This window comes from Adlercreutzia sp. CNCM I-6207 (assembly GCF_977072305.1).
Map to the genome: position 1 here is coordinate 1 of NZ_CDRVLZ010000002.1, position 57671 is coordinate 57671.

Here is a 57671-nt window from a genome sequence, read left to right on the forward strand (position 1 = left end):
TCAACCGCATCGCAACCGGTGCCCGCTACATAGATCTCGAGGGGCCGAACATGCGAGAGTACTTCGCCAAGAAGAGGCGCGCTGATTAGCGGTACCGAGACAGCCTACTCGCGGTACCGCCTTTTGCTGATCGCCGGTACCAAGCCAGGTGATCGATGGTACCGCGAGAGGTTACTACTCAATAGGCGCCATAGAGTTGCTACTTCGCAAAATTGGACAGCGCCTCGATATGCATCGCGTCCACCCCCATAAGTTCCGACGCACCCTGGCCACATATGCCATTGGCAAAGGGATGCCCATTGAGCAAGTGCAAAAACTCCTCGGTCATGCGAAAATAGACACCACCATGCACTATGCCATGGTAAGTCAGAACAACGTAAAGGCATCGCACAGAAGGTATTTGGAATGAGCCTAACCCTCAGCGACATCTGCGAGTACCGGACAGAGACGACGACTCTTTCTGATATTGATTCGTACCTTTCGACAGAGTCGATGCTCCCCAACAAACAGGGCATTACTCGTTCTTCGGCACTTCCTGACCAAAACAAGTTTCGCATATATCGCTGCGGGGACACCCTTGTTTCCAATATTCGCCCATACTTTAAGAAGATCTGGCAGGCCGACCACGATGGAACATGCTCTGCTGATGTCCTCGTCTTTAAACCCCTACATTGTGATCCGAGCTATCTTTACTGGGTCTTATCGGACGATGACTTTTTCGATTACATGACCGCTACTTCGCGTGGCACGAAAATGCCTCGTGGCGACAAAGATGCGATAATGCGATACCGAATTGACCCCTGTTCTTTTCAAGTCCAAAAACAAATTGCCGCCGTCCTCAATCCGATAAGAAGCAAAATTCTCATTAACGCTCGAATAAATGACCATTTAGCTGCCTGAGACCGATCCGCGAAACGTCAATCTCGCCGGACATGAGCTTTGAGAGAAGGGCGTCGCGAAGGCACTCCAAGCTCTGGTTTTCTCTAACATTGCTTTGGATGGCCTCGAATAGCGGTTTAGTTTTTCCAGAGAAGTCGTCCAAGGAGGCCGTATCAGGGAAGCCGATCTCGAGCTCAGCAAGCTCGGTGCGTGGCAGTTCTGTTTGCCCGGTACTTCCCTTGGCCATTGACTCAAACTGGTCTTCCGACGATAGCGCCCAGCACCCCAAGTATTCCACCAGCGCCTCATACGCAGGCCGCACTATTGTTACGTGTGAGTCAACGGTCACCCGCTCATCGTGACACAATACCTGCGCTGACCTCCCTAATGTTCCGGTGCCTGTTGAGCAGATAAGAATGTCTCCATAACGCAAAAGCTTCTCACTAGATTTAGGATTTTCGATTCTTCTGGCGTTCGCATCATCAATCTTATGGTTGCGAATACAACGTTGATTCAGTGCGCGGAATTTTCCTTTTTCGCAATACTTGGGCGCACCGCCGCGACACAGCAGAGAAGTGCAGTCCTGCAATGTGCGTTTGCTGCTACTTTGCCGTGACAGCTCCTTGTATTCAGAGAGTGCCATTTCGAGTAAATGGTCATTTATTCGATAGTTGAGAGCAATTTTATCGTCGATGGCTCCCAGCATATTCGCAATGGCCTTCTGTGTGGCCATGGAGGGAAGCCTTATTGTGCACTTCAGCAACTCGGGCTGCCTCAAGCCAACAACTGTAGTACCCGTAGCACGTCCTCTTAGCTCGGATTGAAACAATGCACCGCACATCCAGTAATATGCGTATTTTGGATCGCATGCAGTCCTGTTTAGACGAAGTCCAAAAAGTCGCTGTCCCAAAACAATACGCTCGTCGGAATCCCAGTAGTAAATCTGTCCGAACGGAGCCTCAGAGGTCACGAAAACATCCCCCCTCCGAACCTCGTCCGGCATCCACTTTTGGTATAAATCCCGATCGACATAACGTATCGCATCCGTTTGAACGATATGCCCAGTCTTGATATTTTTTGCCGAAAGAACCCGGTACCCTGTTTCCGCCCAGTCGCCGTTCAATTTTTTCGGAGTCTTGCCCCTATGGTCAATAACTAGATCAACGACTTCTGCCAGAGGTTTTTCTTTCCACCTACATTCCAAAGCCGATCGCCTCCAAGTTCTTTTTGATCTGCTCTTGCAGACGATCAGACTCTTCGAACATTTCACCGAGTTCCTTGGTGAGCCGGGCCATTTTCTCCTCAAAAGGTTCTCCGTCATCTTCTACTTCGGCAATTCCAACATAGCGGCCAGGCGTAAGTACGTAGTCTTGTTTGGCAATGTCATCAGTTGAAACAGCCGCACAAAAGCCCTTCTCGTTCTCTAAAGTACCATCGCGGAAAGCATTGAAAGCACCGGCCACTTTGGCGATATCCTCGTCCGTGAACTCGCGCAATCGACGAGTCACCATCGTTCCCATTTCGCGAGCATCCACAAACAGCGTTTCCCCAGGACGCTTCTTATTCCTGTCGAGAATCCAAAGAGAAACGGGAATGCCCGTACTGTAGAACAGTTGAGGCGGCATCGCGATTATGCCCTCGACCAGATCGTCGTCGACGATAGCCTGGCGAATCTTCCCCTCGCCGCCTGTTTGGGACGAAAGCGAACCGTTGGCAAGCACCATGCCGATGCGCCCATGATCCTCGTATAGATGGTAGATCATATGTTGCAGCCATGCGAAGTTGGCATTGCCCTCGGGAGGTGTACCATACTTCCAACGGCGATCATCCTTCAGCTGATCGGCGCCCCAATCCTTCAAGTTAAAGGGTGGATTTGCCAGAATGAAATCGAAGCGCTTGTCCTTATGGCAGTCCTTGAAAAACGTATCGGCATTGAACTGTCCCAGGTCGGCCTCGATACCCCGTATGGCAAGGTTCATCGTGGCCATTTTCCAGGTAGTGGGATTGCTTTCCTGGCCGTAGATAGACAGGTCGTTGATCTTGCCGGCATGATGCTTCACGAAATCGGTCGACTGCACGAACATACCACCGGATCCGCAGCACGGATCGTACACGCGGCCATGATAGGGTTGGATAACCTCAACCAGCGTTCTGACAATACAGGTTGGGGTGTAGAATTCTCCGGCGTTCTTTCCCTCCTGCTCGGCAAACTTCGAGAGGCAGTACTCATAGGTGCGACCAAGAATATCTCGGGTGTCGCCCTTCTCGGCCATTCTCACATTCGTGAATAGATCAACCACATCGCCTAAGCGCCGCTTATCCAGCTCCTGCCGCGCGAAATTCTTAGGCAACACACCTTTCAATTTCGGGTTCTCGTATTCGATCTGACGCATCGCCTCGTCGATCACTTTGCCAATCTCCAGCGTATGAGCCTGCGCCGCAATTGTCGACCAGCGCGCTTCCGGGGGCACGAAAAAGATGCTCTGGTAGGTGTATTCGTCGCGGTCTTCCTCGAATCCATCGCCCTCTTCGAGCAGTTCCAAATAACGCTCTTCGAATTTATCAGAGATGTACTTCAGGAAGATGAGCCCCAGCACGACGCTTTTGTATTCTGATGCGTCCAGATTACCGCGCAGCTTGTCGGCAGCTTTCCAAATCTGTTGCTCGAAACCGATTTCCTGCGTGTTTTCTTTCTTAGCCATTCGCATTCCTATTCGTAGATCTTCGTGTCGGCCCACAACTCACATTGTGCCATAACCGTCTCCATGGCGTCGTCCACTCCCTCAGGAGGATACTTGTATTTTCTGAGCAACCGCTTAATGGCTCGGCGCATTCCCGCGCGAGCATTCTCTTTGCGCTGCCAATCAATAGTGGCGCTACTCCGCATAGCCTCAGTAAGCTCCCGTGTAATGGCCACAAGCTGGTCATTATCGTAGAAGTCCTTTACCGCTTGCGGCTTAGTGATGGCATCATAGAAAGCCATCTCTTCATCGGTCAATCCCAGCGCTTCGGCTTCTGAACGATCCTGCATCATTTCTTTGGCCATCTTCACGAGCTCTTCGATGACCTGGGCATTCGTAAGCATCCCATTCAAGTAAGCGTTCAGTGTGCTCTGCAGCATCTCGCTGAACTTCGCTGCCTTTACTACACTGGTTTTTTGGTAGGCCTTCACCTGCTCTTTGATAAGCCGCTTCAGGCTCTCCACAGCAATGTTTCTTTGCTTCATGTGGGAGAGCTCTTCCAGAAAAGCTTCATCGAAAAGCGAGATCTCAACGCTGTCCTCTTCGAAAAGGTCGATAACCCCTTCAGCATGCACGGTCTGTTCAAGAATAGCGCTGACTTTTTGGTTGAACTCTTTATAGGTCATCCCTCTGCCACTTGACGACTTACGCCCCGTTAGCCTTAGCACTTGTACGCGAAGCACGCTCATGTACGCCGCTTCGTGCTGATCCTTTTCACTTACAAGACTTTTGCAAAGCGAGAGCGCCTGATTCATGAGCTGACACTGCTTTAAGAATTCTTCCCTATCCTCATGTCGAGCAGGCTCAAGCAGCCAGTCGGTCCCTTCGGAAATTGCTTCAGCCAGCTGCGCCTTACTACCGGAGAAAACCATCTCCTCGTAATTGAACCCATAAAGCAAATCACGGCACACATCGAGCTTTTCCAAAAAACGGGGATAGGCTGTGGCCGACACATCCATATCGCCATAGTTGCGCTGGTCTCGGTTGGTGTAATCCCTCATGGCTTGCTTGAGCGCACGGGCGATACCAATGTAATCGACAACTAGACCGCCTTCTTTGCCCCGGCAAACACGATTCACGCGCGCGATGGCCTGCATGAGGTTGTGGCCTTTCATCGGCTTGAAAACGTACATCGTGGCAAGACTGGGCACATCGAAGCCAGTGAGCCACATATCAACAACGATGGCGATCTTCAGCGGGTCGTTCTCATCCTTGAACTTGCGCTCCATCTCTTTTTTATGCGTGGCCCCTCCGCATACGCTGAACCATTCTTCGGGGTCTTGGTTCCCCATGGTCATGACTACGCCAAGCTTGTCCGTCCAATCGGGACGCAACTCCATCATGCGCTCGTAGATCTTCATGGCGATCGTCCTGCTATAAGCAACCACTAGTGCTTTTCCAGCAAGAACATCAGCGCGGTTGTTCTCGTAATGGTCAATGATGTCTTCACAAAGAGCATCAATAGTCTCCGGAGCACCGAAAATGGCATCCATTCCGCCCAAGTCGCGTTTGCTTTTCGCGAGCGTCACCTCGTCGGCTTCGTTGGCGAATTCGCTGTAAACGGCATCCAAGGTACCGAGCGTTTCGGGATCGAGCTTGAGGGCCACAACGCGACTCTCGTAGTACACGGGACGCGTCGCATTGTCCTCAACCGCCTGCGTCATGTCGTATACATCGATATAGTCGCCGAAAATTTCCCGCGTACTTCTATCTTGCGTAGAAATGGGCGTACCAGTAAAGCCAATATAGGATGCGTTCGGAAGCGCCTTTCGGACAATGCGCGCGGCCCCAATGGATATATTGCCCTCGGCATCTATTTTTTCAGTCAGTCCATACTGCCCGCGATGAGCCTCGTCCACCATAACAACGACATTGCTTCGGTCGCAAAGAGGCTCGTCGCCATCCATGAACTTCTGCATAGTAGTGAAGATAATGCCATTCGCTTCTCGCCCGACCAGCAGCTCTTTGAGATGCCTGCGGCTTTCTGCCTGCACAGCAGTTTGGCGGAGGAATGACGCGCAGCGCGAGAATTGGCCGAAGAGCTGATCGTCTAAATCATTCCGATCAGTAATCACCACAATGGTGGGGCTATCAAGAGCGTCTTGTAACAAATGGGCGAAGAACACCATTGAGAGGGATTTCCCTGATCCTTGCGTATGCCAAAAAACGCCGATCTTGCCATCGCCTTCGATCGCTTCTCTAGCACGGGCGACCGCCTTCTTTACGGCAAAGTACTGGTGATAGGCAGAGAGAATTTTGACCGAGCCGCCCGCATTGTTGTTAAAACAAACGAAGTTCTTAACGAGGTCGAGAAGCCGATCCTTGCGTAGCATCCCATCGAGCATGGTACTCCAACCTGCAGCGCGAGTTTGGGAGTAATCGCCATCCGCGGACTTCCAAGCCACATAGCGATCTTCGTCGGCGGTAATCGTTCCAACCCGGGTCTCGCTCATGTCGCTCATGACGCAGAAAACATTGGGGACGAACAACGAGGGGACGTGCTTCATGTAATTTCGCAATTGAAGGTACGCCTCAGATGCATCTGTTTCCTCTCGAGAAGGGCTCTTAAGCTCGAACAACACAAGCGGCATGCCGTTCACGAAAACAATCACATCGGGACGCTTCTCGGAGTGCTCCACAAAAGTCCATTGGTTCACAACATGGAAATCGTTGTTGTCGGGATTAGAGTAGTCGAGCAGGTAAACTATGTCGTCGCGGTCTTCCCTCCCGTCAAAAAAATGTACCTCTACACCATTTTGCAGATAGCCATTAAAGATTTCGTTCTGTTGCTCAAGCGACCCGGCATCGATGTCGTTCAGCTTCCTGACGGCTTCTTCAACGGCAACTCTTGGAAGGGCTGGATTGATGCGCTGCAGCGCATCGGGCAAAACCCTTGGCAGAAAAACGTCTCTATAGCGATCATCGGTGCGCTCAACATCTGGGCCATAAAGATGCTCATATCCGAGCTCTTCCACCAAATGCTCGACAACGACGTCTTCGAAGAATTCTTCGTTGATCTTAACCACTCCGTACCGAAACTGTCCCACCGCGTTCTCCTCACGCTGACAAGAGGTTTTGGCTATTCTACCTTATTCGCTAAAAGGCTGATCGCTCCATCTATTCTCTGCCTTCTTGCTTACTTCAATGCCTAATTCATCGCAGAGAACCTTCATCCTATGGAATAGGTTGGAGGAATAGGGGTTAAAAGGACGACCACTCATTGCGCGCCAGAAGCAATCGCGACCCAGAATCGCATTTTCTCTGGCCACCTCAAAAGCTTCTTGGTTTTTTAGGGCGTCAGCTCTATCCAAATATGCAGCCGCCAAGGAAATTCCCGCTGGCCCCACTAATACGCAACTTCCATATTGCAAGGCAAAGCCCTCCGCCAACTTAATTATCTGAAGCGATGTGCCGGCAGAAGACGACTGCGCTCGTAATGCAGAGAACAGCATCGCGATCGCCCCTTGAGCTTCTTCCTGGGGCAAGTCTCTTTGCTTGAGTATTTCTAGGCAAATCCTTTCGGCATTCGGGTAATCTTGCATTCGATTTGCCTGTTTTGCCCGGGCAAAAAGCTCCTTGATACTTGCCGAAGACGATTCTTTCCCGTAAAAGACTTTGTCTAATTTGCGCGCTACCGCATCATTAACCCTGCAGGAACCGCTATCGACCCATCCGCACTTTGTCTTGCGGTACAACCGTCCTTCGAATTCGAGCTCGTCCATAGCCAAGATAGCTCCTTCTGCGCATCCCGTTATTGCTCAAATCAGTATAATTGATCATCGCTAAGGATGTTCTAGCTAATACGAAACGAAGAAGCCGCCAAGACTCGGAACTCCACCGGAAACAGTATCGCTCCGCTTCGGCCTACGGAAGCGGCAGAATGCCCTCTTCGAGGCGTTTTCTTAGAAGACGCTTGTGTTCCTCGCGCATCGATTCCAATAGAAGCACGACGCCATAGGCCCCCTCGGGCACGCTGTCGATGAGCGTGTCGATGGCCTCCATATCCACGGCTGCCGCAAAGCACTTAATGTCGGCGAGCACGTCGCCGAGCAAAATGACCTCCCCATCCGATGGCGCAGAACTGAAGCCGGCATCGTCGTCGGAAAGGGCGTTCTTGATCTCCTTGAACTCGAAGAGCCGCGCGTTCGGGAAGGTGAAGTCACGGCAGGCACAGACGATCTTCCCGGCACGGTATCCCAGCATCGTCTCGTGAACGGGAATGCCCAAAAGCTCGTAGATATGCGAACCCAGATATTCGGAAACCGGGCTTGAAGTATACGATGGCAGGTGCTTGCCCGCCAAATCACGCGTCGTGCGCGGATACTTGGCAATCCAGGGCTCCCCTTCGATGAGAATGCCCTCCTTCTGTCCCGCGCGTCCTCCATAGAAAAGGCCGCTCGGGGCACAATCGCGCAGATCAGCGATCTCAACCATGAAACGACCTCCTTCAATTCGCGCAAAACGGTTCAGCCATTGTAGCATGGCCCCACGACGGTGATCCTAAAGACGCGATACGGCAAAACAAGATGGCCGGAAATGCTTTTATAACGCCCACTGCCCGCAATAGCGCTACAATGCATTCCAGCTTTTAACCCCTTTGAAGGGAATGGCCATGCCTAACGTTATCATCAGCGCGGACAGCACGTGCGACCTCTCGCCGGAGCAGCGGGAGCGCCACCAGGTTCGCAGCTTCCCGTTCCATATCGAGTTTCGCGGGCGCGACCATTTGGACAACATCGACATCACGCCCCAGGTGCTGTTCGATGGCTTCTACGAGGACAAGTCGCTGCCCCAAACGGGCGCCTGCTCGCCGGAGGCCTACCGGCAGCACTTCGCCGAGCTTGTGGCCGACGGCTCGCAGGTCGTCCACTTCAACTTGGGCAGCGCGCTTTCCTCCGCCTACGAAAACGCAAGCGCTGCGGCGGCCGATATGGAGGGCGTCTACGTCATCGACGGCAAGAGTCTTTCGACCGGCATCGGCCTGCAGGTGCTCGCGGCCTGCCGCATGCGCGATGCCGGCATGAACGCCGCCGACATCGCCCGTGAGGCAGCCGATCTGCACAGCCGATCCCATGCGTCGTTTGTGCTGGACACCATGGAATTCCTCGCCGCCGGCGGCCGGTGCCCCACGCTGGTGGCCTACCTGGGCGGCAAGCTCAGCTGCCGGCCGGGCATCCTCGTGGACAACCAGAGCGGCGCCATGAAGGTGGGCAAGCTCTACCGCGGCAAGCAGGAGAAAGTGCTCGAACGCTACGTGAGCGACACCCTGGCGCGCTACCCCGACATCGTGAAGGACGAGATCTTCATCACCCACTCCGGTGTGAGCGATGAGATTGCCGACGCCGTGCGCCGCATGCTGGAAGAGCGCGGCTTCCAAAACATCTACACCACCACGGCCAGCTGCACCATTTCCAGCCACTGCGGGCCCGGCACCCTCGGCATCCTGTTCATGACCGAAACACCGAGCGCGTGAGAACAGGAGGTTCCCATGCGCGCATTCATCGCTTTAGAACTACCCGCGGACTTCGCCGATGACGTGGCGGCCATGGCGCGGCGACTCAGCGCCTCGCTAGACGGGCGCTTTCTCGACCGAAGCACCTACCATCTGACGCTGGCCTTTCTCGGCGACATCGACGATGCCGAAGCGAGTCGGGCCATGGACGCTCTTGATGCAGCTTGCGCCGGCTCGGCCTCTGTTCTGCTTGCGTCCGACAGTCTGGGAAAGTTTGGGCGCCCGACCGACGCGACCCTCTGGCTCGGCATCGCATCCGACCCGGCTCTCGCGACCTTGGCCGAGCGCGTCCGCGAAGAGCTTGCCGCCCGCGACGTCCCCTTCGACCCGAAGCCCTTCCGCCCGCACATCACGCTGGGTCGCCGCGTGCGCATTCCGAAAAAGCCCCTGCCTCTTCTCGCCTTCCCCCTGCCCGCGCAGGCCCAAACCGTCACGCTGTTCAAGAGCACCCTCTCCCGCGACGGCGCCGAGTACAAGCCCCTTTACACCGTGGAGCTAGCGAGGCCCGACCTTTAAACCCGAGAGAAGCTGGCATAGTAGGGTCGCACAATCTCCGAAGCCGATCCCATCTCAACCGGCTATGTGCTGTCGCCGTAGCGTTTACGCCAAATTCCCTTGACTTGAAGTCGACTCCAAGTTATAGGCTGGGGGAAACACCTTCTCTCGTGAAAGGACATACCTTATGACCACTTCGCTGGTTGCCTACTTCTCCGCATCGGGAACGACGGCCCGCGTGGCAGAGACGCTTGCCAGCGCCGCATCCGCCGACCTGTTCGAAATCGCTCCTGCCAACCCCTACACCGCCGCCGATCTGGACTGGACCGACCGCTCGAGCCGCAGCACCAAGGAAATGAACGACGAGGCCAGCCGTCCGGCAATGAAGGTCGACGCACCGTCGCTAGATGGCTATGACACCATCTTCGTCGGCTTCCCCATCTGGTGGTACGTGGAACCCCGCATTATCGACACGTTCCTCGAATCCACCGACTTCGCCGGCAAGATCATCGTTCCCTTCGCCACCAGCGGAGGCAGCGGTCTCGGGAAGGCCCCCGAGCGTATGGCCTCCCTGACGCCCGACGCCACCGTGCTGCCCGGCAAGCTCCTCAACAGAGGCCCGAGCGACACCACGCTGCGCACGTGGATCGAGAACTTGTAGATCGTCCCCCCCTCCAGCAAGAGCTTTCTGCCACGCTGCGCCCCATGCATGGCACGCGCCGCAGACAAAAGTCGGATGACGAGAAAGTATATGCCGGACAATCTCGCAGAGCGCAACTAACGGTACAGGGCGATCCGGAGAAGCGCGAACAGCGTTTCGTCGAGCGGCTTGTGGTGCCGCGCCGCATCGATCATGGTTTCCCATACAAGATCGCAGAGCAGCTCGGGAGCAAGGGAGCCTTTCAGACGCTCACGGCGCACGGCAGGGTCACGCTGAAGCGCCACTTGCAAGCCGAGACGCGCATGGGCAAAGCTCTCTGCTTCACGGCGGCGGGCCACCGCCAAGTCATAGGCCCCGAGCGCCGTCAGGCCGTCGAGAAAATCGCTGCGAAACTCTTCGAGAGCGCGAGCCATCTCGCCCGCCAACTGTCGGCAAAACTCAACGAAATCGCAAGAATCGCCCGCAAGGCCCTCGGCCGCGCGGGCGTCGGCCTGTTGGATGCTGGCGCAATTCCCGGTATCAGCATGCGCAGTCGTGCCGGCGTCCCCTTCTTCCAAATCTGCAACGCCTCCCGCGGTTACCGCACCCATACGATCAGAAAAGGCACGCTGCCAAAACCGCCCCACCACATCGTTCACCAAATCCGATTTCGTCGGGTACGAGTTATACACCGTGCCCACGGCCACGCCACACGCCGCCGCCACCGCGCGAATGCTGAGCGCGCCAAGCCCCTTTGTCGTGGCGATCTCGTACGCCGCATCGAGAATTTGCTCCTTGCTGATCACTGGACGATTGCCCATAGCGCACCTTCTCCCGCTTAAGATGAATCCCGTTCATTATGCCCGGTATTCGTGAACAGCAGAAAACAAAGCTGTGAAAACCTTGCGAATCCGCGCATTCGGCCTTGCGATTCCTCCCCTCGGTCTCTATTGTGAACATAGTTCATTAATGAACGATGTTCAAGTTAAAGGTGAATCGTCGCTCAATCTAACCGAAAGGATTCTCATGTCTGCAGAGTTGGTATTCGCCTCCGTCGCCATTTCGTTGGCGCTCTTCTTCTATACCTGGGGCGTCTTCGGCGAGCGCCGCGGCGGCACCCTGAGCCTGAAGTACGTGCTGCTGTTCTGGATCGGCCTTGCGTGCGACACCACCGGCACCCTCACCATGAGCAACATCGCCAGCCAATCAGCGGCCTCCGGCTTCGGCATCCATGCCATCACGGGCGTCGTGGCCATCGCGCTCATGCTGGTGCATGCGCTCTGGGCCACCTTCACCTATAAACGCGGCAGCCAGCAGGCACGTCGCCGCTTCCACACCTTCAGCACCGTGGTATGGCTGGCGTGGCTCGTGCCCTATATCATTGGCATGCTCGTGGGCATCCCCGCCATCCACCTGCAGGCCGTGTGCGCCATCGGCACCAGCGTCATCATCGTGGCAATCTTGGCTGTCATTTTGTTCGCAAAAGGACGCAAGAAGAATGATCGCAGCGGAAAGAGTCGTGGCACCAGCCCCCACGCGATTTCGCGCTAGCAAGACGGTCGGGAAGATCGCACCGCTTCCCGACCCTATCGAATGCGCATCCCCCAACCAGGGGCTACCTGTGAAAATGCCAAGTTGGCCCCTTTTGGGGGATGAGGTTTAGACGTTCCGCCTCTTCTTTCTACTGCTCGGCGCACCAGGCGATGAGGGCGTCGCGCAGGAAAGCCGTTGCGCCCTCGCCTGCCGCTTCGTCGTAGTAAGCCGTGAAGCGCTGGTCGGCCACATAGCCCTCGGCCAGAGCCGCGTGAGCCGCTGGCGAATAGGCTCCCTCGCCCCAGTGCATTTGCAGCCAGCGAGCGTGCATGGCACACAACTTCCGAGCCGCCTCTCCCGTCGGGTCGCCCGTCGCCTTCGCCGCAGTCAGTTGCTCGAGGATAGCAGCTTCCAAAGCCTTGGCGTCGTTCCATTCCTCCTGGGACATGCCGGCCATGCGCTCATTGGCGGCATCCATGGCAGCGTCCCCGTAAGCCTGCCGCACTTCGGCGCCGTAGCGCTCTTCGTTCTCGGCAATAGCTCGGGCCTTCATCCCTTCGAACCGCTCTTCATCAGTCATAGTGCATCTTCCTTCCAGGGACGCGATGGTCTTCTCCACCGTTCCCACCAGGGTTTCCAATTCCTTTTGCCGCGCGCGCAATGTGGCAAGATGATTGACGAGCACCCCGTGAAAGTCGAAATCGCCGTTGTCGAGGGCCCCGCGAATGTCGCCCAAGGAAAGCCCGCAGGATCGCAGCAATAGAATCTGCTGCAACCGCTCAACATCTGCCGCACCGTAACGACGATAGCCGCTGGCCGTGCGCTCGGGATGCAGCAGCCCCTCGTCCTCGTAATGGTGCAGCGCCCGCACCGTTACGCCGGCCAGCTTCGCCAGCGAACCCACGGTGTACGAGGCTTCTTCCGCTTGCGTCTTTGACGCCTTTCGCATGCTTGGCATTTTGGCCGCTACCGCTTTCGCCTTTGCTGCCACGTTCGCCTCTCCTTCACTCCCAGCACCTTCGCTTCCGCTTCTTCGCAAGATCGCTCATCTCGCCTTGCCGAAACCAGCATAAGCCCTCACGCTCCGTAAGGGTCAAGGGCTTTCGAAAGATTTTGCAGCCACAAATTGACGGTTCTTTCTGAACAACCGTGATTTTGAGGCTAGAAAAGACCCACTTTCTCGCAAAAGGGCAAAAAGACAGCCCCAAATCGACGGTTCTTCCGTAAATACCGTCAATTCGGGGCTTAAAATTTCCGGGCACTTCTCTTGCACCACGGCTCAACGCCACTCTCGCTCAGCGCCGCCACTGCTCAGCGCCGCCACCTAAGTCGCCGGATCGACTGGCAGGCTTAGCGCCCTTCGGAGCAGCTCATAGCTCGCTACTTCCTCAACAGCCAACTATGAGCTTAGAACAGCGACATTTGGTCGGGGTCGGCGGGACGCCGGGTGGGAGCGGGCTCTTCCTGGGCTTTCAGAGATACGGGAACGTGACGGGCGAGCAGGTCGCGAGCGTCGGTGGAACGATCCAGCCACGCTAAGGCTTCCGACGCCGTCAGCGAGAGGGGCATGCGGCTGTGCACACGTCCCACCACGGCGTCGGGCTCGCAGGTGACCAGCACGAAGCGGTCGTTCAAGCACAGTCCCGCCAGCAGAAGTGCCGTGCCGCCCGCATTTGAGAACCGATATTGCGGCTTGCGACCGCGAGGACGCCGAGGAGCGGGCACCGTCGGATCGCCCTTCAATCCCAGAATGTCCTGCTCCATATCGGCCACTGCTCCGCGCGCCAGCTCGGCAAGATCGCTAGCCTCAAACAGCGCATCCTCGGCCAACGCCGCTCTCATGCCAACTGATGCAGCGTTTTCGATATTCCGCGTCTCGTAGAAGGCCCGCACAGGCACGATGCACCGACCGTCTTCGATAGCCTGGTTCCACAGGCCCGACCCTGACAGCGCCGACTCGATGCGCGCATTGAACACGAGCCCTCGTTTCCAGGAAACGTCGACGCCCCACAAAAGGTCGATCCGCGCCAAATCGCCACCACAGTCACCGGCAAAGGAACCTCCCTCGCCGTCGGAAACCAAATCGCCTTCGACCCGCTCGCCTTCCATCACAATGACCGAGCTTTCTGCGCCGGGATAGCAATCGAGGGCATCGAAGGACACATCCACCGGCCGGCCAAACGCTGGCGGCACCACCGCCGTCTCAGCTGTCGAACCACCCGCGTTCAGCGCCCGCCGCACGGCCCGCAGCCAATCGAGCACCGCATCGGCCTCTTCCCCGCTCACCATCTCAAACCGATGACACACAACGGCCCCCTTCGGATTCGCGCCTGCACGCTTTCTCGCCCCAAACTCGCAGCTGAATAAGACCTATCCGGAAGATACTGTTTTGCAATATGCGTGAGCTTGATCTGCAGAACCCGTGCTGTAGCGAAATCTATTAAATATAGACAGGTCGTAGAAATATACCAAGTATAGTAAATATAGCAAATCTATTTTTCGGACGAAGTATAGCAAATATAATTCTCAAGCGAAGTATAGCGAACGCAACCCATCGGGCTGCGCGTGAGAAAGCGAGGGCGTCATGGCCGCCGATGTTCTGCTCTTGGAATACCCGAAGTGCTCCACCTGCCAGAAGGCTAAGAAGTGGCTGGACGCACACGGCGTGGCCTACGCCGACCGGCACATCGTGGAGGACAATCCCACCGCCGAAGAACTGCGCGCGTGGCACGAGCGGAGCGGGCTGCCCCTCAAGCGTTTCTTCAACACGAGCGGCATGCTCTACCGCGAGATGGAGCTGTCGAAGAAGCTGCCCGAGATGTCCGAAGACGAGCAGTACGCCCTGCTCGCCACCAACGGCATGCTCGTGAAGCGCCCTCTGCTCGTCACCGCCGACACCGTCATCCCCGGTTTCAAGGAAGCCGCTTGGGAAGAGACGCTGGGAGTTTAGGAAGGGCTCAAGCCATTAAGATCGTTCAAATCTCTCAAATCTGGAGGGACATTCCAGATTTGAGAAAGCCCAACAAGTCAAGCACCAACATCGAAGGCTACAACAAACATGCTTGCCCAAAAGGCGTTACAATAGCCCGAAGCCATTAGCAGGAAGGAGGCCCGTGGGCACGGAATCGGAATACGAGCGCTACGAAGAGCCTTATTCCTACGAGGTGCGCGACCGACGCGTGCGCGGAGCCCGAGGACTGCAGGCCGTCGACGGCCTCACCACCAGCGCCGTCTTCGATGATGCGGCCGAGCGCTACGTTGCCGGCGGCATCAGCGCCCGCCAGCTGAGCGACATCGTGGACGACTACTACAACCAGAAGGTCGAGCGCGGCATCAACCGCTACTCCCAGGAGGCCGACCTCGTGAGCGCCCGCATCTGCGACGCCCTGGACTCCAACGGGTTTACCTTCTCCCCCGCCACCCTGCGCGCCATCCACGGGCGCCTCTTCCGCGGCCTCATGGAACAGCCCTTCTACGAGCAGCACTACCGCGACTACAACATCTCGAAGCGCGAGTTCGTCCTCGCACGGGAATCGGTGGCCTACGGGGACTACGCCTCCCTCGAGGCCGATTTGGAAACCGCCTTCTCGGAGTTCAGCCCCGCTCCCGCGCAGGGAGGCGACTACACCGCCTACATCGCCTCGGTGGCCGACTTCATCGCGCGCATCTGGCAGATTCACCCCTTCGCCGAGGGGAATACGCGCACCGTCGCCGTGTTCCTCCAACAGCTGCTGCACTTCCACGGGTTTCCCCAAGACTGCAGCGAGGCCTTCGACCGCTCGTCTCTGCAGTTCCGCAACGCGCTCGTGCGGGCCAACTACCGCAACATCCCGCTCGAGGTCGAACCCGATCCGACGTTCTTGCGCGAGTTCATAGGCTGCCTTATCGCCGGCCGCCCCTTCCCCTACCGCAACCGCGACATGGCCGCCGCCGAGCTGTTCCGTTCTAAAGGACTCATCCCACCGCAAGAGGAGAGCCCCCGCCGACTTGGGTAAACTCGGGGAAGGGATGATGGAGTACCAGATTATCGGACGCTCCACTGCAAGATTATCAGCTTTATGACTGCCAGATTATCAGCGCATTTTTCGGGAAGGCGCTCTTGCACTCTTTTACACCGTTTTACACTCTTTTATACCATCTTGCACTGCTCCATAGCAGAGCGGTATTTCGTACAGGATCCGACAAGACAAGCTGCTCCCTCACGAAAGCATTGGAGAGCTAGGTGATGTTGGGGACTCGGAAGCTTCGGGGAAGGTAGCCACATAGGTGCCACCGAAACCGGCGATGCCAAAGGAGCAAAAAGGTCGTACCGATCGCAAAAGAGCCGCCCGGGAGGTGGGCAGCTCGTAAAAGGAGCGGGCGCAGGGAGGGAAGCGCCCGCGCGGGATTGTTCGGGGATCGGCAAACCGAGGATCCGCAGGCCTTCGCAGATCGAAGAGCCCCCGGAACCTCGCGGCCTTCTAACGACTAGGAGGTGGCCGATTGCGGGAGACCTTCCGGCTCCTCGCCGTCTTCCAACTGGCGGCACACGTCCAGCGCTTCGGCGTAGGCGGCTTGGTAGGCCTGCACTTCGGAGGCCAAAGCGGCGAGCGAGTCCGTCGGCAGCAGGGCCGCACGGGCCTCTTCCACTGTGTCGAAGGGACTCGCCTCCAGCGCTTGGGCCAGGGCATGCTCGGCGTTCTGGGCCGGCCCCACCTTCAAACCGCGCTGGGTGCCAGAGGCCATCAGCGCGAGGCGCAAGTCGCCCATGTGCGCCGCCTTCTCGGCAGCATCTCCCTCGGCGCCCTCCGATCGGATCAGAGCCGCTTCGGCCTCACGCACGCAAGCCTCGGCCTCGGCCACCAGCGCGTCGGCCCGGGCGAGCTCGGCCGCCCGGTAGGCCGCCGCCTTCGCCAGGCCGTCCACCTCGGCAGCAGAGCGGGCGCGCGCCAAAGCGACGCCCTTCTCCTCCATCGACGGCAGCTGAGCGCACAGGTGCTCTAGCCGCCCGAACGCCTGCTCCGCGTCAACCGCTTCCACGACTTCCGCAGCTTCCACTGCTTCCGCCGGCATCGCCGTTGTGCTAGAGGCGGCCGCCGCGGCAACCGCCCCGCATTCCACGACTTCCGCAGCCACTAGATCTCCTGGTACACGCCGGCCAGCTGCTCGCCGAGGCACTTGCCCTGCACGAGGCAGCGCCCGTGGCTGTTGCCTTGGATGTTGATCGGGTAGTCCACGGCGTAGATGTCGCCGGCGCAGTTGCCGATGGCGTACAGCCCGGGGATGGGCTCGTCGTTCTCGTTCAGCACCTCGAAGTTGTCCGAGATGTGGATGCCGCCGCACACGGCGAGCAGACCCGGCGCCACCATGCACGCGGTGAAGGGGCCTTCCTCCACGGGGAACAGGAAGTGGTTCTCCTTGTAGAAGTCCTTGTCCTCGCCTTCCTTGCACAGCTTGTTGTAGCGCTCCACGGTCGCCTTCAGCTCGGCCGGATCCACCTCGATCATCTCGGCCAGCTCCTCCAGGGTGTCGGCGCGCTTGTAGTAGTCCGGGGTCTCGGCGATGCCGTTCTCAACGGTCTTGGTGTGACCGTCCACGGCCACCTGGTAATCGGAGCCGTAGGGGCGGAAGGTGTCCCAGAACATGCCGCCGCCGTGCTCCAGCGAGCTCTTCAGATCGTTCTGCCAGTTGGCGTCGAAGATGGACCAGGCGTGATCGGAACCGCCGTTGTACATCACGCCGAGGCACTTGCCCTGCACCCAGGTGGCCTCGTTCATGAAGCGCTTGCCGTCGGGGTTCACGAACAGGAAGGGCCCGTGGAACACGGCCGCAGCCTGGGGATGCATCATGGTCGGCCAGGGGCCTTCCTGGAAGGCGCCGCCGGCCCACGCCGCCATGTTGTGGCCATCGCCCACGTTGCCCTGGTCGGAGCACAGGCGGGTGAACACGCGGTTGGCCACCGGCGCGAACGCATCGATGTACTCGTCGTTGTAGCTGATGTCACCCGTGGCCAAAACGACGCCCTTGGAAGCGTTGTACTGCACATACTCGCCGGACTTGTTCTGGCAGATAGCGCCGGTCACCTTCCCGGACTCGTCCTGCACCAGCTGCACGGCGGGCATCTCGTAGACGAACTCGGCGCCGGCCTTCAGCGCCTCGGCCTCGAACATGTACTCGACGAAGTCGGCCATGGTGTGCTCTTCGAAGATGGGGCCGCCGGACATGAAGTGGTAGCAGGCGATCTCCGGGTGCACCGTGGAGTTGGAGCCCACGGTGACCATGCAGTTGGCGCCGTTGGCCTCGGCCATGTCGAGGAACCAGTTCATGCAGCGCTCGGACTCGCGGAACCACTTGCCCACGAGCGACTCGCGGCAGCGGTTGCCGCAGGTGGAGACCCAGCGCTCCATCTCCAAGGACTTGTCGAACTTAAGTCCCAGGTCATCCAGGGCGCGCGAGGCGATAGAGCCCGTGCCGCCCACGCCATGGCCGTTGAGCACGGCGTCCTTCTCCACGAGGATGGTCTTGGCGCCGTTCTGGGCCGCGGACAGCGCACAGCAGCTGCCGGAGTAGCCGCCGCCGATGACGAGCACCTCGGTGTCGACGGTCTGGGAGATCTGGTCGGCCGCGATGGGCTCGGGCTTCACTTCCCAGGTGTGCTTGGCGGTCTCGCCAGTTTCGGCCAGCGCCGCGTCGGCCTTGGTGGCCTCGGTCTGCGGTGCGCATCCGGCCAGGCCGAGCGCGGCCACGCCGGCGGCGCTAAAGGCAGCGCCCTTGAGCAAGTTGCGACGAGAAATTCCAGTCATGTTTTCCCTCCATAGTCTCGGTGACTGAACGGTTCCGAAGCTTTCGCGGCAGCTACCTGGGCCCTTCACCCAAGCTGTCCACACGAAGCCGGAACCGACGCCCCGGCCCTCTCATTGGCGGAACGCGAGAAGCACTATGCCCTCTTCCGCCCTTTCGCGTAAGCCACCAAATTGGGTAAATTCGCAGCAGCGGGAACCCGAAACGTGGCGCGGCATCACGCTTTTGAGGGGGACATATTTTGGGTTGTTTTTGAAAAATCCCAGGTCATAGCCAAGTATCATCGCAAACTTGTTGGGTGCGCCGCCTCCGGCCACCGGCTGCGGCTGCTAAATGCACCAGGGAGGAAGGATGCCACATGCAACGCGCCAAAAGGCTTTTGGAAGGTCTGCGAATACACCACCTCGGCTTCGGCTTTTTCTGGACCGTCACCTTTATCGTGCTCGCAGGGTTCCAGGGCGCAGGCGCCGTCGCCGATTATTGGCAGATCTACATTCTCACCGAACAGACGCTCATGCCCCTGGCCGTAGGAGCCCTGGGCGCCCTGTGCGCCTTCCGCCGTTGCGAGCTTCCCCATTGGACGGCCTCGGCGGCGAGCTTCATGCTCAGCGGAGCCGCGCTTCTCTACTTTCTCGCGTTTCATTTCGGCCAAAGCGACGGCGCCATCACGACGGTCGCGGGCGTGCTCATGGGCGGCTCCTGCGCTCTGTTCTTCCTGCTTTGGGAGATGTTCTACGTAACCGAAGGCCAGCAACGCGCCCTCATCTGCATTCCCCTTTCGGCCGCCATGTCGGTGGCCTTGTATTTGCTCATTCGCCTTTTACCGCCCGTTGCCGTAGCCCTGGCTGCCGTTTGCGTGCTCCCCTTCTTAGCACTTCTCTGCCTTCAGAAGAGCCTCGCCGAAATTGAGGCCGACGCCACGGCGCCCCTCACGCGCCCCGCCCTGAGACGCGCCGTGGGCGACCTATGGCGCCCCGCGCTCTGCGTCAGCATCCTCGGTTTTTCGTGGAAGCTCATCGCCGGCATCGAGCCGGCCCAAAGCTCCGGCGGCGCCGCGGTGCTCGTCGGATTCGCGACGGCGGCCCTTTTGGTGGTGGCCCTCGAGCTGTTTCTTTCGAAGGGCTTCGACATCCTGCATATCTGCCAGGTGCTCTTCCCCGCGCTCACCGTCGTGTTCCTGCTGCCGTCGCTGTTCGGGCAGCAGTACACGACGCTGCTCGTGGCGTTTCTCATGTTCGGCTTCGAGGTGGTGAACCTGCTGCTCATCATCACCTGCGCGGTGTATACCATCCGAAACGGACTGCCCTCCTCACCGCTGTACGCCCTGTGCATCGGGCCAGTCCTGCTTTCCATGGCCGTGGGCAGCGGGCTGGCCGAGCTTCTGGGGCCGGCGCTTTCCGATGACCTCGCCCATTGGACGAACGTCATCCTGCTTTGCGTGGTGCTGCTGTCGGTCGCACTCATTCTGGTCACGCGCGGAAAGGGCCAGGCGCTGGCCTCCATGACTGACGCGGAGCTGCTGAACCGCGGCACAACGTTACGGCGGGGACGGCGCGATAGTCGCCGGGATGGCCGCCAAGGTGCTAAGCCAGCCAACGGCAGCGCGCGTCAACGGGGAGACGCACTGCACTCCCCGGATGCGACAGCAGCAGACGCCACACGAGTTCCCAGTGACGGCCCCTCCGAGCAACAGCGCCGCATTCGCAGCTACCTTGAGGAGCACGGCCTTTCTCCGCGCGAGATTGAGGTGGCCGAGCTGCTCATGAAGGGCCATACGGTATCGGCCATCGCCGGCAAGCTGTTCATCTCGGAAAACACCACTCGCGGCCATGCCAAAAGCATCTACAAGAAACTCGCCATCCACTCCCGCCAAGAGCTAGTCGACCTAGACGACCAGCTCACCCGGGCGTAACGTTCACTGAATGCCCTGGCCGCTATCGAACCCATGCCGCGGTGTCGCGAGGTGCTTGGATGTCGAACGGCATCGGAATTCTACGCCACAGCTTCCTCCGGCAACTTGCAGACGTCGACCCAGGTGCTGCCCGGTGTGCAGGCGGCCAGCTCGTCGGGAGCGAGGGCGATGGCGCTGTTGGAGCTGCCGCAGGCCGGGTACACCACGTCAAAGCGGCGCAGTGATTCATCGAGGTACACGTCGCAGTCCTCGTTCACCGCGAAGGGGCACACGCCGCCCACCGCGTGGCCGACGCGCTCCTCGGCCTCTTCAGCAGGAAGCATGCGAGGCTTGGTTCCAAACTGGGCCTTGAATTTCGGGTTCGCAATGCGGGCATCTCCCGCGCACACCACGAGCGCCACCCGGTCGCCCACGGCAAACGACAGCGTCTTGGCAATGCGCGCCGGCTCGCAGCTCACGGCCTGAGCCGCCAGTTCCACGGTCGCGCTGGATGTGGGGAATTCCATAACATCCCCCTCGCGCCCGAATTCCGCAAAATACGCCTTCACCTTATCGATCGCCATCTCGCGTACCGCCTTTCGCCACCATCTTCGACGTTGTGGAATAATAGCACGACGCACATCTCCGGGAAGCCCTGAGGAGGACTCATGATCTCGTTCGAGAACGACTATTCCACCGGTGCCCATCCGCGCATTCTTGAGACGCTGGCGGCGACGAACCTGGAGCCGGCGCCGGGCTATGGCAGCGACCGCTTTTGCGAAAGCGCGGCGGCCCGCATCCGTGCGGCTTGCGATGACGAGACCGCCGACGTGTTCTTCCTCACGGGCGGCACCCAGACCAACGCCGTGGTCATTTCGGCTCTGCTGGCCGGGCACGAGGGTGTCATCGCTGCCGATACGGGGCACATCGCCGTTCATGAAGCCGGTGCCATTGAAGCCACCGGGCACAAGGTGCTCACCGTGCCCGAATGCGACGGCAAACTGCGCGCCGCCGACGTGGAAGCTTATCTGGAGACTTTCTACGCCGACGCCAGTTACACCCACATGGTGTTCCCCGGCATGGTGTTCATCGCGCACCCCTCCGAGCTGGGCACGCTGTACTCTCTGGCCGAGCTGGAGGAGCTGTCGGCCCTCTGCCGCCGCTACGACATCCCGCTGTACTTGGACGGTGCGCGCCTCGCCTATGGCCTGGCCGCTCCCGACACCGACGTCTCCCTGGCCGACATCGCGCGCCTCACCGACGCCTTCTACATCGGCGGCACCAAATGCGGAGCGCTCTGCGGCGAGGCGGTCGTGTTCCCGCGCGGCGGCATGCCCCGGCACTTCCTCACCCACGCCAAGCAGCACGGCGCCCTGCTGGCCAAGGGGCGTCTGCTCGGCGTGCAGTTCGACACGCTGTTCACCGACGACCTCTATGGCGAAGTGGGACGTACGGCCGCTGCGGCCGCCGACGAGCTGCGCCGCATCCTGCGCGAGGCCGGGTGCACCTTCTTCCGCGAAAGCCCCACCAATCAACAGTTCGTCGTTCTGGACAACGCCCAAGTCGAGGCACTGGCCGAGGGCGTCCGCTTCAGCACCTGGGAAAAGCTCGGGGACGGCCGCACCGTCATCCGCCTCGTCACCAGCTGGTCCACCACCCCCGACGATCTCGCAGCCCTGAAAGCGGCCCTGCACGAAGTGCTGTAGACGCACAACTGCGGCAGCGGAGCTATCAAGGCGCGACATGCATATCGTTTCAGGCACCACGGAAAGGCAAGGCTGCAGGGCTGCAGGGCTGCAAGCTGCAGGCAGCGGGCACTTCAGGCGTTGCGAGCATTGCGAGCCCCAGGCCGCGGGCACTTCAGGCGTTGCGAGCATTGCGGACTGCGGTCGCTGCGGACGCACCGTCCCAAGCGCCGTGAGCGAACCGAACCAAAATCATCCCACTCCAGCCGGTCTTGCTATCTAGCGTAGTTTCCATCGAACTCCGGTGGAACATTATTGCGTTTTTGGTGCCTCGGCTTTCAGCAGGTGCACCACGACTCCCGACAAGCGCTCATTCGCCTTGCTTCTGCCTCCCCCGGCTGCACCAATTCTGCAGTTTTTCGCCAAACTTCGCCGGAATAGCCTCTCGCACTATGCGGTTTTGCACCAAAAACGTTATTCCTCGCCAAAATGAGAGGGACTCCCTACCGCTTCAAAGGTGCGTCGAGGCTCAAGCGGCAGGCCAAGCTGCCGACGTAGCTTCAGTTTTCGATCACGAGCATTTCTTACACATGTGCGGTTGCGCTTGCCCAAAACCCGCAGCATCGACTGCGCTATCGTGTCGCAAGCAAACAAACTCTCAAGCTCGTTGTCGGTGGCTAGCACCACGTCGATGCCCATGGCTCGCAACGCATTCACGCGGCGCGAGTCTCGAGCACGGTGCAATTCCCCCTCGTGAAAAGCCCTGCTTTGGTACTCCATGGCCAAACGAGCTGATGGCCAGAACAGGTCGCATCGCAGCATTCGTGTTTCGGCGATAGCATAAGCCTCACCCGTGCATTCAACCTCATAGCCCATAAGGGGAATGCCCAGGCCGTATCCGCCCAACGCCACTGGCAGCCCGAACAACAACGCACATTTCGCCTCACGCGGCGACTCCGCCCCTTTGGCAATGTACGACAATGCGCGCTGAGCAGGCTTTGCTCCATGCATGCCGGGATTCATGCGCAAGAACTGGGCAAGCTGTCGCGTAGTCATCAAAGGGTCAGCATGGTATCGCGTAGGCTCACCCGCTCTTCCTCTGCGATAGGTGCCGCAAAGCTCATAACCCAACTCAAGCAGTTCGATCAACGAAAGCGACGTTGCCATTTGCACAAAGGTGAACGGTACGCTGGTCACCCTTGTCCCTTCACCCAGCGAAAGCAAGCCCGTGCCGCCAAACGGCTTCCCGCTGCGATGAAATTCGACAACATCGGTGCGGTGGTTGTGAGACGTAGAAGCGCTTGTAACATGGAGGGGCCGAGAAAGGGAGAGCGCGGGGCACTGCTCCAAAACGCGATCGCTTGCCAACTGCGCATCCTTTAAGGACGGTGCTTGGTCGGGGAACTTTCGGCTACGCATGGGCTGGGGCTTTTGGGACGGGGGCAATGCCGTCAGTATTTCCAGCGCTGTCTTGTGGCTAAAGCAAACGATCCGCCGGGAAGCGACGGGGGAAGATGGCCGAACCATGACGCACTCCTCTCGGGCCCGTCGTGAGAGGATCTTGCGAATCTGGTATGCAGAGACCCGGACACAGCCTCTGAGCACGGACTGTTGGAAACAGGATTCGCACTGGCTCGTAAGCATTGCAGTGTACCATGAGCACAAACGCCTGTCACGGACTTCCGCAGGTCTTTCCTTTGAGTTTTGGCCGCTAATTTCGAAATCGGTGCATAGCAAGCGAGGAGAAGGCCAGCATCTGCCCTCAGAACTCGTTTATCTGCACCGAAAGCGAAAAATTTGCGCTACTTTTCTCGGCAAGGAAATGATTATCCCCGAGCATGTGCACCAAAAACGCCAAAATACGCCATGGAGAGCAAAACCACCTGCGCACATCTGCGCAGCACCCTGTCACGGGCACCTGCGCGCCCGCATCGGAGTACCGCTGTATGCTGCGGGGCACCATACCCAAAGCACAAGACGGGCCCAGACGCACAAGGTCAGGGCCCGTTTAGATCGTTCAGGTCGTCAACCAACGGTGCTGTCAGCCAACCGGGCGTTACCCGAGGTTAATCTGACGATGCAGCACGCGGGTCAGCACCAGGTAATAGGCGATGCCGATGAGGATGAACACCACGCCCGTCACCAGGGCCACGGTGCCCACGGACATCAGAATCGCGAAGCACACCAGCGCACCGAGCGCCGGGAACACCAGGTGCATGAACACGGCCTTTGCCCCCTTGCGCTGCTTCAGCTGGAACCAGCAGAACACGATGACCGACACGTTCAGCATCACGTAGGTGGACAGCGCGCCAAAGTTCGAGATCTTCACCACGGTGTTCATGTCGATGCCGCTGAAATGGAAGAGCAGCGTCAGCACCACGGACAGGGCGATGATGAAGATGACGGCGTTCAAAGGCGAGTTCGTGCGCTTGTTCATCTTGGCCATGAACTTCGGCAGGCAACCGCCATTGGCCATGGTGAACATGACGAAGGCGATGGAATTCTGCTGCGCGATAGCGGTGAACACGCCCTGAGCCAAGGCCACGCCCACGGCGCATACCACCATGAGCCAGGGACCAGCGGCCATCTTGGCCACGGCGTAGAACGCGTTGTCGGTATTGCCGGCAAAGGCCGCACCCGACGGATCGATGCAGGTGGCGATGAAGCACTGCAGCGCGTACAGCACGCACAGCAGAATGGCCATCACCATCATGGCGCGCGACGGCCCGTGCTTGGGGTCCTTCGCCTCTTGGGTCAGCGTGGCGATGGCGCCGAAGCCCACGTAGGACATCACAGCCAGCGACACAGCGGACATGGTGCCGCCGAACTCGAACTTGGCGGGGTTGAACAGGTTGGTCGGCGAGAAATTCGCGCTCTCGGGATGCTGCACGACGAACATCACGCCGCACACGACGAACAGCGCGAGAATCGCCAGCTGAGCCACCAGTGCCACTTTGTTCACCACCATGGCGGTCTTCATGCCGATAAGCGACACGATGGCCACAATAATGAGGAACCCGAAGCACAGAGCCAGAATCGGCACATCCGGCAGCATGCTGTGAATGGCGATAGCCGCGATGAGGTACACCATGGCCGGGCTCACCAAGTACTGCAACAGCATCAGCCAGCCGGCGATGAAGCCGGGCAGCTTGCCGAACACGTGGCTCACATAGGTGAAGATTGATCCCGAAGACGGGAAATGCTGAATCATGATGCCAAAGGAGAACACCGAGAACAGCACGGCCACGAACCCGATGAGGAACGCGAGCGTGGGCATGCCGCCGGAGTCGGCGAACACGCCGCCGTAAACGGCCATGGGAGAGATGGGCACCATGGTGATGAGGCCCCATACCACCATGTCCTTTACAGTTAGGGTCGCTTTGAAGTCGTCGCCGGCGTTCTGCTGGGTGGCCACGGTCGGCTTCGTCACTTTCTTCCCGTTGTTTTCCGGCATGGAGAGGCGAGCGGTCGTAGCGTCATCGGAGACGCCCTTCGCCGCACCGGACGCGGCCGTGGCTACGGCTACGGGAGCCTTCGGCGGCGCGCCCGCGTTTGTCTTTCCGTTTGCACTCATTGAGAACACCTCTTTTTACCCTCGAGGGGGCCGCGCCGCCCGCACATCCTGCGGCGCGACCCCCTTCCGAAACACTTACTTAGAAGACCCCTTGGCAGCACCGGCGTCGTCGGCACCGGCAGTACCGGCAGCGCCGTCGGCAGCATCGCCGCCCTTGGTCGCGCCCGCATCGGAGGCGGTGCCGGCAGCCTTCTCCGGCGCAGCAGCCGTCTCGGCACCAGCCCCGCGCGCAGCCTTGCGCGCCTGGTCGGCCGCAGCCTTGGCCTCCTTCACCTCGCGGCGAGCGGACACCAAGTCGCTGTCGGCTTCCACCTGCTGCTCGAGCGCCTCGGCAGCCACCGCCTCGGCATGGGCCTTGGCCTGCGAGGACTTCTCGGCCGTCAGGGCTGCCGCCTCAGCCGCAGCCGCTCGCTTGGCGTCGGCCGCCGGGTCGCGCGGCACCGGTTCGGCAGCCACCTCATCAGCAGGGGCCGCCGGCACTTTCGTATCAAGCCGCACCGGCTCGGTACCCTCCACCGGAGCCGCCTTCTTCAGACCCACCGTGGCCGACGTGCCGATACCGGCCTTCTCCGAAATCATCGCCGGCTGGCTTAGGGGGATGGCACCCAGCGCGCCGATGGACGTACCGCTGGTCTTCACCGGGTGGTTCATGGCCGCAGGATCGTCGCCGGCCTCAATAGCCGGAGAGGACGGATGATGCTTGCCCGGCACGTACTCGTCGGGAAGCACGATCTGCTCGTTGGGGTTCCACAGCTTCTTGATGGGCATGCCCATGGGGTTCTGGCCCTCGCTCATCAGCTCGGACGGCACGTTGGACAGAACCTTCTGGGGCTTCTTCAAACCCTCGATCTGCCAGGTGAACGGCGCAAACACATTGTTCGGGTCGGCCCAATGATGGCGCTTGGAGGCCTGGTACACGCCGAAGCAGATGGCGAAGGTGACAACGATGATGGCCACGATAACCACCACGTAGGTCACCGGACTGCCCACTTCCTCGGCTACCTGGGCCGGCGGGATAATGGCCAGCACGATGCCGAACAGGCAGGCCAGAAGACCAAGGCCGGCCACAAGCCACGCGCCCACGTTGCCGCCGGGCACCTTGAACAGACGCGGACGGTTCGGCTGGTCGTGACGCAGCTTCAAGAACGAGACGAACATCAACACGTAGTACATCATGTAGAGGATGGTGATGGCCTGGGTGATGAGCACGACAAAGCCCTCGATGTTCGGGATGAGGAAGCACAGGAAGGCGATGAGGGTCATGAACGTCATCTGCAGGTACATCAGACGGCTCGGCATGCCGTGCTTATTGGAGTTCTGCAGCACCTTCGGCAAAAAGCCGGAGCGTCCGGCCTGGCCGAGCATGAACGAGGGACCGGCCATGTTGGTGACGAGCGACGCCATGGAAGCGCCGAGGCCGACCCACACGAAGGCCACGTAAATCCACGGGCAGTTGAAGGTGGCGCCGAGGATCTTATAGGTCTGGTACAGGCCGTAGACCAGGTTCATGTCCTGCTTCGGCGTGACGATGGCGATGCACACGGTACCGGCGATGAAGATGATCAGCGTCAGGATCATGGCGATGAAGATGGACAGCGGGAATTCCTTCTGCGGCTTCTTCAGCTGCTTGATGTGGGCGGCGTTCATATCGATGCCGGCGAAGCTGAAGAACACGCCGGCGGCCAGGGCCAGGTTAGTGAGGCTGAAGCCATCAGCGAAGGGATTGAACGCCTCGGGCGTGGGAGTCACATTGGACACGTTGCCCTGGGCGAGCCATACCACCGTGAAGATGACGATGAACGCCAGCGGGATGAACGTGCCGATGATGACGCCGTACTTGGTCAGGCGGGCGAAGGCCTTCACGCCCTTGGTGGACAGGAAGGTCAGGCCCCAGTAGTAGGCCAGCCACGCCAAAATGATGAAGAACTGGTTCTCCGGATGGTTCATGAACTGCACAGCCCAGTCCCAATCAGGCGTATAGAAGCCGATGGTGGCCGATGCCGATGCAACGCCCATACCGAAGTTGATGGAGGTCTGGAACCACAGAATGAGCAGACACGTAAATGCCAGCCCAGGGCCCATAGCCTCGCCGACCCAGCGGAAGATGCCGCCGCGCTGGCCCCAGCCGGAAGCCAGCTCGGCCGCCACCAAACCGGTGGGCAGGAAGAACACCAGAGCGCCGATGATGAAGAGCGTGACGGAGGACAGCCCGTAATAAGCCTGCTGGACGTCGTTGGCGACGCTGCCGATGATGGTCACGTTCATCATGACCAGAGCCATCAGGCTGATATAGGTTCCACTGCTGGCCTTCGCTGCGCCCTTCGCCGGCGCTTTGGCCGCATGAGTTGTAGTTTGGGAGCTCATAGTTACCCCTCACGAAAGGGCCCGGCGGGGCGGGCTCCCCTTCCCGGGACGTCATTCCCGGAAAAGGCACCCCGCCGGACAGCGGATAGTTGCCGCGCGCGACTCGCAAAAGCCGCCCGCAGGGGCCGGCCTTGGGGCATCCCGTGCGGAACCCCCGAGGCCGGCGCCCGATTGCCGCTTAGGCGGAAACCGGATTGAAGGTGTTCCAGAACGGCCACACGATGGGGTCGGAGTCCAGCGCCTTCTGCATCTCGGGGCTCAGGCGATCCTTGCGGATGGCCACCTCGTAGACGAAGTTGTCGAACCACTCGTCGCTGCAGACGAAATACCCGTTGTTGCCGGTCTTCATGCCGTGGTTCTCGGTGCCCCAGGAGTTCTCGATCTTCCACTTCGTGGGCTTGCCGTCCTTGATATCGACGCCGGCGATGGTCATGGCGTGGGTCGGCAGGCTCTCGTGGGTGGCGAAGCGCTGGGCCTTGTCCATGGTGAACTTCACGCCGAACATGGCCTCAAGGTCGTACAGATCGAAGTCCATGACACCGGCGTTGCGGTCGCAGTGCTGCAGCACGTCGGAGCCGAACCAGACAGGCTCGCCGTCCTTCAGGGAGTCGATGACGTAGCCCTTCAGCTCCTCCATCGGCACGTTCAGGTACAGGTTGCGACGCTCGGGAATCTGGTCGGAATCCTGGATGGCGTACATACGGCCGTAGGGCTTGTCGTCGCCGGGCACGTTGATGACGCCGATGTAGTCGTCCAGGTTGATGGGCACGTACTTCTTCAGGAACTCCAACGGGGTGATGCCGAGGTCGGCATGGTAGTGGCCCTTGGCATCGTTGTAGGTGAAGTCGAACTTCTGCACCGGCTCACCGAAGCACACGGCCAGCACGCGGTACACCTCGGAAAGCATTTCCTCCTGGGTGGCCTTGGTATCCTTGTCCTCCTGGGCCATGGTGCGCAGCTTCAGGGCATCCTGGCGCAGCAGGTGCGAGAGCACCGTGTTCAGCTCGGCGGTGTTGTTGGTGCAGTGGGTCTCGGCCTGGGCCTCGTGCGGCACCACGCCGTACTTCTTCACCAGGGCGCACACCATATCCCAGTCGCCGCCGTCGGCCATGGGCGTCGTGAACAGCCAGTCGACCTCGCGGTCGTCCAGCGGCTTGTCGGCCGTGGCCACCACGTGCTCGAGGAACCAGGCGGCGCGCTCCAGCTTGTTGAAGAACGCCAGGTAGGCCTGGGACAACTCGAAGGTGCCCTTCGGCAAATCAAGTTCCTTCTCAATGTGGAAGCGCAGCACGTTTAAGCAGGCGAACATCCAGCAGCGGCCCGACATCTTCTGGTTGGCCACGGCCTGGTCGTCAACGTCGATGGAAAACGCGAAGTTCTTGGGGCTCATGCGCTTGAGCACCTCCACGCTTTCCGCCGACTCCAGAATGCCGTTCTTGGTCACCGCGCGCTGGGCCACGTGCTGGGTTTCGGCCTTCTTGTAGGATTCGGCCATCTTCGCGATTTGTTCCTTTGAGATTTCCATAATCTATGCTCCTTATCCTCGATTGGTTAGCGATGATCTCTATGGAAGGAACGCGGCACCGTGGAAAAGCGCCGGTTCGAATTCCCTTTAGTCGAAGAGCGTCCAAGGCTGAGTCGGACGATCTTCCAGGTAGCCGTCCATCCACTTCCACAGCGGGTGCTGGTCCATGAAGTCGCGAGCATTGAACTCCACGCCGTCGGCGCGGCCGTAGCGGCCCCACATCTTCAGGTGCTTCACGTCGTCGGGGCCGGCGGCCTTGGCGTCGCAGGAGCCAGCCGGATAGAACGGGATGTTCCACACGGCGTCCGGATCGTCGGCGTAGTACTGAGGATCCACATCGTAGTGCGAGCAGATGTCGCGGCTCGACGGGCAGTTGTAGCCGAGGTACACGTCGTAGGTGTCGGCGAGCATCTTCTTCACGACTTCCAGGTCGATCTTGCCGTAGTACTGATCGATGAGCTCCATCCAGCGCTGGCGACGGGCGCCGGTCTGCTGGCGCGGATCGTTGAAGCCGTTGTCCTTGCATTCCAGGTTGCGGATGCGCGGGTCGAACACGGCGTTGCAGCCGAAGTACGCGCCGTCGAAGGTGCGCTCGAGGCTCGTGAATTCCAGGCCCTGCTCGAAGCGGGCGATCTCGCCGGTGTTGTGGTCGGCAATGAGCCAGGCGTTGGCGTAGCCGCCGTTGTTGCCTTTGTTCAGGCGCTCGACGAACTCGTCGATGGTGGCCGCGTACTGCACGGCGTCGCGGATGCGCACCCACTCGGGCATGCCCGCGTCGTCGTAGCGGTCGAAGCCGGCCAGGGTGGTCTCGGTGATGTTCAGGCCCGCGGCGGTCACGTAGAAGTCGGTCATGGACGAGAGCATGCACGGCGCCGAGGCCTGCATGATGAAGGCATAGCCGTCGTCGGGCTCCACGCGCTTGCAGATATTGAAGTACTGGCCGCTCCAGAACTCGTCGAAGCTCTCATGGCCCAGGTAGGGCTTGCCGTCCACCGTGGCCGAGCCGGTGGCCACGATGGCGGAGCAATGCTCCTTGCGGTGGGTCTTCATGAGCGGACGGCTCATGATCTTGCCGGCGTTCTGGGGCCACCAGTAGCCGGTGATCTCCATCCAATCGTTCCACGCGATCATGTCGTCGGTGGTGGTGGGGATGCCGGCAGCCGTCAGGCCCTCGGCCATGCCGCGCAGCTCTTCGAACCAGCGGGTGGGAATCTTGTCGCGGTGCAACTTCAGCGCCTGCTCGGCGAACCACTCGTAGGTCATACCGAAGGTTTCCAGGGTCATGAACTTGTACACGCGCAGGGCGTCTTTGTACTCGTCGGCCAGAAGGTAGCCCTCCTGGAAGCCGCACTCGTAGGGGGTGCCCTTCACCTTGATATGCTGCCAGCCGTTGATCTTCTGCAGCTGGGCATGATCGATGATCGATTGCTGCTCTTGAGTGACCATTGTCGTCTTCCTTTCCAGGGTGCGCCGGGGCGGGCGGGCTTGCGGACAGCTCCCTTGAGCCGTCCTGCGGGCGAGCTTCAACGCACGAACTCGCGGATTCGTTTCATATCCTGCGCTCTTCCCCGGCGTTTTGGCGACGGGGGCGGTTTTCGTTGCTGCGCCGTTATAGATTAGTTTTCCGCTGATTTTCTAAGTTCTAGCTGGGTGTTTTCCCGAGCCTCATCGCGTCCTTTCGCGAGCGCAACACAGGATCGTCGATTCACCGAATGGTTTCAGATCGGATGCCCGCCTGCGCGGAAACGCTGCCTGTGGGAGGATACGCATGTTGCAACCATTCGACGACTGGGAGGTTCCCATGGACAAGTACATTTGCGACGTATGCGGCTACATCTACGACCCCGAGGTGGGCGACCCGGACGGCGGCATCGCGCCGGGCACGGCCTTCGAGGATATTCCCGACGACTGGGTATGCCCCGTCTGCGGCGTCGGCAAGGACGACTTCTCACTGTACGAGGGTTAGCCTACGGCAAAACCTATAGCCCACTCGAACTGCAAGGGCGTCCCTTTGGGTCGCCCTTTCCCTTTCTTCTTGCCCTTTTTTCTGCGCCCGCTAAACTGAAGGTGGCTGGCAGCTCATAAGGAACGCGATCTCGAGGGGAGAGCCATGTCCCACGCAACGCCGCACCGTCTGCTGTACTTCTTCGTCGCCTTCGTGCTGCTCATGTTCTTCGGGCTCATCTATGCCTGGTCGCTGTTCGTCGACCCACTGGAGGCGGAATTCGGCTGGGATCGCTCGGCCACCTCGGTGGTATTCACGCTCTCTATCATCACCTTCTGCGCCGGCATGCTCGTAGCGGGCGCGCTGGAAGAGCGCACCTCGCCGCGCACGGTCATGCTCATAACCGCCACCTGCCTGGGACTCGGGCTTATCGCCTCGGCCTTCACCGAATCGCTGCCCTTCATTTACGCCACCTACGGCGTGCTGGTCGGGGCCGGCGTAGGTCTTGGCACCGATGTGGTCATGTCCGTCACGCTGAAGTGGTTCCCCGACAAGCAGGGCCTGGCCTCCGGTGCTATGCTCATGGGCTTCGGCGGCGGCACCATGCTGCTGTCCCCCGTTGTCACCACGATGCTGGGCGCGCTCGGGTGGCGTCTGACCTTCGGAGCGCTGGGAGTCATTTTCGTCGTGCTGGTGGGGGCCGGCGCCTTCATCATGAAGCTGCCGACGCCGGAATATGTTCGCCCTCTTCTGGAAAAGGCGCGGCAGAACGCCACCGTGGCGGCCGTCGACATGACGGGTGGCCAAATGGTGCGTACGCCCACGTTCTGGGTGTTCATGGTGTATCTGATGCTCGTCACCTGCGGCGGTCTGGCGCTCATCAGCCAAGCAGTGCCGGCGGCCATGGAGTTGCTCATGGGCGCTGGAGCAGCAGCGAGCGGGGCAGCGAGCGCGGGGGCGGGAGCGAGCGGGGCAGCGGCGGCTGGCGCGGGCGTCAGCGCCGCGCTGCCCGAGGCCGAGGCGCTTATGCTGGCTACCGCGGCCATGGGCAGCGTGTCAGCCATGAACGGACTCGGGCGCCTCATCAACGGATTCATCTGGGACAAGTTCGGCTACCGCGTGTGCCTCACTTGGATCGCCGTGGCCTTCGCCGCGGGCATGCTCTGCTGCGCCTTCGCCATGATGGGCAGCAACTTCCCGCTGCTCGTCGCCGGATTCATGTTGCTCGGCCTCATGTACGGTGGGAATATGTGCTCGATGTCGGCCATGGTGGGCACCTTCTTTGGGCCGAAGTACTACGGCATCAACTACGCCATCGCCACCTGCCAGATGATCCCGGCCGCCATCGTAGGTCCGCAGATTCTCGCCCTCTCGCAAATGGGATCGGGCAGCTACCTCGGCGCCTTCTGGGTCTTCTTCGGCGTGGCCATTGCGGCCCTTATCGTTTCGCTGTTCATCAAGCCTCCGAAGAACAATAGGGCCGCCTAGAGGCCCGGGAGGGGAACCAGAGCGGCCCTCGCCTCTCGCGATTGGGCCTCCCACCCGCGCACGACCCCGTCGTCTCCTTCGTTGCATCCCCGAGAACTCCGCACGGCTTCCAAATTGAGTCGCCGCTCGTGCACGCCTCGCGTCGCCCTCGCCAATTGGCCAAAAATCGCGCGCGGACTGCTATTTTCGAGGGATTCTCCTCGGGGTCCGCTGTCCCGGGCTCGTACACCCCTTTGCAGCGGCATTCTGAACTGGGGAAACTCAGCTCGAGGATGACGCCGATCCCGAGATTGCGACCCCACGGCACAGCTGGCGCGGGGTTTTTGGCCAGAAAGCGCCAAACGTGCCTCCCCGCATACAGCTCGCGCGCCTTTTTTGGCCAGCGATGACCCGTCCGTACAGCTCGCGCGCGGTTTTGGCCAGCGGCGATACGACGCGCGATGGGTTCCCAATCCGCGAATGTTCCATCCCAGCGCTTGCGGCTTTTCATTTTCGCATGGCCCCATTACCTCAAACGCGACGCAACTGCGGTCTGCGCGAGGAATGAACCGAGAATTTCCTGCGTCATAGTTGCGGTCGTGAGCACCGTTCTAGAGGACATGGCCGAGAGCGGCGAAGAAGCGCCCACCCCTCTGGCCAGTCGCACCTATTCGGGTAAGTTCGCGTTGCGCATCCCGCCCGAGAAGCATCGCGAGCTCGCCATCGAAGCTGCCGAGCAGCATGTCTCGCTCAACCAACTCGTGGTGTCGCGACTTTGAGTTGCGCGTCTGGCGGCACGCGCTTGGGAGATCACAAGCCCATGCCGTTCGCAGGACCATGAAAGCGGCAGGCTCACGAGCACGCGGATTCGCAGAGCTCGCTAGCTCGCGAGCCTTGCCTTCTATCGATCCTTATTCGAGCACAGCAGCAAGATGCCGGCCACCAGCGAGCAGAAGATGAGAGTGCACACGCCGAAGGCGACGGTGTTGGCCTTGGTGCCCTTGTAGATGCCCCAGGAGATGACCGACATGGGAATCATCCACGCCAGCGGGATGATGAGCCAACACGAGCCCACCAGCGACAGGATGCAGAAGATGAACGCCACAAGGCGCAGATTGCGGTCGGTGTCGGTCATCGGGTAAAGAGCTGCAGGGGCCGCCGGGGCCACGGGCTGGGCGTACACCTGCTGGTAGGCCGGCTGCGGCTGCTCGTAGGTGGCCTGATAGGGCTGCTGGTAGGTTTGCTGGGCCTGATAGGGGTCATAGCCCTGGCCGGCGCCGTAGGGTTGCTGCGCCTGGTAGGGGTCGTAAGCCTGCTGAGCGGTTTGGTCGGTGTCGTAGGACTGCGCGGCCTGCCCCTGGCCCTGCGCGTTGTCGAAAGCCTGGGGCGGCTCGGGCATGGTGCTGAAGGGATTCTGCTGGTCAGTCATGGGAGATACCTCCTGTTTCGAAATGTCATGCTGCCAGTATAGCCCCTTCTCCGCCCCCCACGCCTTACGAATCGACTTTCATTGTTGTAAGAGAAACGAGAGCCCGCGTGTCGGCGGGCTCTCGAGGGGAGGGTGTGGGTATGGAAACGTCGCTACAGGCTCGCTACGTGCTTGCCGGCGAGATAGCCGCCGGTGATGGCGCGGCCGATGGAAAGCCCCAGCACGTCCATCGGGTAGTCGACGCCGCCGTAGAAGCAGCCGGACACGTTGCCCACGGCGAACAGGCCGTCGATGGGCGTGTGCTCGTCAGCTTTCAGCACTTGGTTGTCGGCGTTAATGAGCAGGCCGCCGATGATGGCCGAAAGTCCCATACCGAACTCGTGGGGCACCACGATGAACGGCGGGGTGTCGATGGCGCGCATGAACGTGGAGTTCTTGCCGAAGTCGTCATCGGAGCCCTTGGCACAAAGCTCGTTGTAGCGATCCACCGTTTTCTGCACGGCTGCGGCGTCCAACTCGTAGGCGCCCGATTCCGTATCGGCGGCCATGGCGGCGCAGGCCTCCTCGATGGTGTTGCCCTCGTAGAACCACTTGCAGTTCGAGGCGTCGATCTCCGGGTCGATGGCCTTCCACTCCGCAATCTGGTCCTGCCACTTCGCGTCCACGATGGTGTACAGGTTGCCCGCCTTGGCGTCGCCGCCGGCCTCGTGGATGTACTCGCGCACATAGTTGTTCAGGTAGCCCTGCATGGGGCCCTCGCACATAAAGCGCTCGCCCTTGGCGTTCACCAGCAGATGCGGCGTATCCACACGGCCCACGCGGGCGTCATGGATCATCTTGGTGTGCGTCGTCGGCTCAATCTCGCCGCCGGCCCACACACCCATCTTGTGGCCGTCGCCGGTGCGGTTCATCTGGCAGGGCGGGAACTCCTTGATGTCGGGGCAGTAGTAAGCCACCATCTCCAGGTCGCACTGGTAGTCGCCCGTAGCCAGAATGACGCCCTTGCTAGCGTTGAACAGCACATTCTTGCCGTCCTCCTCGCACACCACGCCGGTCACGCGGCCGGACTCGTCGGTAACGAGCTGCTGGGCCGGGCAGCTGAAGAAGAACTCCACCCCCGCGCTTTCGGCAATGGGGGTGATGGCTTTCACCACCTCGTCGTGGCCGATGCGGAAGTAGGTGTTGGCGTGCAGGTACACGTCGTAGCCGTTGATGTGCAGCACGCGGTCGGCCTGGGGCTCATCGGGATTCACCTCGATGCCGCCGGCGGACGCGGCCTCGCGGAACCAGGACAGCGCCTCGAAGGAGTTGTCGGCCCAGGCTTCCAGAAGAGCGCGGTTGCTGCGGTGGTCGGCCAACTTGATGAGATAGCTGATAAGGGCTTGCTTGCCTGCTTCGCTCGTCTGGTTCAAATCGACGCCAGCGGCCATGTTGCCCTGGGAGGAAGGCGTGGCCTCGCGCTGCACACAGGCAATCTTGGCACCAGCTTCAGCGGCCGACATGGCGGCAGCCATGCCCGAGACGCCGGCGCCCACGACGACGACCTCAAAGTCGCGCGTCTCATCGAACTCCGTAATGGGTTCAGGCGCGATGAGGAAGCTGGGCGTACCGTCGGCAGCGCGCGTCGCGCCCGAGCCGGTATCGGCCATAGACGCGCTCTTCGGCTGAGGCGCGCACCCGGCCAGCGAAGCTCCGGCAGCGACGGCTGTAGCGAGCCCGCCGAGCTTGAACAGACTACGCCGGCTGAGCGAGCCGGCGGTGGAACTGGCGACATGCATGTTGGCGATCTTGTTCATGGGAACCCTCCTATGTGTTCTCTTTTCCCTTCCGCCGGCCCCGAGCGTTCCTTGCGACTTCGCGGCGCCGAACGGCTTTGCTGGCTCTCACTATGCCTGCTCGAGCTCCACCGCACATCTACCGCGCAGCACTTTCGCTGTTTATCTTTGTAAACAGGTGGCATAAACACCCTGTTTTCCTGGGGAAGCGCCAGCCCTACCGTCAATCTTATCGGCACTAGCGTTCCATGTTTCTGAGCGGTTGCCGACGTGCCCCGCACTCTTCTCACAACGAGAGCACCAGCTGCGGCCACGGCCATTCGCCCCCGCAGAGAACCCGTCACGTTATAATGGTCGCTGTTGACACCGCGAAAGCACGACCCTTGCAGCCAAGGGCGGACAAGAGGGGGTAACGCCATGGCCCACAATGAAGCTGCACCAAAGCACTCACTCATGCGTTTGCTCGATATGCCCCAAGCCTTCCTCGGCTTTGCCCTGTGGCGCGCCTGGGTGTCGCTCACCTATGCGAATCCCTCGGTGCCCATGCCCGTCAGCGGCACCGCCGGCCAGTTCGCCTACGATGTGGTGCTCGCCGGCAGCGCTATCGTCATCGCCCTGCTCTCCAGCCGCATCGCGCCTTTGGCCGGGCGACGCTGGGTCTATGGGACCATCGCTCTTCTGCTTGGGTTCTCCGTGGCCGCGAACGTGGCGGCTCTGGCACTGCCCGCAACCACCGACGCCCTTGTTGCGCCAGCAACCCTGGCCGGCGGCATCGGCTCGGCGCTTCTCATTCTGCTGTGGTGCGAAATCTACAGCTGCCTCAGTCCTACCCGCGTGGCGCTGTACTACGCGCTCGCCATCATCGGTGGAGTCGTGCTCACCTTTGCGCTTCAGGGCTTCAGCGATGAGTACCTTTACGGGGCGCTGCTCGTGCTGCCAGCGCTTTCGGCGGCCTTGGCCCATCGCTCCTACCGACTCTACGTCCCGGCAGAAGATCGGCCCATCGCCGCCAACCGTCGGCTCATTCCCTGGAAGTTCTTCCTTATCCTCGCCCTCTTCGAGCTGGTGGCCAGCTACAGCTCCGCCCATATTCGCAGCGCCTACCCCCTGCTGGTCGGCTCCCATTCCACCGCGACCACCTTGGTCGGCGGTCTTGTGCTGTTCGCGTGGGTGTGGTGGTTCTCTAACCGACTGCCCTTGTCCGCCTTGTACCGGGCGCCGGTCATCCTCCTTTGCTGCGGGCTCCTCATCGTGCCGCTATTCGGCCTTGGCGGCAATTTGGCCGGCAGTTTCTGCACAACCCTGGGCGTGATGCTCTTCAACGCCATCGTGTTTCTGTTCCTCTGCGACATCTCCAAGCGCTTCGGCGTGAGTGCGCTTCTGCTGTTCGGCATCGAGGAGTCGCTGATTCTCGTGAGTTGGGTCGGCCGCGAGGGGGCGCTCCTCTTCGATGGATCCGGCCTGTTCGGAGGCACGGGACCGGCCATCGGTGCCGTAGTCGCCATTGCGGCCATTGTGGCGGTGGCAACTCTCGTGCTTAACGAACGCGAGATCGGCGAGCGCTGGGGCATCGCCTTCATGGGCAAGCGACCACCCGAGGAGAACGAGCGCACGCGTCTGGCGCGTCGCTGCGCCACCGTGGCCGAAGCGCGCCGCCTCACGCCACGCGAACGGGAGGTGATGGAGCTGCTTGCTCAGGGCAAGTCGCTTTCCGGCGTGGCCCACGAACTCATCATCGCCGAGGGCACCGCGAAGGCCCACACCCGCCACATCTACGAGAAGCTCGGCATCAATACCCGTCAAGAATTGCTCGATTTGCTGATGACGGAGCAGTAGCAAGGTCTCCGGCGCGCTCCCCCGACAACAAGACAAATTGCTCGGCATATTCGAAAAATTTGGTCAGCGCAGGGCTCAAGCGATCTGTGCGAAAAAAGAAGCACAGTGGGAAAGAGATGTCCTCTTCCTCAAGGGGGATCGCCCGCAGGTAATCCCTATGAGGAAACTGCAGCGACGCAGGCGTAAGGGCATATCCTTTGCATTCGCTCAGCTTAAGCCCGAGCGTCTCAATCTGCTCAGTACGTCGTATGTCGCAGGGAGCACAACCGCGCTGCGTAAAAAATCTCAATATCTCTTCGTTCATGCGGCTGAATCCTTCGGCCCGATCGTCGAGAACCACCAAAGGCTCACCAGCAAGCTGCTCCAACGCTAGCGTCTCGCATCCCGCCAACGCATTGTCTTCATGAATCGTTGCCACAATTCTCTCACGAAGAAACAACCTCATGTTCATCGGGGGCTTCAGTTCCGTGGGAAGCCCGACACCAAAGGCAAGATCGCACCGGCCCTCCTCCACCGCGCTCAAACCCACAACAGGAGGATTCGATTCCAACTTGACACGAAGAGCAGATTGCTCGAGGGAGAGAAACGCCAACAACGACTCAAGATAACACGGTATCCAAAAATCCGGACAGCTCAGTCGTATGACTGGCACATCCTCCGCGAGTCGACCAAGCTCATCAAGCACATGAGTGTAATGGGCCTGCATGGCAGAGAAGTCGGCAATAACCGCTCGTCCCGCATCGGTCAGCTCCACTTTGCGAGTCGTACGATTAAATAGCCGAGCCCCCAGCGCCCGCTCCACAGCGTCAACGTGACGGCTCACAGCCGAATGAGACATGTGCAGCCTTCGCGCCGTCTCCGTGTAGCTGAGTGTTTCCGCCAGCACGAGCAACTCGGGCATATATTCCATGTTGAGCACCACAACCCCCTGATCCCCTTTGTCGTTGTAGCGAATTGTACGGTTTGTGCACAAATCACGCAACAACTTGCAAAAGACCCTCGGGCGAACCGATCCCATAATGAACGACAGCAGGGGCGAGGGCGTCTCGCCGACAAGATTCGAACATAGGAGGGAACATGGGACACGGAAAGAACCACGTCATCGATCGCAGACGGTTTGTGCAAGCAAGCTCGGTCGCAGCGGCAGCTCTGGCCTTAGGCGCGACGGGATGCGCTTCGTCACACCCCGTCGCAGAGACGGGCGGCACGACAACTCAATTTGTCGCAGGAACCTACCAGGCCACGGCACTCGGCAAGAAGAGCGATATCACCGTCGAGGTCGTCTTCTCCGACACTGCCATCGACAGCGTCCGCGTCGTCGATCACGGAGAAACCGAACGCATCGCCGCACCGGCGTTTGAGAAGATCCCTGAGATCATCGTATCATCACAATCACTCGCCGTCGACGCGGTGACAGGAGCGACGCTTTCATCCCTCGCGCTGCTCTCGGCCGTAGAAGACTGCGCGCGTCAAGCCGATGGCGACGTGAGCGCTTTGAAGCGTGCGGAGGTTCCCAAAGAGCAGCCAACCGACGAGGAGATCGAATGCGACCTCGCCGTCATAGGCGCCGGCATTTCTGGAATGGCATCTGCACTAGCAGCTGCTCAGCAGGGAGCGAAGGTCGTCGTGTTCGAGAAGTCCTCGAGCATGGGCGGCAACGCCCTCGTGAGTGGCGGTTTCATCGAGTATGCCAACGCACCCGAAGAATTACGCGTCGAAGTGAACGACGGCTACCTGAAGATCTTCCAAGAAGTTCTTCAGTTCAATCGAGACGCCGGGCTTGACGCCTCTCTGGTAGATGAGGTGCAGCAACAATGGGACGACTACTACGCAAACGGGAACACCAAACTCTTTAGCTCGCCCGAATTCCTTGCGCTGCAACTCTGCATGCTTGAGGGCAACACCTACGACTTCCAACACACTTATGCAACGGATGTGGAGGGGGGCACGGCATGGCTCGACACCATGCAGTTTCCCTGGATGCCACTCGTCGCAATTCCCGGTTATTCTTGGGCGCATTTCTCGGGTTCCTCAGAAGACGTGAATGGAGAAGGCTATTTCAACGTGTTCGAACGAGAGATGGAAGGACTCGATCTTCGCATCCTGTTCGCCACGCCGGCAACCGAGCTCATCACTGAAAGCGGTCGCGTGACTGGCGTCATTGGCAGCAGCGCAAACGGCAGCACGTACACCGTGCGCGCTAAAGACGGTGTCGTTATCGCCTCTGGAGGCTATGCCGACAACCAGGATATGCTGAAAGAGCACGACAAGATGTGGAACTGGAAAGATCTCGACACCTTCCACTGCGACAACAACTACGGACACACTGGAGACGGCATCCGCATGGCCACAGAAGCAGGCGCCGCCTTCGCCGAATTGCCCTTTAACCAGATGGTCTTCCCCTTCGTGGACACCGTGCTCTACGCCACCGAAACAACCGTCGGAACCACCAATGAGAGCATCTACGTGAACAAGGCCGGCAAACGCTTCTGCGACGAGGGCGGCAGTCGAACTGACATGACGATCGCCCTGATGGAGCAGGATGGGGGTGTGGGTTTCCAGGTGGTCGACCACGACAGCTCCATGATCACGGACGGCAAGACCCACACAGGCATGGACGTCGAGTACGCCATTGAGCGGGGCATCCTCTACCGCGCCGACACACTTGAAGAACTGGCGGGCCTCATGGGCGTCGACGAGGCGACATTCCTGAAAACTGTCGACGATTACAACGAGATGACTCGTACTTTCAACGACCCAGAATTCGGCCGATCCAGCTTCGGGCCCAATGCCCCCCTGGATAATCCTCCATTCTATGCATCACCCCGCACCTGGGCGATGCATATCACGATGGACGGCATCTCGACCGACTCATCTCACCGCGCGCTCGATGCGGCCGGAAATGTTGTACCGGGACTCTACGTTGTGGGCGAAGCAGCTTGCGGCGGCCGCGGTGTCGGATCGCTCGGCGCAGGCTATGCGGTGGCGCAATCAATCTACAACGTCTAAGAACACGCGTTACGATAGATCAAGCCCTCCCCTCCCTGGTCGGGCGGGTAAAACCGCCCGACCGTTTTTTAAACAGCAACAAGCTCAGTGCGGACTTGAGCTCCAAAGGCTTTTGCCGCGCAATCCCACACTTTCATGGAGAAAAGGAAGGAACTGAAATGGACAATAATGGACTTGTAAGCCGCAGAGGGTTTTTGGCAGGTAGCGCCTTCGCGGGAGCCGGCGCCTTGTTCGGCCTTGCAGGATGCGCCCCGCAGACTGCGGATCCCCTAGCAAACACTTCGCCTGAGGCGGGATCGCAAGATTCCTCGGACTGGATCGGAGATGCCCCGAACATCTCCGATGATGAGATTGTCGAAACCATTGACACGGAGTTTTTGGTGATCGGCGCTGGCACGGGCGGTCTTTTTGCGGCCTGCGCTGCTGGAGATGCCGGCATGGAAACCTTCGTCATGGAGAAGTTCAACGGTGGCGTCGTGCGTGACGATCTTGCAGGCGTCAACTCTCGCTTGCAGCAGGAGAGTGGCTATGAAATCGACGCAATTGGTTATTTGCGAGATATGGATCATTACGCTGCGGGCCAATGCAATCTCGCGTTACACAAGGTCTGGCTTGAGCGATCGGGCGAGACCATCGACTGGTACGAAAGCGTTCTCTCCTCTTACGGTATCGCGCTTTGGCATGAGGCTGCCGAGGAAAAGCATGAAGTCAACTACCGACATTGGGCTACAGGGCATTCTCCCGCCTGGCCAGTCGATGGATCGCTCGACGGGTTCACTGTGCTGACTGACTACGCAGAGAAGACGGGCCATGTAACGTTCCGCTACCAAACGCCCATGGTGAGCCTCACCGTCGAAAACGATCGCGTGACCGGTGCCATAGGGCAGGGCGCTGACGGCTACATTCGCGTCAACGCAAGCAAGGGCGTTCTTGTATGCACAGGCGGTTACGCCGCGAATCTCGACCTTCTTAAGCAGCTCCAGCCTCACACGACCAGCATTTACGCTTACAACTCAGCGCAGCCGGGCTGTGAGGGAGACGGCATAAAGGCGTGCCTTCGCGTTGGGGCAAAAATGGACGAAACACACTCTAGCATGCTTTTCGACCGAGCAAGCGTTCCCGCCGACTCCCTGGGAGGCGCCGACTGTGGTACTGCCATGGTATTCTGGATGGGAAGCCAACCCTGGTTGAAAGTCAATCTCAATGGCGAGCGCTTCTGCAACGAGTCCGGCACCTATGACTTCATCCTGCACGCCGATGCATCGCAACCAGGAAATATCCACGTGTGCCTCTGGGATGCAGACTGGCAGACCTACGCTCAACAGTTCGACATGCATGGCTGCTCGCGCATGTTCCCCTTTGATAATGGAGCGGCTCCGAACCTGCCCATCGAAGTGGTGACGGCCATGAACGAGGAGGCACTTAAAGCCGGACACATTCAGCAAGCCGACACCATCGAGGAGCTCGCCGAAAAGCTTGGTCTTCCTGCAGAAGCCCTCGCGAAAACGGTGGAACGAAACAACCAGAATTACGACAACCAGCGCGATGACGACTTCGGCAAGGAACCATTCCGGCTTTCCCCTGTACGCAAACCTCCCTTCTTCGGCGTACGTACCACAGGCGCTTTGCTATGCACCATGGACGGTATCGTGATAAACACCCAAGGTCAAGCACTGCGCGAAGATGGAAGCGCCATTGAAGGCCTGTATGTCACAGGCAACGATTCTGGAGGATACTATTCCATGACTTATCCGAACCTGTCGACCGGCAACGCTTGCGGCAGGACAGTAACTTTCGCACGAATGATTGCTCAGAATCTGGCTGCCCAGTAGCCATCTCGACCAAAACCCGTCTTGTCGAGCCGCTGTCCCTTACGCCCCAAACTCACAGGCGGACAGGATAACGGCTCGACCTGTATCATCGGGAGAAATGCGGCAGCGGTCAGGCCACGCTTCGGCAAGGAGGGCCTCGGTGTCGTCGAGCAGATAATCGCGCACGACGGCCAACGCATGGGGGAAGACCGGCGTTGGGCCCTGGGCAAGCAGGGCCATGGCCGAGGTAAGGCCGCCACCACGCCAGATTTCCAAGCGGCCCAGCTCGTCCACGATGAGGAGGCCGGGAGCGCGGGAGGGATCCTTCGACTCTGCACCTTCGGCACTCCGCTCGGAATGCGGTTTGGCACCGACGGGCGCAGCCGCGCTGGCGTGCGCGGTGATCTCGTCGAAGTGGGCGTTCACGCGGTCGATAGCAGCGTCGTCGATGTGCCAGGCCAACTCCGCCTTCGCCGCCCGGCTCTCTTCGTCGAAGGTGCCGTCGGCTCGGGCCAAGTCACCCCGACGGGCGAAAGGGATGCGCTCGCCGCTGGGCAGAAGCACGTTGTCGATGCCCAGCTTCTCGAAGCCGTTCGCATCGGCGTGCGGCCCCGTCGAGGGCACCCACTGCCCGGGAGCAAGCACGCCGGCGCAGGGCACCCCGAAAGCGCCCAGCTCCGCCACCAGCGATTCCAGCCAGCGCGTCTTTCCTATTTGCACCTCGCCCGTGAGAAGAAACAGCACCTATGCCTCCGGATTGCGCAGGGCGGCCATGGTCAGCGCCTCGCCGAAGAACTGGCCGGCGCCGTTCTTGACGGCGAAGCGAGCCTTGTCGGGGTCGGCCACCACGCTGCCGGCCAGCATGTCCACGCCCCAGCGGAAAAGAAACGGCGCCATGACCACACTGGGCCCCACGAACACCGTCGTGGCGTTCGCCGCTAAATCCAGCAGGCGCGGGGCCGTCTTGTTGATGAGGGTCACGCCGGTCATGAACAGATAGTCGGCGCCGGGGATCACGTACTCGCAAGCCGGGTCGGGTACATCGCCCGCCTGAGAGCACTTGCGCTCCAGCACCGTCAGACGCGCGTACTCCTCGATGCGCTCCACATGGGGGAAGTGCCCCACCACGACCACGCGCGCATCCCCACCGGCGGTGCTGATCTGCGGACGGTACATTTCGAAAGCGTCCATCTTCCGGATGGTGCCGTCGGGTACCTCCACCGCCGCATCGTAGGTGCACCCCAACGGATCCAGCAGCGACCGCTGGGAGTACCAGGCGTTCAGCGCCGCCACGCCCAGGCTCGCCTCCTCGAAGCACCAGGACTTAGAAAGCTCCGCCACCTCGCGCAGGGACATCCCTCTCAGGTCGCCCGTGTAGCCACGACGCGCGCCGCCGGTGGTGGTGAAGCTCACCCCCATGCCACTGTCGGCTTCCACGTAGGACCAGTGGGTACCCAGACAATAGTCGCGCACCACGACGTCCTCGGGAATGCCGGCGATCAGGTGGTTGTACAGCTTCCAGGGCGTATTCGGCTCGTTTGTGCCGGGAAACGCAATGGCCCCCGTCGCAACCCCCTTCGTGCAGCAGTCTTTCTCGGCGCAACCCATGGCTTTCGTCCTTTCTCAGATGATAGCGACCCGACATTCCGGGCGCTTTTGCTCAGTACTCATCCTACCGAATTGTTCTCTCTTGTAAATCATTTTACTTCATGAATAATTCTCTCTTGTAAATCATTCATGACTGAGAATATAATAGATGCCATGCAAACGAGCACTGTAAAACCCATGCTTCATTCGGCCGCCTCTCGGAGGGCTCGATTTGTCGTGCTGGCCCTTGCCCTCATCCTCATTGGCGCGACCGCGATCTCCCTTTTGCTGGGCCGCTACCCCATCGATCCGGCTCAAGCTGTGGCCATGCTCGTCAACCAGATCGTCCCGCTTGACCCCATCTGGACCGAACAGCAGGCGACGCTCTTCTTCAACGTGCGGCTGCCGCGCATTTTGCTGGCCCTCATGGTGGGATGCTGCCTGGCCTGCGCCGGCGCCGCCTACCAGGGCACCTTCCAAAACCCGCTCGTCTCCCCCGACATTTTGGGCGCAAGCCAGGGCGCCGCGTTCGGCGCGGCCGTGGCTATTCTTCTCAGCGTGAGCTCTTTCGCAACATCCCTCTTCGCATTCGGATTCTCCCTGCTCACCGTGTTATTGGTGCTGCTTATCAGCACGCGGGCCCGCGGCAACCACATGATGGTGGTCGTGCTCGCCGGCGTCATGGTGTCGTCACTGTTCCAAGCCGGCGTTTCCTACGCCAAACTCGTGGCCGACCCCACTGACGAGCTGGCCGACATCACCTACTGGCTCATGGGCTCACTCACCGGCGCGAACATGCGCGACATCGGCATGGTGCTCCCCATCATGCTTATCGGCTGCGCTACGCTGTTCGCCCTGCGCTGGCGCATCAACATCCTCACCATGGGCGACGACGAGGCCGCCACCATGGGCGTGAACGCCCGACGCACCCGCATCGTCGTCATCATCGCCGCCACGCTCGTCACCGCCGCGAGCGTCTGCGTCACCGGCATGATCGGCTGGGTGGGCCTCGTCATTCCGCACCTGTGCCGCATGCTCGTCGGCGCCGACTATCGCCGCCTCATTCCCGCATCCATGCTCATGGGCGCCAGCTTCCTGCTCATCGTGGACGACGTCGCCCGCCTTGCCACCACCGCCGAAATCCCCATCGGCATCCTCACCGCTTTCGTGGGCGCGCCGTTCTTCTTGTACCTCATAACGCGGAAGAAGAAGCTATGAGCATCGATGTGACCAGCTTGAGCTTCTCCTACGGAAGCCGCGAGATCTTGCACGACCTTTCGTTTTCCATTCCCGACGGGTGCCTCGTGAACGTGCTCGGGCCCAACGGCGTTGGCAAGTCCACCTTGTTCCGCTGTATCCTGGGGCTTTCCCCGCACTATAGCGGCACGATTCTGGTGAACGGGAAGGATCTGCGCGCGCTTTCGGTGCGGGAGCGCGCTCGCGAGATCTCCTACATTCCCCAGTCGCACGCGCCGGTGTACGACTACGAAGTGGTCGACGTGGTACTCATGGCCACGGGCAACGACCTGAAGATGCTCGCCACGCCCGGCGAGGCCCAGCTGCAGCGAGCCCACGAGGCGCTGGCCCGCATCGGCATCGAGCACTTGGCCCATCGCACCTACACGCAGATATCCGGCGGCGAGCAGCAGCTCGTGCTCATCGCTCGGGCGCTCGCGCAAAACGCCCAGACCATCATCATGGACGAGCCCACGAGCGCGCTTGATTACGGCAACACCATGCGCGTGCTGTCCTGCGTGCGGCAGCTGGCCCGCGAGGGGCTCTCCATCGTGCAATCGACCCACAACCCCGACCACGCCTTTCTCTATTCCGATGCCACCATGGTGCTTTCCGAAGGCGGCCTTAAGGCATTCGGCGATCCCCGCGAGGTTATCACCTCCGAGCTCATCAGCGAGCTGTACGACCTCGAGGTGGAGGTCAACTCTCTTTATGGCGACAAGGTGCGCGTCTGCGTGCCCGTACGCGAGATAGAACGCCAGTAGAACCTGGCACCCCTTGGAAGGAAAGGAAAACGAATGCTGAAACCGACGAGGAACAAACGGCGCATCGCGGCTCTGGCTGGAGCGCTCGCCCTGTCCACTTGCTTGGCCCTGGGGCTCGCCGGATGCGCCAACAGTGAGGGTAATGGAGCGGCCGAGCCCACTGCACCGGCCACCGAGCAGGAGGCGAACGCCGACGCCCAGGCCGCTACCGAGGCCGAAAGCGGCGCCATCACCTTCACCGACGACCTCGGGCGCACCGTGGAGCTGCCGGCCCAGATCGACAAGATCTGCCCGTCGGGCTTCACGGCCCAGCAGGTGCTGCTCACCATGGCCCCGGACAAGATGGTGGGCCTGGCCCAGGAGCTCAACGACGACCAGCTGAAGATCTTCGGTGAGAAATTCGCCGACTACCCGGTGTTCGGCGCGGTGCTCGGCGCCAAGGACGACCTGAACCGCGAGGCCGTGGCCGCCGCCGCGCCCCAGGTCATCATCGACACCGGCGAGGCGAAGAAGGGCGCCAAGGAGGACTTGGACGCGCTTCAGGAGCAGCTGGGCATTCCGGTCATCTTCATCGAGGCGAAGCTGTCCGATTACGGCGCGGCCTATGAGCGCCTCGGCGAGCTTCTGGGCATGGAAGAGCGCGGCAGCGAGCTGTCCACCTACTGCACCGACGTGTACAACATGACGGTCACCACTATGGAGAACATTCCCGAAAACGAGCGCGTGCGCATGGCCTACCTGCTGGGCGACAACGGCCTGAACGCCATCGCCAAGACTTCGTTCCAGGCGGCTGTGGTGGACATGGTGGCCGACAACGTGGTCGTGGTTGACGACGTGTCCGGCAAGGGCAACGGCAACGAGATCAGCCTCGAGCAGATCGCGCTGTGGAACCCCGACCTCATCGTGTTCCAGACGGGCAGCATTTACGACACCGTGGGCAACGACCCGGCGTGGAAGGGCATTGCCGCCATCGACTCCGGCAACTACTACCAGGTACCCAACGTGCCCTACTGCTGGCTGAACAACCCGCCCACCGTCAACCAGCTCATGGGCCTGCAGTGGCTGCCGCGCCTTCTGTACCCCGATGCCTTCGACGACTCCATCGAAGACGTGACCCGCACGTACTACTCCACGATGTACAACTACGACCTGTCCGACACCGAGCTCGCCGACCTTTTGAAGGACGCCACCGGCAAGGCTTAAGAACCAGCCTCACACCCAATCCGAATGCGAAAGACGCCGAAGGGCCGCCATTGCGGCGGCCCTTCGGGAAAGGAGCAGTTTGTCTTTCAGCTACGTGCTTCACGCGCCCCTAGCAAAAGCTAGGCGATCTGAGCCATGCCCTCGGCAATGGCATCGTCGGCCTTCTGTAGTTGCTCAACGCTCTTGCTAAAGTTCATGGCGGCCATGGAACCGTCGGTGGGACGCATCGCGGTGCCCTGGTACAGGAAGTACACGTTAGCGAGATTGTAAGCATCCTTGGCGGCCTGCAGCTTTGTCTCATCGGCGTTGCCAGCGGCCACAACCTCGGCCAGCTTAGCATGGAACTCGTCCAGCTTGGTCTTGGTAGCCTGCTGAATCTGCGCGAGTTCGTCCATCTTGCCCTTGACGAACGTAACCATGGCGTCAGCATCTTCAACGCCCTGGCTCTTGTGGCACGTGAGGCACTTTTCCAGCGCGGCCGGGTTCTCAAGCGGCGATTGCGTCATGTTGTGGTGCGTGTAGGTGGCGCCATCGGCGGCCTCGGTCTGGGGCATATGGCAGTCCGTGCAGGTGAGGCCCATCTTCTGATGGTTGCCGTCCTGGAAGAGCTCCAATTCGGTGCAAGCGTCCGTGAGGTACAGCATCGTATCAATTTCGGGATCAAGCATGGGAACCCCTACCATGCCGGCGCAAATCGTTGTTTCAGTAACTGGATTCGCCTCGTAATACTCTTTCATGGCACGAAGCATCTCTTCAGGCTCGAAGCCATACTTGTATTGATCGATACCCTTGTTCGCATCCTCAAGATAGGCCGCGCCGGGGAACATGGCGTGGCACTGACCGCATACATAGTCCTCCTCGGGGAACAATGCCTTGGCACTCACGGAAGTAGCATCACCATAGGCGTTGCCACCCTCTACTTTACCTTCGCCAGGATCGCCTACGTGGCAATTGGTGCAATTGGACCATTCCATCTCGTAGTCAGAGGCGTTTTTGTCAAGAATCGTCTCGCCTTGCTCATTATAAACCGTTTGGAAGTCCTCACGGGCATGACAGGCGGCGCAAGCCACTGCTGCATCCTCCCCGCCAAACGCCTGCTGACTCGCCCCCGCAAAGGCGTCATAGGTGTGGGCCATCTTCGCTTCCATATAGCTGTTTCCCTGATTGGGATAAGTAGTTACCCACTCAGCGAGCGTCTTTTTGGCCACCTTCTCCGGAGCAGCAGCCTGTTGCTCCGTCTGCTCTTGCTGAACCGGCTCCTGCGCGGCGCCTGTGTCCGCCGTTTGAGTCTGGGCTGCACAGCCAAGGCAGCCGACCAGCGCTACAGCTGCCACCACCGTACCGGCAAGGGCGATTTTTCTCGGTTTTATGGTTTTCATCGCTTCCTCCTCTCATCGGTCGTTCGAACGATGCAACCTTCCAACCTTCTACGAACCATCTTAGAAGAAGCTCAGCCGTAAACCGATACTATTGCGCTTTCGCAATGGGCGTCCTCGCCCTATTGCAATTTTTGCGCAAGCTATAGGCGAGATTATTCCCCAGAACTGTCCCGCTTCTCGTCTTCCTCATCTGCCAGCCGGTAACCGCAGTGCCATACCGTCTGCACGTAGCGCGGCTCGCTCGGATCCGGCTCCAACTTGGCTCGAATGCGTCGTATGTACACGGAAATGGCGATAGACGAGTCCAGATACTCCTCTCCCCAAATCTCCTCGATAAGATCGCGCTTGCTGTATACCTCCCCCGGATGCGATGCCAGCACCGCCATGATCCTCGACTCCTTGGGAGTAAGCTCGACTCGTTTTCCCGCCAGGCGCACATTCCCCGTGCGCACGTTCACTTCCAGGTCGCCTACGTGGTATAGCTCGCTTTGGGGCGCGGACGCTGCGGCTTCTGCCGCAATTTGCGCGCGACGCAAGAGAGCCCCCACCCGCAACCGCAGCTCTTCTCCGCTGAAGGGCTTTACCAAATAATCGTCGCCGCCAATGCCGTAGCCAATGCGCTTGTCCACGATATCGCCTTTAGCCGTAAGAAACAGCACCGGTGTAGCCCGATCATGCTCGCGAATGCGTTCGCATACCTGAAAGCCGTCGAGAAGCGGCATCATTACGTCGAGAATGATCAAATCGGGCCGCTCATCCCAAAACAGACGCAGCGCCTCTTGCCCATTCCTTGCACGCAGACAGCGATGGCCATCTTTGGCGAGCATCTTCTCAATAGCGCTGCTCGAGCTATTGTCGTCGTCGGCAACGAGGACCAACGCGTCACGACGGCTCATGGTTTCCTCCTTCTCGTGAACACAACGAATCGGCTGAAGGCTCATCGGCCAAGGGAAGCCCCGTATCGGCGGCATCATCGCCTTCCTCGACCTCGTCGGGAATGGCCGGCAGAGGCAGTTCCACCGTAAAGCAGCTGCCTTCTCCTTCCAGGCTTTTCACTGAAGCATTGCCGCCCATCATGGTGGAGAAGTTACGCACAATGGACAGACCGAGGCCCGTGCCCCCCTCGCTCGTTGTTTCCGAATGGGGAGCGCTCACGAAACGATCGAAGACATGATCGAGCTGTTCGGCAGGAATACCGCAGCCGTTGTCGCACACGCAAATGACGAACCGTCCTTCTCGATAGGCAAGCTGCAATTCAACCCAACCTCCCGAATCGGTGAACCGCAGCGCATTGTTCACCAAATTCACGACGATGCGACGCAGCACTTCCTCATCACCCAAAAGCAAGGGGGTATCGGGGCTCACCTTCACCTTAAAGGACACATCCTTCTTCTTGGCCAGCGGGCCCATAGTAGCCTTCACTTGGCCAGCTAAATCGTATACGTCGAACTCGTCCTGGGCGAGACTGAGCGTGCCCGCCTCCAACTTGGCCGCATCGAGCACGTTGTTGATCATCGCCAGCAGTACGCGTGCGTTCGTCTCCACTTCATTTACGAGCGCACGGCTTTCTGGCGAGTCATCGGGCATGCGTTCTTTCCATAGCTCCGTAAAAGCGAGAATAGACGACAGCGGCGTTTTCAGCTCATGGGTAATAATGGTAAGGAAGTTCGACTGATCCTCGGCTTCATGGCGCAGCTTCTTGTTCTCGTCAACAATGGGAGCGGTAATCCAGGTACGCAGGCCCAAGGCAAGAACCAAGGTAACCGACCCCATCAGTACGCAGAAAAATACTACCGTGCTGACCAAATCGGCCTTCGCGTCGGCAATGATGGAATCCATGGGCATAACAATGGACACCGCGCCCGCCACGTCTCCTTCGGCCATTCCCTCTTTTGCATAGCCGGTGATATCCTTCTCACCCGCCGGATCACCGTGGCACGGCAGGCATCCATCCTCTATTTCAAGCAGGCCCACATAGCGGAAGACCGAACTGTCTCCTTGATGCTCGAGCCCGTAGTACTCTTCAACGACGCCCTCCTCGAAGGAGGAAAGCGCCTTGCGCTCGAAGTCATCGGGGGCATCCTCGGTGTTACGGGGATTTCCACGAATGTAGCGAATCGAATAGGCAGATCCGGCGGAGAAGCGCTTGGCGATGTCTTTGGCCGCCACCGCGCAATAAATTCCCGAGGTTTCGCCCGTCGCGCGGTTGATCTGCGGCTGGACGGCATCGATGTAATCCCAGGCAGCCCCAATCTCTGCGGACAGCACACGGGCTTCAGCGAGGGCGCGCCGATCGTTCTCAATGCTTTGGGCGTGGTAAAACCAGGCGAGATACACGCACAGCACAAGCACGCTTACCACACCGGCAAGCAGAAAGAACTTTTTTGCAAGGCGACGCCGCTCCAACCAAACCCCTTCTCATGGACTGACGACTGTTCCATTGTAGCGATTCGGCCTTCGCGCTGCGATCTGACAGCTGTTGCAAAATCGCAATAGTCGAACATGAACGTCGAAATACGTTGCGAAGGGGCAGCACCTAGCACCATGCGCCGAGCACATCTTGCGCGCCCAAGCAGCAGTAGTTCTTTTGGGACACCAAAAGCGGATTTGCCGCGACGATATCGTAAGAGGAGCCATCGTCGCTCACAGCGTCATCGGCTGCCGAGACGCTGTCTATAGCGCACAGGTAGAGGTTGCTGCCCTTATAGGAAAAATTCTCCCGCAAGCTGAGTTCATAGCGCAGAGGGCTCTCGCACAGCCGAGGCGCATGCACGTGCTCGGCAGCCTCTAGGGCGAAGCGTGCGATGGCCTTGTCCTTTTCCGCCCCCGAGGCGCGACCAAGGGCCTCTACCGCATCGAACATATCGCGCGACAGCGCGTTGAGAACTAGCGCCCCCTCACGCTCGAAGTTCCGTTTCACCGCCTTATCGCCATCCATGCACAGCGTAACCCCAAGTCCGTCGTCCCAATAGAAGTTCACCCAGCTGACAAGGGCAAGATGGGGCGACTCGTCCTTGTTGTAGGTGCTCGCAGCAAACACCATCATAGGATGCGGAATAAACTGATTCACGGCGAAAGGAGTGATATCCATAGCGACACTTTCTCATACGAGCCGGCGCCCCAACAGCACCGGCTTCTCTCACATCGTTCATGCGTCGAATGGGCTCTCACAGGGGAGGCTAGGTGAAAGCCCGATCCGCTTCCTTTTCTCGATAAAGCAGCCTACAGCTTCACCACCGTGGGCGCATTGCCAGTCATATCGGCAATGGTCGCCTCTCCATCAGTCAGGTAGAACACCTCGAAAATGGGGTTATCCGCCGTCTGGTACTGGTCTTTCAGCATGGGGATGTTCATGCAGGCTTCTTTCACGGCGCGATTGTCCTCGAACACCGCCTTCCCTCCCAAGCGGATCCACCGGAAATCAGGGGTGGACGCGCAAACCTCCACGTACGGATTTTCCTGCATCTCGGCAAACACGGTCTTCTGATTGTTGGTGCCGAACCACAGCTTTCCTTCGTGCTCCATCAGGAACATGAAGGGGCGGCACTTCGCCTTCCCATCGGCACCGACCGTAGCCAGATACTGGACGGGATTTGCGGTAAGGAACTCAACGACTTCCTGCATGGTTCGCTCTCTTTCTCTCGGTTGCGATTTGCCGGAGAGAGTATATAATGCTGTACAGTATTATGGAAAGTAGGAACTATTTTGTTATATAGTTTCATTTTGAATCTATTAAGGTAGGAGCTGTAAAATGACCACGCCTTCTGCTCATTCTCTTCCTCGTTGCCCCGTTGAAGTTACCCTTTCGCTCATCAGTAGCCGCTGGGTGGTGCTTATTTTGCGAGAGCTTATCTACGGAACGCGACGTTTCGGGCAGATTCGCAAGGCCCTCGGCGGCGTGTCGACCAAGGTACTCACGCAGAACTTGCGTACCATGGAGGAGAACGGCCTGCTTACCCGCGAGACCTTCGCCGAGGTGCCCCCTCGCGTAGAGTACACGCTTACCGCCTTGGGCCAAAGCCTGAGGCCCGTGCTGCTTTCAATGGTGGAATGGGGCTCTCAGTACGCGCGGCTGCACGAGCATCGGAGCTCGGTGCGCTGCGACACCGGCGAGGTGCTCATAGTGCGTCGCAAGGACGATGCCTACGTTGCTTTAAACGAAGAGGGCGATGAAGTAGCCCGCGTTGTTCCGACGGATGCAACTTGGGAAGCTGAGATTAACAACTCATATCGGACGCACGTAGATGGAGCGGCTCTCATTGCCGCCGCCGAAGTCCTCACACAAGACTAGCATTCGAAAGAGAAGGGCCGCTCGGCGACGGTCAGAGCCTTAACTGGGCAGCGCTCCACCAGCTTCTTGCCACACGTTATGAAGAACTGGGCTTCGCTGCGACGGGCCGAATGGGCGACGAGATAGCCCCTTCCGTGCCTCTCTTCCCTTCAGAACCCAAAATAAGAGAAGGAATAAGTGAATAAGGGAAGAAATAGGGAAATAAGGGAAAAAATAGGGGAAATACAGAGAAGCCTCAATCAGCCCTACGGCATCATTTCGCAAAATAGCGAACCCTTGCGGTAGATGTGCTGCTCTGCAACGCGGCCCACACTCTTCCCGGTGCGAGCCGCGCGAAAGCACGAACCTTTACCCCAGCAGGGCTGTCACCTTCCCGAGCAAAGGCTCGAAGGAGACGCCGCGGTCTTCGAAATTGGGCTGCTTGGCGGAGATGAGCATGGCGTCGGCCGTGAAGTCGGCGGCGAAGGCCGTGGCCTCGGCCAGGTTCGAGCCGGCCATCACCGCAGCGAGCAGGGTGCTCGCGAACACGTCGCCCGTGCCGTGCAGCATGTAGGGCAGCTTGGCGTTGGTGGTTTCCGTGAAGTCGATGGCGTCGCCCCACACGTAGTTGTGGATGAGGCCGTCGCCGTGCTCGATGCCCTTCAGCACCACGTTCTTCGCGCCGCGCTCGCGCAGCTCCAGGATCATCTCACGCACCGTGGGCTCGTCCACGTCGGCGCCCTGCCACTCGCGACCCAAGATGATGGCCGCCTCGGTGAGGTTGGGCGTCAGGATGTCGGCACCGTTGGCCAGCGTACCCATGGCTTCCACCAGCTCCGGCGTGTAGGTGGGGTACACCTTGCCGTGATCGGCCATGACCGGATCCACCACGCGCAGGGCCTTCGGGTAGGTCTCCCACACCTGCTTGATGATGTCTACCTGCTCGGGGGCGCCGAGGAACCCGGAATACACCGCGTCCAATTCCACGCCAATACCCGCCCAGGCAGCCAGATAATCGCCCAGAATGTCGGTGGTATCGTGCATGTACCAGCCGGGGAAGGCGGTGTGGCTGGAGAACAGGCCCGTGGGCACGGGGCACACGTCGCAGCCGGCGGCGGACAGCACCGGAATGGCCACGCCCAGCGAGCACTTGCCGTAGCCGCACAAATCGTGGATAGCGGCCACGCGGGGGATGTAGGCGTCTTCGCGTTCGTAGAGGTTCGTCATAAGGTTCCCTTCGAAATCGGCCGACCGCGCGGGCCGGCAAGGGGCGTTCGTTGAATCGTTCCCCATTCTAGCCCTCTTGCAGGCGCACGGCCCTCGGTTTTTCCGATAGGTATCCTAGCGGTTCTCAATCGCGCCGATGTTTTTGAGCGCGATCTCGATGCGGCCGTCCGGGGTGCTGAAGAACTCGATGAAATCGGAGTTCTCACCGTATTCGGCCGGGAAGGTGAGCTCAATGCCCGTGTCGGTGCGGATCTTGTGACTCTTGGTGACCCGCTTGGCCACGGCTTTTTCCACCACGACGCGCTCGGGCAGGGCGCCCTTTTCCACAGCGGCCTCGAAGCGCTCGGCGACGCGGGGCTGGTCGGCGAACACCTCGCGGCCCAGCTCGCGGGCGTCCACCTCGTCGGACTCCTCGGCATTCTCGGCCACGTAGGCCTTTGCCCGCGAAAGCGCCACCGCCGTGTTGGCGCCGAACTCCTCGGCGACCTCTTCCACCACGGTGGTCACCGCTTCCAGCACTTCGCGACTCGAGGCCTCCATGGAGCACTGCAGCAGACCATCGGGGATGATCCAGCGTTTCTCGCCAGCAATCTCTCGTTCCTTATCCACGAACCACACGGCCATGTCGTCGGCGGAGATGAGCGCGAAGGATGCCACCTTCTGAGACGGGTTCGGCAGAATGGCGTGGTGCCGCGCGATGGTGGTAGCGGTGTCGCCGAAGTCGTTGCTGCCCACTTCGTGCATGTAGGCCTGGCGGCTCTCCAGCAGAATGATCGCGAAGTAGCGCGGGCCGCGGGCCTTGTAGGCGGCCTCGGCCTCCTCGTCGGTCATCTCGCGCACCGTCTGATCGGCGTCGCCTTCGAAATCGATGACGAGCAGGTCGGTGGAGGGCGTCTTCTCCATGCGCGACAGCTCGCCGACGACAAACTCGCCGATCTGCTGGGACAGCCCCACGAAATCGCGCTCGCCCCGAAAATAGGAGCGGAGCTCCTCGGCGAACAGGCTGTTCTCTGCGAAGGTGCCGCGCTTGCTGTCCAGGTTGCTCAAAGTCCGCTTGGCCTGGGACGTGACGTAGCGCTTGGCGGCCTTGTTCCCCAGATCCATGGGCACCTGCGCGAACACGTTCACGCAGGACACGAAATCGAACACATGCAGAATGGCGTTGTTGATATTCACAGGACTCCTTCTCGTGGAAAACGCCGATCTTTCGTCATTTTCAAGCCACGCTCTGACCAGGTAAAACCCTAGTTTTCCCAGCTCAAACACCCTGTTTGAAATGGCTGCAAAATGACGAAAGATCGGTCGGAACCGATCAGATTGCACAACCTATTATAGGGGAGAGACAGGAAAAGGCCATCCGCTAGGGCTCTAGCCACACATTCAAATCGACGTCGGCGGGGATGCCGGGGACGCTGCCGGCGTTGGTGTACTGCCAAATGGCGAAGTCGAGCGGCGCGGTGGGAGCTTCCACATCGTACTCGGCCAACCACACTGGATAGGCGGCGCGCAGCTCGGGCGCGAGACGCAGCAAGTCGCGCTGGTTTCCGTAGAGCATGGGCGCGTAGCCGGCCGCGGCGATGACCTCGCAGAACGCCCGGGCATTGGCGGTCAGCTGGTCGCTGGAAAGATTGTTGGCTCGGGCGCCCTCGATTTCCACGGGCTCGTGGTCGTAGGCGACATAGGCAAAGGTGGCGCCGGAGGCCTCGGTTTCGCGCAGGTTTTCCAGGGCGAACTGGGCCTCCTCGCGAGCCTCGTCCTCGGTCAACGCCTGAGAGAAGAAATAGGCGCTCACCTGGATGCCCACCTCCCCGGCGCGAATGGCGTTCTGGAAGAAGAACTCGTCGGCGGAAAGCGCACCTTCCGTGGCGCCCCGGTTGCCGATGCGGGCGAAAGCGAACTGCACGCCGGCGTCGGCAACGGCGGCCCAATCGATGTCGTTGCCCTGGTGCTCCGACACATCGATGCCCCAGCGCGAACAGAGCGCATCGTTCTCGTAGTACGCCAGCTTCTCGCCCTCGCGCACGAGGCCGGACCAATCGTAGGGACTCACGTAGGGCTCGATGGCGGCCACCTCCGCCGACTTAGAGGACGACCCGCAACCGACAAGCAGCCCCGCCGCCGCACACGCCACTGCGCACGCCGCACCGGCCACGAAGCGTCGCCGCGTCAGCGTCGCGATCCGGGGCGCCCGCAGCCCATCTATGTTGCGGCCATTCAATATCATGGGCAGTATTGTACGGCAGCGAGAACCTACTTCCGCAAGTTCCCAAACAACCCCCGCAAAAGTTGCCGGCTCGTCTCGCGCCCGATCTGGCCGATGACGGAGCTGACCGTTTTCATGGCCTGCTCGCGTTGTTTCTCGGCAGCTCGAGCGGCGCGCTCGGCTTCTTTCTCGGCCGCTTTCTGGGCACGCTCAGCCTCTCTTTCGGCAGCCTTGGCAACACGCTCTTCTTCCTTGGCCGCAGCTTTCGCGGCCCGATCGGCCTCGGCGGCCTTCTGCTTCTCGAATTCGGCGCGCTCCTTTTCCAGCTGGGCGCGCTCGGCAGCCAGCGCGTCGGCCTCAACAGCGGCGCTCTTCTCGGCGGCAAGCTTCTCGTAGGCACTCTCGCGATCGATGGCCTCGCCGTACTTCTCCACCAGATGCGCCTGGGCCACGCCGATCGCCTCCAGCGTCGCCGCATCGGCAGCGGCCATGCGGCACTCCGGCGGCAGCACGCGCGCCCGTTCCACAATGCTCGGCTGGCCATCCTCATTCAGCAGCGACACGAGCGCTTCGCCGGTGCCCAGTTCCAGCAATGCCTCGGCGGAATCGAAGGCTGGATTCTCGCGGAAGGCCGCCGCTGCCGCGCGCACCGCCTTCTGCTCGGCGGGCGTGTAGGCGCGCAGCCCGTGCTGGATGCGGTTGGAAAGCTGCGCGAGCACCTCATCGGGAATGTCGGCGGGCGACTGGCTGACGAAGTAGACGCCGACGCCCTTGGAACGGATGAGCTTCACGGTCTGCACGATTTTGTCGGTCAGCTCCTTGGGCATGTCGTCGAACAACAGATGCGCCTCGTCGAAGAAGAACACGAGTTTGGGCTTGGGAAGATCGCCGGCCTCAGGCAGAAGCTCGTA

50 protein-coding genes (1 of these 50 running past the window's edge) are annotated in these 57671 nt (G+C 60.1%); 20 read left to right on the top strand and 30 right to left on the bottom strand.

Translation table 11 applies throughout. From position 1 onward, the window contains the following. Positions 1–148 precede the first annotated feature (148 nt). Both ACW4QM_RS01375 and ACW4QM_RS01380 read left to right on the top strand, forming a co-directional pair. Entirely contained in the window at positions 149–409 is a 261-nt protein-coding gene (locus ACW4QM_RS01375; RefSeq protein ID WP_455798124.1) for a tyrosine-type recombinase/integrase, read from the top strand. Next, positions 406–900 carry a restriction endonuclease subunit S gene (locus tag ACW4QM_RS01380; protein WP_455798125.1) on the top strand — a complete coding sequence of 165 codons (495 nt, stop codon included), beginning with the start codon at positions 406–408 and terminating at the stop codon, positions 898–900. Before ACW4QM_RS01375 ends, ACW4QM_RS01380 begins: the two co-directional genes overlap by 4 nt. Here the strand turns inward: ACW4QM_RS01380 and ACW4QM_RS01385 are convergent. From ACW4QM_RS01385 to ACW4QM_RS01405, 5 genes are all read right to left on the bottom strand, one after another. Next, positions 866–2149, bottom strand: coding sequence for a restriction endonuclease subunit S (locus ACW4QM_RS01385; RefSeq protein ID WP_455798126.1), 1284 nt, complete (start codon positions 2147–2149; stop codon positions 866–868). The two genes, ACW4QM_RS01380 and ACW4QM_RS01385, sit on opposite strands and share 35 nt — an antisense overlap. Beyond that, positions 2073–3581: a class I SAM-dependent DNA methyltransferase gene (locus tag ACW4QM_RS01390; protein ID WP_418379781.1), complete on the bottom strand. Its 1509-nt coding sequence runs from the start codon at positions 3579–3581 to the stop codon at positions 2073–2075. The genes ACW4QM_RS01385 and ACW4QM_RS01390 overlap by 77 nt, the downstream gene beginning before the upstream one ends. Before the next feature lie 8 nt (positions 3582–3589). Next, positions 3590–6667: a type I restriction endonuclease subunit R gene (locus ACW4QM_RS01395; protein WP_418379780.1), complete on the bottom strand. Its 3078-nt coding sequence runs from the start codon at positions 6665–6667 to the stop codon at positions 3590–3592. A 42-nt stretch (positions 6668–6709) separates the two neighbouring features. After that, the gene (locus ACW4QM_RS01400; RefSeq protein WP_303149142.1) at positions 6710–7342 is read right to left on the bottom strand and encodes a hypothetical protein; all 633 of its coding nucleotides are present in this window, start codon (positions 7340–7342) and stop codon (positions 6710–6712) included. Between the two features lie 142 nt (positions 7343–7484). Further along, a complete protein-coding gene (locus tag ACW4QM_RS01405; protein WP_455798127.1) occupies positions 7485–8054 on the bottom strand; it encodes a hypothetical protein in 570 nt (189 codons plus the stop codon). 178 nt (positions 8055–8232) lie between these two features. Here ACW4QM_RS01405 and ACW4QM_RS01410 point away from each other — a divergent pair, with 178 nt between their 5' ends. The 3 genes from ACW4QM_RS01410 (at position 8233) to ACW4QM_RS01420 (ending at position 10288) form a co-directional block, all read left to right on the top strand. Continuing rightward, positions 8233–9093, top strand: coding sequence for a DegV family protein (locus ACW4QM_RS01410; protein ID WP_455798128.1), 861 nt, complete (start codon positions 8233–8235; stop codon positions 9091–9093). Between the two features lie 15 nt (positions 9094–9108). Further along, entirely contained in the window at positions 9109–9648 is a 540-nt protein-coding gene (gene thpR / locus ACW4QM_RS01415) for an RNA 2',3'-cyclic phosphodiesterase (RefSeq protein WP_455798129.1), read from the top strand. Between the two features lie 166 nt (positions 9649–9814). Beyond that, complete coding sequence (locus ACW4QM_RS01420; protein WP_455798130.1) at positions 9815–10288, top strand: flavodoxin; 474 nt, start codon at positions 9815–9817, stop codon at positions 10286–10288. A 116-nt stretch (positions 10289–10404) separates the two neighbouring features. Here the strand turns inward: ACW4QM_RS01420 and ACW4QM_RS01425 are convergent, their stop codons facing one another. After that, positions 10405–11088 carry a TetR family transcriptional regulator gene (locus ACW4QM_RS01425; protein ID WP_302783518.1) on the bottom strand — a complete coding sequence of 228 codons (684 nt, stop codon included), beginning with the start codon at positions 11086–11088 and terminating at the stop codon, positions 10405–10407. A gap of 205 nt (positions 11089–11293) precedes the next feature. Here ACW4QM_RS01425 and ACW4QM_RS01430 point away from each other — a divergent pair, with 205 nt between their 5' ends. Then, on the top strand, positions 11294–11818 hold the full coding sequence (locus ACW4QM_RS01430) for an HsmA family protein (RefSeq protein WP_455798131.1): 525 nt from the start codon (positions 11294–11296) through the stop codon (positions 11816–11818). 130 nt (positions 11819–11948) lie between these two features. Here ACW4QM_RS01430 and ACW4QM_RS01435 read toward each other — a convergent pair whose 3' ends face one another. Together ACW4QM_RS01435 and ACW4QM_RS01440 are read right to left on the bottom strand one after the other, a co-directional pair. Next, positions 11949–12749 carry a MerR family transcriptional regulator gene (locus ACW4QM_RS01435; RefSeq protein WP_455798132.1) on the bottom strand — a complete coding sequence of 267 codons (801 nt, stop codon included), beginning with the start codon at positions 12747–12749 and terminating at the stop codon, positions 11949–11951. A gap of 458 nt (positions 12750–13207) precedes the next feature. Next, the gene (locus ACW4QM_RS01440) at positions 13208–14107 is read right to left on the bottom strand and encodes an SOS response-associated peptidase family protein (RefSeq protein ID WP_455798133.1); all 900 of its coding nucleotides are present in this window, start codon (positions 14105–14107) and stop codon (positions 13208–13210) included. A gap of 277 nt (positions 14108–14384) precedes the next feature. Here ACW4QM_RS01440 and ACW4QM_RS01445 point away from each other — a divergent pair, with 277 nt between their 5' ends. Further along, positions 14385–14750, top strand: a complete 366-nt coding sequence (locus tag ACW4QM_RS01445) for an arsenate reductase family protein (RefSeq protein WP_455798134.1) — start codon at positions 14385–14387, stop codon at positions 14748–14750. 163 nt (positions 14751–14913) lie between these two features. Beyond that, complete coding sequence (locus ACW4QM_RS01450; protein WP_455798135.1) at positions 14914–15795, top strand: Fic family protein; 882 nt, start codon at positions 14914–14916, stop codon at positions 15793–15795. A gap of 472 nt (positions 15796–16267) precedes the next feature. Here ACW4QM_RS01450 and ACW4QM_RS01455 read toward each other — a convergent pair whose 3' ends face one another. Next, on the bottom strand, positions 16268–16915 hold the full coding sequence (locus tag ACW4QM_RS01455) for a hypothetical protein (RefSeq protein ID WP_455798136.1): 648 nt from the start codon (positions 16913–16915) through the stop codon (positions 16268–16270). After that, complete coding sequence (locus ACW4QM_RS01460; protein ID WP_455798137.1) at positions 16915–18582, bottom strand: FAD-dependent oxidoreductase; 1668 nt, start codon at positions 18580–18582, stop codon at positions 16915–16917. The genes ACW4QM_RS01455 and ACW4QM_RS01460 overlap by 1 nt, the downstream gene beginning before the upstream one ends. Positions 18583–18938: 356 nt before the next feature. Here ACW4QM_RS01460 and ACW4QM_RS01465 point away from each other — a divergent pair, with 356 nt between their 5' ends. Next, positions 18939–20492: a helix-turn-helix transcriptional regulator gene (locus tag ACW4QM_RS01465; protein WP_237974535.1), complete on the top strand. Its 1554-nt coding sequence runs from the start codon at positions 18939–18941 to the stop codon at positions 20490–20492. An 80-nt stretch (positions 20493–20572) separates the two neighbouring features. Here the strand turns inward: ACW4QM_RS01465 and ACW4QM_RS01470 are convergent, their stop codons facing one another. Continuing rightward, on the bottom strand, positions 20573–21055 hold the full coding sequence (locus ACW4QM_RS01470; RefSeq protein ID WP_161128094.1) for a YbaK/EbsC family protein: 483 nt from the start codon (positions 21053–21055) through the stop codon (positions 20573–20575). A gap of 84 nt (positions 21056–21139) precedes the next feature. On the opposite strand from ACW4QM_RS01470, the gene ACW4QM_RS01475 reads away from it, so the two are divergent. Further along, positions 21140–22177 carry a threonine aldolase family protein gene (locus ACW4QM_RS01475; RefSeq protein WP_161128093.1) on the top strand — a complete coding sequence of 346 codons (1038 nt, stop codon included), beginning with the start codon at positions 21140–21142 and terminating at the stop codon, positions 22175–22177. A 453-nt stretch (positions 22178–22630) separates the two neighbouring features. Here ACW4QM_RS01475 and ACW4QM_RS01480 read toward each other — a convergent pair whose 3' ends face one another. The 5 genes from ACW4QM_RS01480 to ACW4QM_RS01500 form a co-directional block, all read right to left on the bottom strand. Then, on the bottom strand, positions 22631–23524 hold the full coding sequence (locus ACW4QM_RS01480) for a hypothetical protein (protein WP_237418901.1): 894 nt from the start codon (positions 23522–23524) through the stop codon (positions 22631–22633). 688 nt (positions 23525–24212) lie between these two features. After that, positions 24213–25730 carry an APC family permease gene (locus ACW4QM_RS01485; protein ID WP_330039084.1) on the bottom strand — a complete coding sequence of 506 codons (1518 nt, stop codon included), beginning with the start codon at positions 25728–25730 and terminating at the stop codon, positions 24213–24215. 75 nt (positions 25731–25805) lie between these two features. Beyond that, complete coding sequence (locus ACW4QM_RS01490) at positions 25806–28094, bottom strand: APC family permease (RefSeq protein WP_227069423.1); 2289 nt, start codon at positions 28092–28094, stop codon at positions 25806–25808. 178 nt (positions 28095–28272) lie between these two features. Next, entirely contained in the window at positions 28273–29619 is a 1347-nt protein-coding gene (locus tag ACW4QM_RS01495; protein ID WP_114538990.1) for a C1 family peptidase, read from the bottom strand. A gap of 87 nt (positions 29620–29706) precedes the next feature. Continuing rightward, the gene (locus ACW4QM_RS01500) at positions 29707–31065 is read right to left on the bottom strand and encodes a C45 family autoproteolytic acyltransferase/hydolase (protein WP_157011901.1); all 1359 of its coding nucleotides are present in this window, start codon (positions 31063–31065) and stop codon (positions 29707–29709) included. Positions 31066–31387: 322 nt separating this feature from the next. On the opposite strand from ACW4QM_RS01500, the gene rd reads away from it, so the two are divergent. The 3 genes from rd (at position 31388) to ACW4QM_RS01515 (ending at position 33810) form a co-directional block, all read left to right on the top strand. Next, complete coding sequence (gene rd / locus ACW4QM_RS01505) at positions 31388–31585, top strand: rubredoxin (protein WP_442538808.1); 198 nt, start codon at positions 31388–31390, stop codon at positions 31583–31585. A 144-nt stretch (positions 31586–31729) separates the two neighbouring features. Continuing rightward, a complete protein-coding gene (locus tag ACW4QM_RS01510; protein ID WP_157011899.1) occupies positions 31730–33052 on the top strand; it encodes an MFS transporter in 1323 nt (440 codons plus the stop codon). A gap of 578 nt (positions 33053–33630) precedes the next feature. Then, the gene (locus ACW4QM_RS01515) at positions 33631–33810 is read left to right on the top strand and encodes a toxin-antitoxin system HicB family antitoxin (protein ID WP_256156340.1); all 180 of its coding nucleotides are present in this window, start codon (positions 33631–33633) and stop codon (positions 33808–33810) included. A gap of 122 nt (positions 33811–33932) precedes the next feature. On the opposite strand, the gene ACW4QM_RS01520 is transcribed toward ACW4QM_RS01515, so the two are convergent. After that, a complete protein-coding gene (locus ACW4QM_RS01520) occupies positions 33933–34460 on the bottom strand; it encodes a hypothetical protein (protein WP_198160988.1) in 528 nt (175 codons plus the stop codon). Positions 34461–34612: 152 nt separating this feature from the next. Further along, entirely contained in the window at positions 34613–36256 is a 1644-nt protein-coding gene (locus tag ACW4QM_RS01525; RefSeq protein WP_157011897.1) for an FAD-dependent oxidoreductase, read from the bottom strand. Positions 36257–36652: 396 nt separating this feature from the next. Here ACW4QM_RS01525 and ACW4QM_RS01530 point away from each other — a divergent pair, with 396 nt between their 5' ends. Further along, the gene (locus tag ACW4QM_RS01530) at positions 36653–38071 is read left to right on the top strand and encodes a response regulator transcription factor (protein WP_455798138.1); all 1419 of its coding nucleotides are present in this window, start codon (positions 36653–36655) and stop codon (positions 38069–38071) included. Here ACW4QM_RS01530 and ACW4QM_RS01535 read toward each other — a convergent pair. Continuing rightward, a complete protein-coding gene (locus tag ACW4QM_RS01535; RefSeq protein ID WP_418687242.1) occupies positions 38025–38993 on the bottom strand; it encodes a LysR family transcriptional regulator in 969 nt (322 codons plus the stop codon). The two genes, ACW4QM_RS01530 and ACW4QM_RS01535, sit on opposite strands and share 47 nt — an antisense overlap. A gap of 155 nt (positions 38994–39148) precedes the next feature. Between ACW4QM_RS01535 and ACW4QM_RS01540 the strand changes: the two genes are divergently transcribed. Together ACW4QM_RS01540 and ACW4QM_RS01545 are read left to right on the top strand one after the other, a co-directional pair. Further along, a complete protein-coding gene (locus tag ACW4QM_RS01540; RefSeq protein ID WP_157011890.1) occupies positions 39149–41080 on the top strand; it encodes an FAD-dependent oxidoreductase in 1932 nt (643 codons plus the stop codon). Positions 41081–41238: 158 nt separating this feature from the next. Continuing rightward, complete coding sequence (locus tag ACW4QM_RS01545) at positions 41239–42912, top strand: FAD-dependent oxidoreductase (RefSeq protein ID WP_157011888.1); 1674 nt, start codon at positions 41239–41241, stop codon at positions 42910–42912. Between the two features lie 39 nt (positions 42913–42951). Here ACW4QM_RS01545 and ACW4QM_RS01550 read toward each other — a convergent pair whose 3' ends face one another. Next, on the bottom strand, positions 42952–43635 hold the full coding sequence (locus ACW4QM_RS01550) for a P-loop NTPase family protein (RefSeq protein WP_114538982.1): 684 nt from the start codon (positions 43633–43635) through the stop codon (positions 42952–42954). Continuing rightward, positions 43636–44499, bottom strand: coding sequence for a DUF364 domain-containing protein (locus ACW4QM_RS01555; RefSeq protein ID WP_114538981.1), 864 nt, complete (start codon positions 44497–44499; stop codon positions 43636–43638). Positions 44500–44715: 216 nt separating this feature from the next. Between ACW4QM_RS01555 and ACW4QM_RS01560 the strand changes: the two genes are divergently transcribed. From ACW4QM_RS01560 to ACW4QM_RS01570, 3 genes are read left to right on the top strand one after another with little or no spacing between them, the layout of a single operon-like run. After that, positions 44716–45696: a FecCD family ABC transporter permease gene (locus ACW4QM_RS01560; protein ID WP_227069419.1), complete on the top strand. Its 981-nt coding sequence runs from the start codon at positions 44716–44718 to the stop codon at positions 45694–45696. Further along, positions 45693–46478 carry an ABC transporter ATP-binding protein gene (locus ACW4QM_RS01565; protein WP_114538979.1) on the top strand — a complete coding sequence of 262 codons (786 nt, stop codon included), beginning with the start codon at positions 45693–45695 and terminating at the stop codon, positions 46476–46478. The genes ACW4QM_RS01560 and ACW4QM_RS01565 overlap by 4 nt, the downstream gene beginning before the upstream one ends. Before the next feature lie 33 nt (positions 46479–46511). Further along, a complete protein-coding gene (locus ACW4QM_RS01570) occupies positions 46512–47681 on the top strand; it encodes an ABC transporter substrate-binding protein (protein WP_114538978.1) in 1170 nt (389 codons plus the stop codon). A gap of 119 nt (positions 47682–47800) precedes the next feature. On the opposite strand, the gene ACW4QM_RS01575 is transcribed toward ACW4QM_RS01570, so the two are convergent. The 5 genes from ACW4QM_RS01575 to ACW4QM_RS01595 form a co-directional block, all read right to left on the bottom strand. Next, positions 47801–49060: an ammonia-forming cytochrome c nitrite reductase subunit c552 gene (locus ACW4QM_RS01575; RefSeq protein ID WP_114538977.1), complete on the bottom strand. Its 1260-nt coding sequence runs from the start codon at positions 49058–49060 to the stop codon at positions 47801–47803. Between the two features lie 152 nt (positions 49061–49212). Next, entirely contained in the window at positions 49213–49956 is a 744-nt protein-coding gene (locus ACW4QM_RS01580) for a response regulator transcription factor (protein WP_173114898.1), read from the bottom strand. After that, positions 49943–51466 (bottom strand): ATP-binding protein, encoded by a 1524-nt coding sequence (locus ACW4QM_RS01585; protein ID WP_114538975.1) that lies wholly within the window; start codon positions 51464–51466, stop codon positions 49943–49945. The genes ACW4QM_RS01580 and ACW4QM_RS01585 overlap by 14 nt, the downstream gene beginning before the upstream one ends. A 130-nt stretch (positions 51467–51596) precedes the next feature. Next, on the bottom strand, positions 51597–52151 hold the full coding sequence (locus ACW4QM_RS01590; RefSeq protein WP_114538974.1) for a flavin reductase family protein: 555 nt from the start codon (positions 52149–52151) through the stop codon (positions 51597–51599). Between the two features lie 131 nt (positions 52152–52282). Further along, positions 52283–52684, bottom strand: a complete 402-nt coding sequence (locus tag ACW4QM_RS01595) for a pyridoxamine 5'-phosphate oxidase family protein (protein WP_114538973.1) — start codon at positions 52682–52684, stop codon at positions 52283–52285. A gap of 127 nt (positions 52685–52811) precedes the next feature. Here ACW4QM_RS01595 and ACW4QM_RS01600 point away from each other — a divergent pair, with 127 nt between their 5' ends. After that, positions 52812–53351, top strand: coding sequence for a winged helix-turn-helix transcriptional regulator (locus ACW4QM_RS01600; protein ID WP_114538972.1), 540 nt, complete (start codon positions 52812–52814; stop codon positions 53349–53351). A gap of 348 nt (positions 53352–53699) precedes the next feature. On the opposite strand, the gene ACW4QM_RS01605 is transcribed toward ACW4QM_RS01600, so the two are convergent. From ACW4QM_RS01605 to ACW4QM_RS01620, 4 genes are all read right to left on the bottom strand, one after another. After that, positions 53700–54557 (bottom strand): pyridoxamine kinase, encoded by an 858-nt coding sequence (locus ACW4QM_RS01605; RefSeq protein WP_114549348.1) that lies wholly within the window; start codon positions 54555–54557, stop codon positions 53700–53702. A 114-nt stretch (positions 54558–54671) separates the two neighbouring features. Then, positions 54672–55733: a nucleoid-associated protein gene (locus ACW4QM_RS01610; RefSeq protein WP_455798139.1), complete on the bottom strand. Its 1062-nt coding sequence runs from the start codon at positions 55731–55733 to the stop codon at positions 54672–54674. Positions 55734–55917: 184 nt separating this feature from the next. Continuing rightward, positions 55918–56781, bottom strand: a complete 864-nt coding sequence (locus tag ACW4QM_RS01615) for a GH25 family lysozyme (RefSeq protein ID WP_455798140.1) — start codon at positions 56779–56781, stop codon at positions 55918–55920. A 26-nt stretch (positions 56782–56807) separates the two neighbouring features. Next, positions 56808–57671, bottom strand: the 3' portion of a protein-coding gene (locus ACW4QM_RS01620) for a helicase HerA-like domain-containing protein (RefSeq protein WP_417179501.1). The gene runs 741 nt beyond the window's last position; the window shows 864 of its 1605 coding nt (coding positions 742–1605); its start codon lies off the right edge, out of view; its stop codon occupies positions 56808–56810.

Bases quoted from the DNA above. Each gene is read 5' to 3' on its own strand.
- ACW4QM_RS01465 (WP_237974535.1), top strand. From the start codon at position 18,939: ATGCAACGCGCCAAAAGGCTTTTGGAAGGTCTGCGAATACACCACCTC.
- ACW4QM_RS01475 (WP_161128093.1), top strand. From the start codon at position 21,140: ATGATCTCGTTCGAGAACGACTATTCCACCGGTGCCCATCCGCGCATT.
- ACW4QM_RS01490 (WP_227069423.1), bottom strand. From the start codon at position 28,094: ATGAGCTCCCAAACTACAACTCATGCGGCCAAAGCGCCGGCGAAGGGC.
- ACW4QM_RS01425 (WP_302783518.1), bottom strand. From the start codon at position 11,088: ATGGGCAATCGTCCAGTGATCAGCAAGGAGCAAATTCTCGATGCGGCG.
- ACW4QM_RS01555 (WP_114538981.1), bottom strand. From the start codon at position 44,499: ATGGGTTGCGCCGAGAAAGACTGCTGCACGAAGGGGGTTGCGACGGGG.
- ACW4QM_RS01605 (WP_114549348.1), bottom strand. From the start codon at position 54,557: ATGACGAACCTCTACGAACGCGAAGACGCCTACATCCCCCGCGTGGCC.
- thpR (WP_455798129.1), top strand. From the start codon at position 9,109: ATGCGCGCATTCATCGCTTTAGAACTACCCGCGGACTTCGCCGATGAC.
- ACW4QM_RS01530 (WP_455798138.1), top strand. From the start codon at position 36,653: ATGGCCCACAATGAAGCTGCACCAAAGCACTCACTCATGCGTTTGCTC.
- ACW4QM_RS01410 (WP_455798128.1), top strand. From the start codon at position 8,233: ATGCCTAACGTTATCATCAGCGCGGACAGCACGTGCGACCTCTCGCCG.
- ACW4QM_RS01580 (WP_173114898.1), bottom strand. From the start codon at position 49,956: ATGAGCCGTCGTGACGCGTTGGTCCTCGTTGCCGACGACGACAATAGC.
- ACW4QM_RS01430 (WP_455798131.1), top strand. From the start codon at position 11,294: ATGTCTGCAGAGTTGGTATTCGCCTCCGTCGCCATTTCGTTGGCGCTC.
- ACW4QM_RS01520 (WP_198160988.1), bottom strand. From the start codon at position 34,460: ATGACTGACCAGCAGAATCCCTTCAGCACCATGCCCGAGCCGCCCCAG.
- ACW4QM_RS01485 (WP_330039084.1), bottom strand. From the start codon at position 25,730: ATGAGTGCAAACGGAAAGACAAACGCGGGCGCGCCGCCGAAGGCTCCC.
- ACW4QM_RS01405 (WP_455798127.1), bottom strand. From the start codon at position 8,054: ATGGTTGAGATCGCTGATCTGCGCGATTGTGCCCCGAGCGGCCTTTTC.
- ACW4QM_RS01420 (WP_455798130.1), top strand. From the start codon at position 9,815: ATGACCACTTCGCTGGTTGCCTACTTCTCCGCATCGGGAACGACGGCC.
- ACW4QM_RS01390 (WP_418379781.1), bottom strand. From the start codon at position 3,581: ATGGCTAAGAAAGAAAACACGCAGGAAATCGGTTTCGAGCAACAGATT.
- ACW4QM_RS01595 (WP_114538973.1), bottom strand. From the start codon at position 52,684: ATGCAGGAAGTCGTTGAGTTCCTTACCGCAAATCCCGTCCAGTATCTG.
- ACW4QM_RS01525 (WP_157011897.1), bottom strand. From the start codon at position 36,256: ATGAACAAGATCGCCAACATGCATGTCGCCAGTTCCACCGCCGGCTCG.
- ACW4QM_RS01590 (WP_114538974.1), bottom strand. From the start codon at position 52,151: ATGGATATCACTCCTTTCGCCGTGAATCAGTTTATTCCGCATCCTATG.
- ACW4QM_RS01435 (WP_455798132.1), bottom strand. From the start codon at position 12,749: ATGCGAAAGGCGTCAAAGACGCAAGCGGAAGAAGCCTCGTACACCGTG.
- ACW4QM_RS01600 (WP_114538972.1), top strand. From the start codon at position 52,812: ATGACCACGCCTTCTGCTCATTCTCTTCCTCGTTGCCCCGTTGAAGTT.
- ACW4QM_RS01565 (WP_114538979.1), top strand. From the start codon at position 45,693: ATGAGCATCGATGTGACCAGCTTGAGCTTCTCCTACGGAAGCCGCGAG.
- ACW4QM_RS01500 (WP_157011901.1), bottom strand. From the start codon at position 31,065: ATGGTCACTCAAGAGCAGCAATCGATCATCGATCATGCCCAGCTGCAG.
- ACW4QM_RS01570 (WP_114538978.1), top strand. From the start codon at position 46,512: ATGCTGAAACCGACGAGGAACAAACGGCGCATCGCGGCTCTGGCTGGA.
- ACW4QM_RS01470 (WP_161128094.1), bottom strand. From the start codon at position 21,055: ATGGCGATCGATAAGGTGAAGGCGTATTTTGCGGAATTCGGGCGCGAG.
- rd (WP_442538808.1), top strand. From the start codon at position 31,388: ATGTTGCAACCATTCGACGACTGGGAGGTTCCCATGGACAAGTACATT.
- ACW4QM_RS01545 (WP_157011888.1), top strand. From the start codon at position 41,239: ATGGACAATAATGGACTTGTAAGCCGCAGAGGGTTTTTGGCAGGTAGC.
- ACW4QM_RS01575 (WP_114538977.1), bottom strand. From the start codon at position 49,060: ATGAAAACCATAAAACCGAGAAAAATCGCCCTTGCCGGTACGGTGGTG.
- ACW4QM_RS01615 (WP_455798140.1), bottom strand. From the start codon at position 56,781: ATGATATTGAATGGCCGCAACATAGATGGGCTGCGGGCGCCCCGGATC.
- ACW4QM_RS01380 (WP_455798125.1), top strand. From the start codon at position 406: ATGAGCCTAACCCTCAGCGACATCTGCGAGTACCGGACAGAGACGACG.
- ACW4QM_RS01495 (WP_114538990.1), bottom strand. From the start codon at position 29,619: ATGGAAATCTCAAAGGAACAAATCGCGAAGATGGCCGAATCCTACAAG.
- ACW4QM_RS01460 (WP_455798137.1), bottom strand. From the start codon at position 18,582: ATGACTGGAATTTCTCGTCGCAACTTGCTCAAGGGCGCTGCCTTTAGC.
- ACW4QM_RS01510 (WP_157011899.1), top strand. From the start codon at position 31,730: ATGTCCCACGCAACGCCGCACCGTCTGCTGTACTTCTTCGTCGCCTTC.
- ACW4QM_RS01400 (WP_303149142.1), bottom strand. From the start codon at position 7,342: ATGGACGAGCTCGAATTCGAAGGACGGTTGTACCGCAAGACAAAGTGC.
- ACW4QM_RS01445 (WP_455798134.1), top strand. From the start codon at position 14,385: ATGGCCGCCGATGTTCTGCTCTTGGAATACCCGAAGTGCTCCACCTGC.
- ACW4QM_RS01540 (WP_157011890.1), top strand. From the start codon at position 39,149: ATGGGACACGGAAAGAACCACGTCATCGATCGCAGACGGTTTGTGCAA.